This window comes from Azohydromonas lata NBRC 102462, assembly GCF_001571085.1.
Classification (GTDB): domain Bacteria; phylum Pseudomonadota; class Gammaproteobacteria; order Burkholderiales; family Burkholderiaceae_C; genus Azohydromonas; species Azohydromonas lata.
The window spans coordinates 56,467-113,577 of the sequence record NZ_BCTC01000007.1; the positions used below are offsets into that span (position 1 = coordinate 56,467).

Here is a 57,111-nt window from a genome sequence, read left to right on the forward strand (position 1 = left end):
GGCACCGGCGCTGCGGCAAGCTCATCGCCGCCACGGACGACGCGCAGCTCGGCGCGCTGCGCGCCCTTCAAGCGCAAGCCCTGGCCAACGGCGTCGACGACGTGCAGTGGCTCAGCGCCGCCCAGGCCCGCGCGCTGGAGCCGCAAGTGCATGCCGTGGCCGCGCTGCTGTCGCCCTCCACCGGCATCGTGGACAGCCACGCGCTCATGCTCAGCCTCCTGGGTGACGCCGAGGCCGCGGGCGCCGTGCTGGCGCTGGCCAGCCCCGTGCTCTCGGCACGCGTGGGCGAGGGCGGCACCGAATTGCAGGTGGGGGGCGAGCAGCCCATGGCGCTGCTGGCGCGGCGCGTGGTCAACGCCGCCGGGCACGGCGCGCCGACGCTGGCCGCGCGCATCGACGGCTTGGCGCCGCAGCACGTACCGCGCGCCTGGGCCTGCAAGGGCCATTACTTCTCGCTGCGCGGGCGCAGCCCCTTTTCGCGGCTGGTCTACCCCATGCACAACTCGGCCGGGCTGGGCGTGCACCTCACGCTGGACTTGGGCGGCCAGGCCCGCTTCGGCCCGGACACCGAGTGGCTGGATGACGCCGACCCCGCCACTTTCGACTACCGGGTCGATGAATCGCGCATCCCCGCATTCGAAACCGCCATACGCCACTACTGGCCCGCGCTGCCGGACGGTGCGCTCACACCGGCCTATACCGGCATACGGCCCAAGATCAGCGGGCCGGGCCAGCCCGCAGCCGATTTCCGCATCGATGCGGCGGCGCAGCATGGGGTGCCGGGGCTGGTCAATCTCTTTGGCATCGAGTCCCCCGGCTTGACCGCCTGCCTGGCCTTGGCCGAGCACGCCGCCGAGCAGCTCGAAAAGCTGTGAGTGCGCGCGCAACTAAAAAAGTTGTTGCGCCGCAGCATACTTATGCAAGCTTCGGGTAAGGGTTGATCCGCTGTAACAGGGGAAGGGTGGCCCCTAGGATGGCTTTCCCTGACAACGCCGAAGCGGAGCAAGGCATGTTGCAACACCGGTGCTCGACCCCTGGTTGTTTCGAACTGTCGTTCAGCGGCTTGTGTCAACGCTGCAGCGAAGGCGAAACCCCTCTGCGCCGTGGCCCGGTGACGGCGCGCGACCTGTACTTCTCCAAGGTCTACGGCGGCCGCGATGCCGAAGTCACCCGCTACCGGCTGGACCATCAACTGCCCGCCGGCCTCTCGGGCAGCCACAGTGCGGTGTCACGTTTTTGAACGCCTGAGCGACTTCAGAACACCGGCCTGACGTCACGCACTGCACCCTAAAAAGCCGTCTGAGGCACCACACAATCTCCCACGCAACCGCAGCTTCTTTCTCCACACGCCGGCCCCGCTTCCAGCGGGGCTGGTTTTTTTATGGGCCGCCGGATGACCGTGCCGGGCCTCATCCTTTGCCCACCGGTACCGGGACGAACAGGCTCGCTTCCCCGCGGCGCACCAGCAGCGCCACGGAGCCGCCGGCCGGGGCCTGGGCCAGGCGCTGGAATTCCTCCAGGCTGGCAAAGCGCTGGCCGTTGACGGCCACGATCACATCGCCCTGCTGCAGCCCCGCGCGGGCCACGCCGGCCTGCAGCTCCTCCACCACCAGCCCGTAAGGCACACCCAGCGCGCGCCGCGCCGCCGCGGGCAGCTCGCTCACCGCGATGCCCAACTGCGTCGCCGCGGGCTTGGGCGCCGATCCCCGGGCCGGCTGCGCCGCCTGCGCCACCTGCGGATTCGGCGCCTGCGCCACCGTGGCCTTCACCGTGGCGGCGGCGCCGTTGCGCCAGACCTCCAGCGGCACTTCCGTGCCCGGCTTGGTCCCGGCCACCAGGCGCGGCAGCGTGGTGGCGTCGGCCACGGCCTGGCCGCCGAAGCTGAGGATCACGTCCCCCGGCACCAGCCCGGCGCGCGCCGCGGGGCTGTCCGGCTCCACGGCGGTGACGAGGGCGCCGCGCGCGCTGTCGAGCTTGAAGGACTGCGCCAGCGGCTCGCTCACCTCCTGGATGCCGATGCCCAGCCGCCCGCGCGTGACGCGGCCGCTGGCCTTGAGCTGCTGCGCGATCTCCATGGCCATGTCGATGGGAATCGCGAAGGAGATGCCCATGTAGCCGCCGGAGCGGCTGTAGATCTGCGAGTTGATGCCCACCACCTCGCCGCGCATGTTCAGCAGCGGCCCGCCGGAGTTGCCCGGGTTCACCGCCACATCGGTCTGGATGAAGGGCACGTAGGTCTCGTCCGGCAGCGATCGCTGCGTGGCGCTGACGATGCCGGCGGTGATGGTGTTGGCAAAGCCGAAGGGCGAGCCGATGGCCGCCACCCACTCGCCCGGCTGCAGTTGGGCCGAATGGCCGATGGGGGCCACGGGCAGGTTGGGCGCTTCCACCTTGAGCAGCGCCACGTCGGTGAGGGCGTCGCTGCCCACCACGCGGGCCTTGTACTCGCGCTTGGAGTCGGCCAGGCGCACGGTGACCTCTTCGGCGTCGGCCACCACGTGGGCGTTGGTGAGGATGTGGCCCTCGCCGTCGATGACGAAGCCGGAGCCTATGCCTTGCGCCTGCTGGGGTGGCTGCTGGCCCGGCGGCGGCATGAAGCGCCTGAAAAACTCCGACAGCGGATCGCCCGGCGGCAGCGCCATCCCGGGCTGCGGCCGGGCCGTCTGCACCGTGGTGACGTTGACCACCGCGGGCCCAACCCGCTTGACCAGCGCCGTGAAGTCGTTGGAGCCCGCCGGCAGCGGCGCGATGGCCGAGGCCGATGCGCCGGGCGGCACCGCCGCGGGCGCCGAGGCGGAAGCAGCCACCGGGGCCTCGGTGTTGGAGCGCGGGCCGCAGCCGGCCAGGGCGGCGGCGATCAGCAGCGAGACAGGGGCAATGCGCGGCTTCATGACGGCCTCGTTCAGTCGGTGATGCGCCCGGGGATGGCAAGGGGTGTGCCCTGGCGCCGGGGCTGCGCCGCGCGGGAGCCCTGCCGGGAACGGGCCGTCCCTGCGTCCTGGGGGAGCCGTGCCGGGTGGCCTGTGCGCGCGACGGCGGGAGGATGGCGGGCGAGCCTTGTCCCGGCGGGTGTGCGGGTTGCCCGTGGGATAGGGCCGCGATCAACCGCCGGGAGGCCCATGGACCTTTACATCGCACCGCTCAGACGCGCCGTGGAACAACTGGATGAGGGTTTGCGGCGCAGCCTGCTCGACCCGGGCGACCTGCTCATACGCGACGGGCTCATCCACCGCTTCGAATTCACCTACGACCTCGCCCTCAAGGCCTTGCACCGCTGCCTCGCGCTGGCGTCGGCTCAACCCCAAGACGTGGCGGCGATGAGCATGGAATCGCTGGTGACCTTGGGCCACGAGCAGGCGCTGCTGTTGGGCGGCTGGCCGGTGTGGCGCACCTGGAGCGACCTGCGCGCCCACACCGGCCACACCGACGAGGAGCCCATGGGCCCGGAAGTGGTGGCCGCCGTGCCGCGCTTCCTGGACGAGGTGCGCCACCTGCAGCGGCGGCTGGCGGGGCGGGTGGTGTGAGGGCTCAGCGCCGCGCCATGACGTCCATCGGCGCCGCGGGCGAGATGAAAGGCGCGGGGGCCGAGTCATACCCGCGTCGGTACGCGTTGCCGCTCGTATAAAAAACCTCGCCACGCGCGATGGCCTCGGCCAGCTCGGCTTTCACCTGCTCGCGTGTCTTGCTGCCGGAGGCGGCCAGCGGCCCGGGAGCGGATTCGTGGTGGAACGGGTACGTAAAGGACGGCCGCACGCCGCTGTTGTTCACCTCGCCCCGTGCCACGGCCTCGGCCAGCTCGGCCTTCACCTGCTCGCGCGTCTTGGCGGTGCTGCCGGCCAACGGCGGCACGGCGGATTCGCGGTAGTAGCTCGACAGCTCCGCGGCCTGCGTGTTGAAGGACAGCAGTGCGGCGGCGGTGGCGGCCAGGACGGTGGTGATCAGCGTGGCTTTCATGGCGGACCTCTCCAAGGAGTGACGACAGGGTCCAGCGCCGTGGTTTCGTTTCAAGAGTGAATGTCCCGGGCTGGTGAAATGAAGTTTGGGCGCCGGGGGTCACGGGGGATTCAAGGAAAGGTCACCGTTTGGTCACGGTTTCTCATTGGTTGGGGGGTGCGAGAAGGGCCTCGCGCCAGCCTTTGGGCCGGGCGCCAACACGAGGTCACGTTTGCATCACCGTGATGGGCCATGCCGGGCTCCAAGCCGGGCGAAGATGCGCGCCGCCATGAACATCGTCATCCTGGGTGCCGGACGCGTGGGAGAAAGCGTCGCCGAAATCCTCGCCTCGGAGGCCAACGACATCACCGTCGTGGACACCGACCCGGCGCGGCTGTCGCTGTTGCAGGACCGCTTCGACCTGCGCGGCGTGGCCGGCAACGGCGTGCAGCCCTCGGTGCTGCGGGACGCGGGCCTGGCCGACGCCGACCTCTTCATCGCCTGCGCGCAGCTCGACGAGACCAACCTCGTGGCCTGCAAGCTCGCCCGCCAGCTCTTTACCGTGCCCACCACCATCGCGCGGCTGCGCAGTCCCGAGTTCTCCGAAGGCACGGCGCTCACCGCGGGGCCGGAAGGCTTCGGCGTGGACCGCGTCATCTGCCCCGAGGAATCGGTGATGCGCACCATCTGGCAGCTCATCAAGTACCCCGAGGCACTGCAGGTGCTGGAGCTGGCGCAGGGCCTGCTGAGCCTGGTGGCCGTGCGCGCCGTGGCCGGCGGCCCGCTGGTGCGCCACCGGCTGGAGGACATCCCGCGCCTGGCGCCGCAGGCCGACATGCGCGTGGTGGCGATCTACCGGCAGGACAAGCCGGTGGCCGACGTCTGCGGCAACACCTGCATAGAGCCCGGCGACGAGGTGTTCGTCCTCAGCCGCACCGGGCAGCTGCGCGCCGTGCTGGGCGCGCTGCGCGAGCGCGACCGGCCCGTGCGCCGCGTCATGATCGCCGGCGGCGGCCGCGTGGGCCTGCGCCTGGCGCGGCAGCTTCGCGGGGAGGTGCAGGTCAAGATCGTCGAGGTCAGCCGCTCGCGCTGCGACTACCTGGCCACGCAACTGCCCGGCGACGTGCTCATCCTCAACGGCGACTCCACCGACGAGGAGCTCATGGGCGACGAGAACGTGCAGGACATGGACCTCTTCCTGGCCCTCACCAGCGACGACGAGGACAACATCATGGCCTGCCTGCTGGCCAAGCGCATGGGCGCGCGCCACGTGCTCGCGCTCATCAACCGCCGCGCCTACGCCGACCTGGTGCAGGGCACGACCATAGACATCGCGCTGTCGCCGGCACAGGCCGTCATCGGCGAGCTGCTGGCGCACGTGCGCTGGGGCAACGTGGAGGCGGTGCATTCGCTGCGCCATGGCACGGCCGAGGTGCTGGAGGCCGTGGTCAGCGGCGACCAGGCCACCAGCCGCCTCGTGGGCCGGCGCATAGAGCAGATCCCGCTGCCTGCGGGCGCGCAGATCGGCGCCATCGTCCGTGGCCTGCCGCCGCGCGGCGAGGCCGAGCCCGCCACGCCGCGCGGGCGGCGCGGCATGCTGGCGCTGCGCGAACGCCGCGCCGCCGGTGCCGACTTGGGCGGCGCCCAAGTGCTCATCGCCCACCACGACACCCTGGTGCAGGCCGGCGACCACCTCATCGTCTTCCTGCCCAACAAGAAGCAGGTGCGCGAGGTGCAGCGGCTGTTCCAGGTCTCGGCCCTCTTCATCTAGCGCCCGGGGACGCGCCCTTGCGAAGCCTGCTGCCCGTCCTGGCCGTGCTCGGCGGCATCGTCATGCTGTTCGCCGCCACCATGCTGGTGCCGCTGGCCTTTGCCTTCCTGGGCGGCGACGCGGCGCTCTACGCCTACGACGGCGCCATCGCCATCACGTTCACGAGCGGCCTGGCCCTGTACCTGCTCGGCCGCCGCTCCCGCCGCGAGCTGCAGCCGCGCGACGGCTTCCTGCTCGTGAGCCTGGTGTGGACGGTGCTGCCGGTGTTCGGCGCGCTGCCGCTGCTCTTCCACATCGAGGGCCTTTCGTTCACCGATGCCTACTTCGAGGCGGCGTCCGGCCTGACCACCACCGGCGCCACGGTGCTCACTGGGTTGGAGCGGCTGCCGCTGTCCATCAACGTCTGGCGCTGCCTGATGGTGTTCATCGGCGGCATGGGCATCCTGGTGCTGGCCGTGGCCATCCTGCCGCTGCTGGGTGTGGGCGGCTCGCAGCTCTTCAAGGCCGAGACGCCGGGGCCCATGAAGGACCAGAAGCTCACGCCGCGCATCGCCGAGACGGCGCGCGGGCTGTGGACCATCTACTTCGTGATGGCGCTGGCCTGCTTCCTGGCCTACCGGCTGGCCGGCATGAGCTGGGCCGACGCCTTCATGCACATGTGCACCACCGTGAGCCTGGGCGGCTTCGCGGCCTACGACGCGAGCTTCGGCGCCTTCGACTCGCCGGCCATCGAACTGGTCGCGACCGTCTTCATGCTGCTGGCCGGCATCAACTTCGCGCTGTACTTCGTCGCCTGGCGCCGGCGCAGCCTGCGCGGGCTGTGGCGCGACCTGGAGGCGCGGGTGTACCTCGCCCTGCTGGCCGCGGCGGTGGCCGGGTTGACGCTGTACCTGATGGCGCACCGCGTGTACCCGGACTTGGGCCAGACGCTGCGCCACACGGCCTTCCACGTCGTCTCCATCGCCACGACCACCGGCTTTGCCACGCGCGACTACGCGCAGTGGCCGCCGTTCGCACCGCTGCTGCTGCTGTTCCTGTCCTGCTTCACCTGCTGCGCGGGCTCCACGGGCGGAGGCATCAAGCTCATCCGCTCGCTGCTGCTGATGAAGAGCGCGCAGCGCGAGTTCAAGCGCCTGGTGCATCCGCGTGCGGTGGTGCCCATCACCTTGGGCGGCGCGGCCGTCGATGCCAACGTGCTGCAGTCGGTGCTGGCCTTCATGCTGGTCTATGGCGCGGTGATGGTGGGCGCCACGCTGCTGCTGCTGTTCTCCGGGCTGGAGGTGGTGACGGCCTTCACCGCGGTGCTCTCCAGCCTCAACAACACGGGGCCCGGGCTGGGCTTGGTGGGCCCGGCGGGCACGTTTCAGCCGCTGACGGATTTCCAGGTCTGGGTCTGCACCACCGCCATGCTGCTTGGGCGGCTGGAATTGTTTTCGATACTGGTGCTGTTCACGGCCGCCTTCTGGCGGAAATAGGCCCGGGCCCCGCATGGCGGCGGGACCGGTATTTACGCCTCATGGCAGCAGCCCATGGCAGTTGGGAGCGCACAATTGCGCGATCTTCTGCGCCGGCCATGACAAATGGCCGGTATCAAGATGCTTCTCCGCAAAACAGTTGGCAGGCACGGGCCTGCCTTTGAAATAACCCTGCATCTCATCGCACCCCATATTCTGGAGCACCTTGTACTCTTCCTCGGTTTCAACGCCCTCGGCCACGACCTTCAACTTGAGAGAGCCTGCCAGCAGAACAATCGCCTTGACTATCGAATGGTTCTCGTGGTCCGAAGATATATTGCGGACAAAACTCTTGTCGACCTTCAGCGTGTCCAAGGGCAGGCGCTTGAGATGGCTCAGGCTGGAGTAGCCGGTGCCAAAATCATCTATGGAGATGCGCACTCCGATATTCTTGAGTTTCTGCAGAACTGCCATGGAATGCTCGACCTTGCGCATCATGCCGCTCTCGGTAATCTCGATTTCGAGAAGCTCGGGCGCCAAGCCGGTTTGTTCCAGCACGGTTGCGACCTGATGGACCAAATCGTCCCGTTCAAGCTGCATGGGGGAGACGTTGATGGCCACCGAGATGGGCGGATATCCGGCATTTTGCCAATCACGGCTTTGACGGCAGGCCGTCTGCAATACCCATTCGCCTATGCCCCCTATCAGGCCAGCCTCTTCCGCCATGGGAATGAATTCAATCGGGCTCACCAGGCCGCGCTTGGGATGGCGCCAGCGTATCAGCGCCTCCGCGCCCACCATCCGGCCGGTGCGCAAATCGTACTTGGGCTGGTAATGCAGCAGCATTTCCTGGTTTTCGACCGCGCGCCGCAGGCTGGAAACCATTTCAAGGCCATCGGTGACGACGCCGTTCGAGTTTTCAGAGAAATACTGGGAGTTGTTGCGCCCAAGCCGCTTGGCCTCGAACATGGCGGCGTCCGCATGCTTGAGCAGCGCGGTGGAGTCGGTGCCATGGGCGGGAAACATGCTGATGCCGACGCTGCAGGTCACCTGGACTTCCATGCCGTTGACGCTCCAGGGCTTGGCCACATCGGCCAGCACGCGCTGCACGGTGCTCTCGACGGACTTGTCATTGCTCTGGTTGACGAGCACCAGCACGAATTCATCCCCGCCGAGACGGGCCACGGTATCGCTTTCGCGCACGCAATGCCTGAGGCGCTCGGCAATGGTGAGCAGCAGCTCGTCCCCCACCTGATGGCCCAGGCTGTCGTTGATGTACTTGAATTTGTCCAGGTCCAGGAAAACCGTCGCCACACATTTGCCTTCCCGCCGCGCCCGCTCGATGGACTGGTCCAGGCGTTCCTGCAACAGCGCCCGATTCGCCAGTTTCGTCAAGGGATCGTGGGTGGCCTGGAAACGGATCTTCGCCTCGTTGGCTTTTCTCTGCGTGATATCTTCGACCGTGCCTTCGTAAAACAAAAAATTGCCGGCCTCGTTGCGTACCGCGCGGGCATTTTCAGAAATCCAGATGACGGACCCATCTTTTCTGTAGACGCGCGATTCGAAATTGGAAACGATGCCGTGCTCGTCCATGATTTTCATGAATTCGAGCCGGCGCCCGTTGTCCACGTAAAGTTGCGACCCTATATCGCGCAGGTTGCCGATCAACTGGCTGGGAGAGTCGTATCCATACGTGCGCGCCAGGGCAGGATTGACGGCCAGGTAACCCTGCTCCAGGGTGGATTGGTAAATGCCTTCGACGGCATTTTCAAAAATGCTGCGATAGCGGCGTTCGGCTTCCAGCAGATCTTCGTCGGCCTTTTTCCGCTTGGTGATGTCCTGAATGATGCCTTCAAGTATGGAAATGCCCTGGTCGCCGCGCTTCACCGCGGTGCCGCGGTCGGAAACCCAGCGAATATCACCGTCCTTGCGGAGGATGCGGTATTCGATATCGTAGCGCCGGCTGTTTTCAAGTGACGTTTGAATGGCCTGCTCAACGCCGTCGCGATCATCCGGGTGGATGATGTCATAGAAGGCAATGGCTTTTTCACCAAGCAATTCAGCCGGCAGGTGGCCGGTCAGCGCCAGGCTGCCCTGACTGACGAATTCCATGGTCCATGCCTTGTCGGCAAGGCAGCGATAAACCATGCCATCAATATTGGCCAGCAATGCTTCGAGCGAGTGAATGCCCATGATGGGCTGCTTGCTCGTTGCGGCGGTATCGATGATTGGATTTGCCATGGTGCGCGTCACTCAACGTTCTTCAAAAGGTGCCCTGGCGCCAGTGTGCTTCAATGTTTTTTTCTGGAATGGCCAACGCAAGTGGCGTGCCTTGCAGCGCACGGCGGATACGGACTGAAACAGGTGCAATCTTCGCTGCGCTGTCCCGGTGACGGTGCGCAAGAGGGCAAACCCTGTAACTTGCGCACCGATTTGGGTGCACGGATTGTGCGGAGCACGCTGTCCGGATGGACAGGTTTTGGCTATTTGGCGCAGCCGGTCTCGAAAGCGTTTGGTTGTCTGTGCAAAAGGGGACCGATTGGGCCGGGCATGAAGCAGGAGTATTGGAAATATCCGGCCTGCAAACTTCCGCGGTATTTCGTTGTGCCCGGCAAATCTCAGCGTGCCATCGGCGGCGCCTCCGGTTCCACCTCGCTCACGGCGGTCTCGGCCGCGGCCTGCCGGCTGGCCACACCCTTGGCCGCCTCGGCCGCCAGCGCATCGCCCTCGCGCCGCGCGCCGGCCAGCATTTCACCCAGCCACTGCGTCAGCAGCGCCGTGTAGGCGCGCTGCGACACCTCGCTGGTCAGGCCGTGGTCGGCACCGGCCAAGCAGCGGTAGGTCAGCGAGCGCGCCTGCAGGCAGGCTTCGCGGTAGCTGGTGATCACGGGGTGCGGAACGATGTCGTCGTGCTCGGATTCGACGATGAGCACGTCGCCCTCGAAGTCGGCGCAGGCGCGCAGCGCCAGGTTGTCCTTGGCCTTGATGAAGCTGCGCCGGTAGGCCTTCAAGTCCTGGTCCTTGTGCAGTTGCACCTTGGGCACTTCCCAGCCGCTGTCGATGTAGAGGGCCGGCACGCGCAGCGCCAGCCAGCGCACCTTGCGCTTGGTGGTGAGGATGGTGGCCAGGTAGCCGCCGTAGCTGCTGCCCACCACGGCAATGGCGTCCGGGTCCACGTGGGGGTGGCGGGCCAGCAGGTCGTAGGCGGCCAGCACGTCGCGCAGGTTGCTCTCGCGCGAGACGGATTCGCGCTGCTCCTGCGTGTCGGCATGGCCGCGCAGGTCGAACGTGAGGCCCACGCAGCCCAGCGCGGCGATCTCCCGCGCGCGGGTGAGGTACTGCCGCTGGCAGCCCCCCCAGCCGTGCACGAAAAGCACGCCGGGCATGGCGGTGCCGGGGGTGATGACGGTGCCGTCTATGCTCGTGGCATCGACCTCGATGTCCACGGCCTGTTCTCGGGTACTCATGGTTTGGGCGCTGCTCCTGCCTGGAAGTGGATGGCCGCGCCGCGCGGGGGCGTGTGGGTCAGTCCTCGTGCAGCAGGGCGTATTTGGTGATGGGGCCCACGTGCTCGTCCACGCCGCGGTAGTAGAGGACGGCGCCGTCAGGCAGCGGATCGAATTCGCCATGCGCCTCCACCGTGGAGGCGCGGGCGGTGTGGCGCGCGGGGGCGTCGCACAGGGCCTGCAGCGCGGCCACCTCGGCGCCGCTGGCGCCGCCCATGCGCCAGGACTGCTCCAGCACGCCGGCGCAGAGGGTTCCTGATGCATCCAGCCCGCGCACCACGTCGTAGTTGGCGCGCGAGGCCAGGAAGCCCGGGAAGCAGTCGCGTGCGGCCTCGTGATACGTGCGCGCCAGCGCCACGGCGTGGCGCGCGCCTTCGTCGTCCGCGGCCAGGTTTTCCAAGGCCTCGAAGCCGCCGCGCACCACGGTGAGCGTAGAGCCGCCATAGACCTCCTGCCCAAGCCGGTTGAGGGTGTTGCGCTGCGTGCCGAAATAGCTCGCCACCAGCGAGCCCAGGCGCAGGAAACCGATGCTGTAGGTCTGCACGTCGGCGGCCAGGTTGCGCTCCAGCACCAGGCCGTGCTGCTCAATCTGCTCGGCCGGCAGGGCGGCCAGCGCCGCGTCCAGGTCGGCTTCGCCGTGCAGCACGGACTGGCCCGCGCCGCCAATGCCGCAGGCGGGCTTGAAGCGCACGGGGCCGCCCTGCAGCAGCCGCTGCGCGGCCTCGCGCGCATCCGCCACGCTGAAGACGGACCAGCCCGGCAGCACGCTGTCGCGCACGCGCTCGTTGAAGTCGGGGTTCCAGCCGGCGGGCGCGGCGGCATCCGGCCGCAGCAGGCCGTGGGTAATGACCTTGGTGGCGACGAAGGGGTAGGGCACGACGCCGCCGAATAAATCCTCCTCGCCGCGTATGCCCAGGCGCCGGGCCGCTGCCAGCGACATCAGCGTGTCGTTGGGGATGACGTAGCCCAGGCTGGCCACGCCGTCGGCGCCATCGGCCAGCTCGCAGCCCATGAGCGCGGCCAGCCGCTGCGCGATGCCGCGCTGCGTGACGAGCTCATGCTCGCGCGCGTCGGCGCGGCAGGGTACGAAGGTGAGGCGCCGGTGCGGCGTGAGCGCCTGGCGCGGCCCGGCGGGCAGGACGCCTTGGGCCAGGTCGAAGGGGGGATGCCGGCCACCGGCCGACGGGATGAGGACAGCAGTGCTCACGATGAAATACCCCGGTGCGGTCGGCGCAGGCGGCCGGATTCACCGGGATCGGCAAGGGCTGTGCCTGCGAACAGGGGGTCTGGTGGCCGGACCGGCGCGCGTCCATCGGGCTGGTCTTCAACGCGAGAGGTGCAGCAGCCGCATGAGCGTGGCCGCGTTGCGCTGCCCTTGGTCCTCGTGGTTGTTGTTGAACACCACGTGCACGGCGGCCACCTGCGCGGCCAGCTCGCGCAGTTTTTCGGCAAGGCCGCCCAACTCCGCGTCGCTGTAGTCGTAGTTGAAACGGTCGGAGGCCGCCGTCGTCGGCCCGGCGACGTTCCAGCTCCCGGTGTTGCGCCCGTGCAGGCGCAGCAGCGCCACGGCGGGGTGGGTGGCTTCCCAGAGCGCCGGCACGCTGTTGCTGAAGCCCTGCGGGCCGTCCACCACGGTGTGGACGAGGTTCAGGTCGCGCAGCATGGCCAGGGTGTCGGCACGGTGCTTCTCGTCGAACCAGCTCTTGTGGCGGAACTCGACGCTCAGGGTGTGCTGCGGCATGTGCGCCACGCAGTCGTGCACGTGAGCGATGCCGGCCGGGTTGCACACCACCCAGGGCGCGAACTGGAAGTGCACCAGGCCCAGGCGGTCGGCGTCCTGCAGCGGCTGCAGCGCGTGCTGGAAGCGGCGCCAGAACTCGGCCTGGATCTCAGGCGGCACGTGCTTCCAGTAGAGGTTGCGGCCTTCCGGCCAGTTCAGGGCGCGTCGCAGGTCTTCGTGCAGCACCTTGGGTTGCGTCTGGTGGCCGGTGAAGAGGCGGAACGCCTTCACGTTCATGGTGAAGTCCGCCGGCGTGCGCTCGGCCCACAGTTGCGCCGTGGCGGGCGAGGGCATGGCGTAGTAGGAGGAATCCACCTCCACCAGCGCGAAGCGCGAGGCGTAAAAGCGCAGCCGGGCCTCGGCGGTGGTTGCCTCCTTGGGATAGAAGCGGCCGCTGTCTATGAGCGACTTGTCCGTCCAGGACGCGGTGCCGACGAGGATGTTGAGCTTGTTGCCCATGCCGCACCTCCGGTGGCGCCTTCAGCCCTGTTCCAGCGCCCGCGCCGCGCCCAGCAGCGCCGGCTCCTCGGCGCGTATGACAAAGGTGGGGGTGGCGCCCAAGTAGTCGCGAAAGCGCCCCTTGGCCTCGAAGGCGGCGCGAAATGGCGAGGCCGCGAACCAGTCGCCCAGCTTGGGGACGATGCCGCCGCCCACGTACACCCCACCGCGCGCGCCCAGCGTGAGCGCCAGGTTGCCCGCGGCGCCGCCCAGCAGCGCGCAAAAGTGCTGCAGCGCCTCCACGCACTGCGCATGGCTGCCGGCCAGGGCGTGGCGGCTGATGTCGGCGGCTTGCAGCGGCTGCGCCGGCACGCCGTCCAGCGTGGCGATGGCGCGATAGAGGTTCTCCAGGCCCATGCCGGAGATGACGCGCTCGGCCGAGACGTGGCCGAACTCGCGCCAGAGCACGCGCAGGATGTCGGCCTCGCGCTCGTTGCCGGGCGCCATGGAGGCGTGGCCGCCCTCGCCGGGCAGGGCGCGCCAGCGGCCGTCGCGCTCGCGGACGATGGCGGCCATGCCCAGCCCCGTGCCGGGGCCGATGACGACCTTGGGCGCGCCTTCGACGGCCTGGCCGCCGCCCACGGCGCCGAGCTGCTCGCCCGCCAGGCCCGGCACGGCCAGCGCCAGCGCCTCGAAGTCGTTGAGCATGCACAGGCGGGTGAGGCCCAGCGCCTGGCGCGTGGCTTCTATGGAGAAGGACCAGTGGCTGTTGGTCATGCGCAACCGGTCGCCGCTGATGGGGTTGGCGATGGCCACGGCCGCCTCGCGCAGCACGGGCGAGCCCAGCGGCGCGAGGTAGGCCTGCACGGCGGCGGCAAGGTCGGCGTGGCCCGTGGTGGAGAGGGTGCTGGCGGCCTGCAGGTGGCCGAAGTCGTCCAGCAGCGCGAAGCGGGCGTTGGTGCCGCCCACGTCGCCCACGAGGCGCAGGGTGTCAGGTGCGGGCTGCATGGCGGGGCCTCATCAAGTCTTGAGGGGTGCGCAGCATCGCATGCGGCAAGAAGGGCGAAGACGCCGCCGCATCACCGTTGTGCAACGCCAAAGGCGAGCGCGCAACGAAAAGGCCCTGGTTCCGTAAGAAACCAGGGCCTTCGTGTTTGGTGCCGGTGAAGAGAGTCGAACTCCCGACCTTCGCATTACGAATGCGCTGCTCTACCAACTGAGCTACACCGGCGGCGTCAAGACATCTATTGTGGCACGGGTTTAAGGGGGAATGCAAGCATTTCGCTTGAAATTTTTCAAACCCGTTTTTGCGAGGCTGGCGGCGGGGAGAAGTCACGGGGCAGGGCGGTGTGCGCGTTGGTGTTGGCGCACATCGCGGCAAGCCCCGTGCCGATGGCGCTCAGTCCGTCGCCACCAGCCCGGGCCTCGACGAAACGGCCTTACTTCTTGGCCGCTTCCAGGTGGTAGCCCGTGACGACGTCCACCTCGTTCTTGGAGCCCAGGATCACGCTCACGCGCTCGTGCAGCTTGGAGGGCTGGATGTCCATGATGCGCTGCTGGCCGTTGGTGGCGGCGCCGCCGGCCTGCTCGACCAGGAAGGCCATCGGGTTGGCCTCGTACATCAGGCGCAGCTTGCCGGGCTTGGCCGGCTCGCGCGCGTCCCACGGGTACATGAAGATGCCGCCGCGGCACAGGATGCGATGCACGTCGGCCACCATGGAGGCGATCCAGCGCATGTTGAAGTCCTTGCCGCGGGGGCCGGTGGTGCCGGCCAGGCATTCGTCGATGTAGCGCTTCACCGGGGCGTCCCAGTGGCGCATGTTGCTCATGTTGATCGCGAATTCCTTGGTGTCGGTCGGGATCTGCACGTTCTCCTCGATGAGGAACCAGCCGCCCAGCTCGCGGTCCAGCGTGAACATCACCACGCCCGCGCCCACCGTCAGCACCAGCGTGGTCTGCGGGCCGTAGACGCAGTAGCCCGCGGCCACTTGCGACTTGCCGGGCTGCAGGAAGTCGGCTTCGCTCACGCCCTCGTGGTCGGCGCCCTTCTTGAGCACCGAGAAGATGGTGCCGATGCTGACGTTGACGTCGATGTTGGAGGAGCCGTCCAGCGGATCGAACAGCAGCAGGAATTCGCCCTGCGGGTAGCGGTTGGGGATGATGTGGATCTCATCCATCTCCTCGCTGGCCATGGCCGCGAGGTGGCCGCCCCACTCGTTGGCCTCGATCAGCACCTCGTTGGAGATGATGTCCAGCTTCTTCTGGACCTCGCCCTGCACGTTCTCGCTGCCGGCCGTGCCCAGCACCTCGCCCAGCGCGCCCTTGTTGACCGCGATGGCGATGCGCTTGCAGGCGCGCGCCACCACCTCGATGAGCAGCCGCAGCTGCGCCGGGATGTTGTCGTGCTCGCGCTGCTGCTCGACCAGGTATTGGGTGAGACTGACTCGCTTGCTGCTCATGGTGCTGCCTCCAGTGGTGATCGAATGTTCATTGGGCCGCGGCGGCCTGGGCGTTGGCGTTGGCCTCGTCCTCGGCCAGCGCGCGCGTGACGATCTCGCGCACGTCGCCCGACAGGTCCGGCTTGGCCGCCACGCGGGCGATGGCCTCGCGCGCCGCGCCGCGGTAGGGCTCGGCCAGCTTGCGCCAGCGGTCCATCACGCGCGCCAGGCGGGCGGCGAGCTGCGGGTTCATGGCGTCGATGTCCATGACGCGGTCGGCCCAAAACACGTAGCCCGCCGCATCGGCGCGGTGGAAGGCCGCCGGGTTGAACATGGTCAGCGAGAACAGCAGGCTGCGCGCGCGGTTGGGGTTGCGCAAAGAGAAGTCGGGGTGCTTGAGCAGCGCCTTGACGCGGGCGAAGACGCGGCCGTCCAGCTCCGGCGCGCGGGCCTGCAGGGCGAACCACTTGTCCAGCACCAGCGCGTCGTCCTTGAACAGCTCGTGAAAGCGCGAGAGCGCCGGCTCGGCCAGCCCGGCATGCGACTCGACCAGCGCGGAGAGGGCGCCCAAGCGCTCCGTCATGTTGGTCGCGTCCTTGAAGCGTTGATACGCGCGGCCGGGCCACACCGGGTCGCCGCTGCGCTGGGACTGCAGGCACAGCATGGACAGCGCCATGTTGACCAGGGCGCGCTTGCCGGCCTGCGCCACGGTGGGCGCGTAGGCCTCGCTCGTGGCGTTGCGCTCGAAGGCCTCGATCCAGTCGGCATGGAGCTGCTCGGCCAGTTGCGCGCGCATCGCCTCGCGGACTTCGTGCACGCGCTGCGGGTCCACCACCGGCAGCTGCTCGGCGACGTAGCCCTCGCTGGGCAGTTGCAGGACGAGCTCCTTGAAGGAGGCGTCCAGCGCCGGGTGGCGCAGCACGGTGCGCAGGGCTTCCACCAGCGGCGCGTCCAGGGCGGCCGGGCCCAGGCCCTGTGCGGCGGCGCACAGGCGGGAGAGGGCGAGCTTTTGCGCCGACTCCCAGCGGTTGAAGGCGTCGCTGTCGTGGGCCAGCAGCACCATGCGCTCGGCGTCGGACAGGCCGTCGTCCAGGTTCACGGGCGCGGAGAAGCCGCGCAGCAGCGAGGGCACCGGGGCGGCGTCCACGTTCTCGAACACCCACTGCTGCTGCGGGTGCTCCAGCACCAGCACGCGGCTGGTGCCGCCGGGGGCCTCCTCGCCCGCCAGTTGCAGCGGCAAGGAGCTGCCGTCCTGCGCCACCAGCCCCATGGCCACCGGGATCACGAAGGGGAATTTGAAAGGCTGGCCGGGCGAGGGGCCGCAGAACTGCTCCAGCGTGAGCGTGTAGCGGCGGCTCTCGGCGTCATAGGTGCCGCGGGCGGTGACCGTGGGCGTGCCGGCCTGGGCGTACCAGCGCTTGAAGGCGTCCAGCCGCACCGACAGCGCGCTGCCCGGGTTGGCATCGGCGATGGCCTGCGCGAAGTCGTCGCAGGTCACGGCCTGCCCGTCGTGCCGCTCGAAGTACAGGCTCATGCCGCTGGCAAAGCCCTCGTGGCCCACCAGCGTGGCCATCATGCGCACGACTTCGGCGCCCTTGTCGTAGACGGTGGCGGTGTAGAAGTTGTTGATCTCGGCGTAGCTGTCCGGGCGCACCGGGTGGGCCATGGGGCCCGCGTCTTCCGGGAACTGGGCCGCGCGCAGCTGGCGCACGTCCTCGATGCGGCGCACGGCGCGGGCGCTGGCGCCGCCGCTCATGTCCATCGAGAACTCCTGGTCGCGGTAGACGGTGAGGCCTTCCTTGAGGCTGAGCTGGAACCAGTCGCGGCAGGTGATGCGGTTGCCCGTCCAGTTGTGGAAGTACTCGTGGGCCACCACGCTTTCCACGCCGAAGAAGTCCACGTCGGTCGCCGTGGCGGGGCTGGCCAGGACGAACTTGGTGTTGAAGATGTTGAGGCCCTTGTTCTCCATGGCCCCCATGTTGAAGTCCTCGACCGCCACGATCATGAAGCGTTCGAGGTCCAGGGGTAGCTTGAAGCGCGCCTCGTCCCACACCACCGAGGCGACCAGCGAGTTCATCGCGTGCTCGGTCTTGTCGAGGTCGCCGCGGCGGACGAACACCTGCAGCAGGTGCTCCTTGCCGGAGCGGGTGCGGATTTTTTGTTCACGCGCCACCAGGTCCGCCGCCACCAGGGCGAACAGGTAGCTGGGTTTGGGGAAGGGGTCGTGCCACTTGGCGAAGTGCCGGCCGCCGGGCAGCTCGCCCTGTTCCACCAGGTTGCCGTTGGACAGCAGCACCGGGTACTTGGCTTTGTCCGCGCGCAGCGTCACCGTGTAGACGGCCATCACGTCCGGCCGATCCAGGAAGTAGGTGATGCGCCGGAAGCCCTCGGCCTCGCACTGGGTGAAGAAGCCGCTGCCGCTGGTGTAGAGGCCGGAGAGCTCGGTGTTCTTCTCGGGGCAGCAGCTGTTGCGGATTTCCAGCGTGAAGCTGTCATCCGCGGGCGGGTGGTCGATGACGAGCTGGCCGTCCTCGTGCCGGAAGCTGACGCTCTCGCCGTTGGCCAGCACGCGCAGCAGCGTGAGGCCCTCGCCGTGCAGCCGCAGCGGCTGGGGCGCGGCCTGCGGGTTGCGTTCGATGGCGAGCTTGGAGCTCACCAGCGTCTTGGCCGGTTCGAGGTCGAAGCACAGCTCGACGCTGCGGATGCGGTAGGCCGGCGCGACGTAATCCTCGCGGCGGACCAGGGTGACGGTGCCTTCGCGCATTGCTGCTCCCGTGGCGTGTCTGGGTGGTGGCACGAACGGGCCCGCCCCCTTGCCGAGTGCGGCGGGGCCCGTTCGCGGCGGTGGGTTTTACAAACCCTGCTTCAGGCTGGCGGCGATGAAGGCGTCGAGGTCGCCGTCCAGCACCTTCTGGGTGTTGGAGATTTCGACGTTGGTCCGCAAGTCCTTGATGCGGCTCTGGTCCAGCACGTAGGAGCGGATCTGGTGCCCCCAGCCCACGTCGGTCTTGGCGTCTTCGAGCTTTTGCTGCTCGGCCATTTTCTTGCGCATCTCGTGCTCGTACAGGCGCGAGCGCAGCATCTGCCAGGCCTCGTCGCGGTTGCGGTGCTGCGAACGGTCGTTCTGGCACTGCACGACGATGCCGGTGGGGATGTGCGTCAGGCGCACGGCCGAGTCGGTCTTGTTGATGTGCTGGCCGCCCGCGCCGGAGGCGCGGAAGGTGTCGGTGCGCACGTCGGCCGGGTTGATGTCGATCTCGATGGAGTCATCGACTTCCGGGTAGACGAACAGCGACGCGAAGCTGGTGTGGCGACCGCCTGAGCTGTCGAACGGGCTCTTGCGCACCAGGCGGTGCACGCCGGTCTCGGTGCGCAGGTGGCCGAAGGCGTAGTCGCCTTCCACCTTGATCGTCGCGCTGCGGATGCCCGCGACGTCGCCCTCGGTCTCTTCCATGACCTCGGGCTTGAAGCCCTTGCGCTCGCAGTACTTGAGGTACTGGCGCAGCAGCATGCTGGCCCAGTCGCAAGCCTCGGTGCCGCCGGCGCCGGCCTGGATGTCGATGAAGCAGTTGCTGGGGTCGGCAGGGTTGTTGAACATGCGGCGGAACTCCAGTTGTTCCACCGTCGCCTGCAGCTGCTGGGCTTCGGCCTCTATGGTTTCGAGGGCGTCCACGTCCTCGTCGGCCTTGCTCATTTCCCAGAGCTCGAGGTTGTCGCCGAGGTTGCGCTCAAGGTGGTTGATGGTGTCGACCACCACCTCCAGCGTCTTCTTTTCGCGGCCCAGCTCCTGGGCGCGCTTGGGCTCGTTCCAGACGCTGGGGTTCTCCAGCGCGGCGTTGACTTCGTTCAGGCGCAGGGCTTTGCGGTCGTAGTCAAAGATACCCCCTTAGCGCACTGGTGCGCTCGCTCAGGTCGGTCAGCAGGCTGCCGATGGCGTTGATGCGTTCGATGTCCATGTGTGGGGACCCGCGGTTGTGATGCGTGAAAGGGGTGGATTTTCGCACGCGCACCGCGCCGTTCAGGAGCGTGCGGGCGTTGTAAGAGAATGCCGCCCGGCGGCCGGCGTCCAAACCGGCCGTGCCGTGGAGACGACATGCAGCCCAAAGGCCGCCGAGAACAACAGGCCGACACCCCCCCATCGCCCGCCGCCGCACCGCCGCGCGGCACGGCGCTGCCGTCCGAGGCCGCGCCCGCGCCCGCATCCGCGGCGGCGCTGGCCGTGCATTGGCGGCGCACGTGCTGGCTCACCGCGGTGCTGCTGCTGGTGTGGTTCCTGGCCGGTTTCGTGGGCGTCTACTTCGCGGCCGACCTGCGCCAGCGCTTCTTCGGCTGGCCGCTGGGCTTCTGGATGGCGTCCCAGGGGGCGCTGCTGGTGTTCCTGGCGGTGGTGGTGGTCTACGCCTGGGCCATGGGCCGGCTGGACGACGCCGCCGGCCTGGCGGAGGAGCCCTGAGGTGGCCGCGCCCGGCGCCTCCCCGTCGGCCGACCGGCACTTCCGCAGCCGGCTGCACCGCATCTACCTGGCCTTTGCGCTGGGCTTCATCGTCTTCGTGGTGCTGCTGGGCGTGGCCGAGGAGGTGGCGGGGCTGTCCAAGCGCTGGATCGGCTTTGCCTTCCTGCTGCTGACGGTCACGCTCTACGCCGGCATAGGCATCCTCAGCCGCACCACCGACCCGGCCGAGTACTACGTGGCCGGGCGCCGCGTGCCGGCCTTCTACAACGGCATGGCCACGGCGGCGGACTGGATGAGCGCCGCCTCCTTCATCGGCATGGCCGGCACGCTGTACCTGAGCGGTTTCGGCGGCCTGGCCTACGTCATGGGCTGGACGGGCGGCTACTGCCTGGTGGCGCTGCTGCTGGCGCCCTACCTGCGCAAGTTCGGCCAGTACACGATTCCCGACTTCCTGGGCGCGCGCTACGAGGGCCACGCGCCGCGGCTCATCGGCGCGGGCTGCGCCATCCTGGTCAGTTTCACCTACCTCGTGGCGCAGATTTACGGCGTGGGCCTGATCACGGCGCGGCTGACCGGGCTGCCCTTCGAGGTGGGCGTGTTCGTGGGCCTGGGCGGCGTGCTGGTGTGCTCGTTCCTGGGCGGCATGCGCGCGGTGACGTGGACGCAGGTGGCGCAGTACATCGTGCTGATCCTGGCCTACCTGGTGCCCGTGTGCTGGCTGGCGGCCAAGCAGACGGGCGTGCCGCTGCCGCTGGTGGTGTACGGCGTGCAGCTCGAAAAGGTCAGCGAGCGCGAGCAGCAGCTCAAGGCCGACCCGCGCGAGAAGGAGGTGATCTCCACCTTCCAGGGCCGTGCCGACGCCTACGAGCGCCGCCTGGAGAACGTGGCCGCGGCGCTGGAGGCGGAAGTCGATGCCGCCAAGGCGCGCGTGGCGCGGCTCAAGCACACCAACGCGCCGCAAAGCGAAATCCACGCCGCCGAGCGCGCGCTGGCGCAGTTGCCCAACAACGAGGAGGAGGCGCGGCGCGCGTGGCAGGCCGAGAAGGCGGCCAACGAGGCGCGCGCCCGTCCGCTGGCGGGCATGCCCGAGCACGCCGTGCCCTTTGCCGGGGAGCCCGACGGCGACCCGCTCTCGCGCAGCAGCCCCGAGGTGTCGCGGCGCAACTTCATGGCGCTGGTGTTCTGCCTGATGGTGGGCTCCGCGGCGCTGCCGCACGTGCTCACGCGCTACTACACGACGCCCAACGTGCGCGAGGCGCGCGCCTCGGTGGCGTGGACGCTGTTCTTCATCCTGCTGCTCTACGTCACGGCGCCCGCGCTGGCGGTGCTGGTGAAGTACGAGATCTTCAACGTGCTGGTGGGCACGCCCTTCGACCGGCTGCCGGCGTGGATCTCGAACTGGTCCAAGGTCGATCCGGCGCTGCTGTCGGTGCAGGACGTCAACGGCGACGGCATCTTCCAGCTCGGCGAGATGAAGATCGGCGGCGACATCATCATGCTGGCCACGCCGGAGATCGCCGGGCTGCCCTACGTCGTTGCCGGCATGGTGGCTGCCGGCGGCCTGGCCGCGGCGCTGTCCACGGCCGACGGGCTGCTGCTGACCATCTCCAACGCCCTGGGCCACGACACCTACTACCGCGTCATGCGGCCGGGCTCCTCCACGGCGCGGCGCGTGACCATCTCCAAGACGCTGCTGCTGGTGGTGGCGCTGGCCGCGGCGGCGGTGGCGGCGCACAAGCCGGCGGACATCCTGTTCCTGGTGTCGGCCACCTTCTCGCTGGCGGGCTCGGCCTTCTTCCCGGCGCTGGTGCTGGGCATCTTCTGGAAGCGCGCCACGCGCGCGGGCGCCTGCGCCGGCATGGTGGCGGGCGTGCTCACCGCCGGCACCTACATGGTGTTGACGCAGCCCTGGCTGCGCGGCGTCTTCCACATCCAGTCGCCGGTGGAGCTGTGGTGGGGGCTGCACCCGGTGTCGGCCGGCGTGTTGGGCGTGCCGGTGGGCGTCGTCGCCATCGTCGTGGTGAGCCTGCTGACGCCGCCACCCTCGGCGCAGACGCAGGCCGCGCTCTCCGACTGGCGCCACCCCGGGAAAACACCGAGCTGAAGGACCCCGGCGCACTTGAGATTGATCAAGTCCCGCATCCGGGGGGCTGCCTACGCTGTGCGGCAACAGGGCCACAAAGCAGTTGGAGACGGCGATGCAGAAGCTGGGCAAGGTGGTGGACAGGTTGGGCGGTGCCGAGCTGCTGCTGGTGAGCCTGGTGGTGATCGGCGTGCCGGCCCTGTTCAGCGCCTTGCTGTAAGGCGGCCACGCTTCTTTCCCGGCGCTCCCGGCTTTCCTTGCCGCGCGCCGCGGCCCGGCCCGGTGCTCAAGCGGCCAGAAACGCTTCCATCAAGGCCGCCACGGCCGCGGGCTGGTCGTGGTGCAGCATGTGGCCGCAGCGCGGCAGCACCGCGCGGCGGTGGGGCGGCAGCGTCGCCATGCGGGCCTCGAAGTCCTCGCGCGGGTAGGCCGCGCCCCAGCGGCGCAGCACCTCGGTGTCCTCGCCCTCCACCCACAGCAGCGGCGCCTGGATGCGCTGCCAGGCCGCCAGCGCCTCCTCCTTGCGGTAGAGCACCGGGTTGACGCGCTTGTGTGCCGGGTCGGCCAGCAGCCGCCAGCGGCCGTCGCCGTCGGGTTCGGCCCAATGCGCGGCCAGCCAGGCGGCCTTGTCGGCGGCAAGAAACGGGTCGTTGGCCTGCAGCCGGGCGGCGACGGCCTGCAGGCTGTCGTAAGTCATCAGCCGCGCCGGCTTCTTCAGCTCGTCCAGCCACTTCTCCAGCCGCGAAGGTGCCTGCGCGGCGCGGCTGTCCGGCATCCCGAAACCTTCCAGGTTCACCAGGTGCCGCACCCGCGCCGGGCGCACGCCGGCATAGGCCATGGCGACGTTGCCGCCCATGGAGTGGCCCACGAGGTCCACTGGCGTATCGGGGCTCAGCGCATCCAGCAGCGCGTCCAGGTCGCCCAGGTAGTCGGGGAACCAGTAGGCGTCCGCGCCGGGGACGGTGCTGCGGCCGAAGCCGCGCCAGTCGGGGGCGATCACCCAGCGCGGCGCAGTCAATTCGTCCACCAGGAACTGGAAGGAGGCGCCCACGTCCATCCAGCCGTGCAGCAGCACGAGAGGCGGGCGCTCATCGGTAGCCTGCGACGCGTCGCCCCAGGTGTGGAGGTGGTAGCGGAGGTTGCGGAGGTCGAGGAACCGGCTGGCGGCGGGGCGGCGCGGCTGGTAGGCGGGGGAGGTCATGGGCGGCACTCTAAAGGGCGGCTCAAGGGGCGGCTTCGGCGCCCGCGCGCACCCCGGTGAAACCGCATTGACGTCGTCCGGCAAGGGCGACGCGGTTTGTAAAGCCGGGCGCGGCACAGAACTCAAAGGTCTTGCTGGGAACGAATGGCACAGGCCGCCGTGCCCTTGGGCATGGCGTCTGCCCGGGTGCGGCATGCCGGCCGGCCGCGCCTGGGTGCATCCGGCGCGGCCGGCGTTTTTCCGATGCGGAGGGTTTCACCATGGACGAGCAACAGCAGCACTCCGGAGCACCAGGCCAGCCATCCACCCCGCAGGGCGCGCAGATGCAGCAAGGCCAGCAGCCAGGCCAGCAGCAGGGCGGCCCCTCGGCCCAACAGGGCGGCTCCCAGCAATCGCAGTTCAGCGCCAACGCCGGCCAGCAGGGCGGCGGCAGCGGCCAGGGCATGGGCGGGCAGGGCGCGCAGCCCGGCGGCGGCGCCGAATCGCCCCAGGGCCCGCGCGGCGGCGGCCGCTACACCGATTTCCTGAGCGGCCGCGGCGGCAGTCCCCTGGAGCTGCTGAAGCGGCTGGACGAGGACGTGGACCGCCTCTTCCACCAGTTCATAGGCGGCGGCCGCGAGCTGCTGCGCGGCCGGCTGCGCGACCGCGGCTCGGACGCCACGGCGGGCATGCCTTCTTCCGGCGCGGGCAGCAGCGGCGGTGTGGACGACGCCATGGCCGAGGCGCCGGGCGGCGCGTCTTCCTCCTCCGCCATGGGCAGCTCGCCGGGCGCCGGCTGGCTGCCGCAGGTGGAGCTGTGCGAGCGCGGCGGGCGGCTGCACATCAGCATGGACCTGCCCGGCCTGCACCGCGACGACCTGCAGGTCCACTTCGACCACGGGCAGCTTGTCGTCCAGGGCGAGCGCCGCACCACCAGCACCTCGGCCCAGCCCGGCGGCTACTACCGCAGCGAGCGCAGCTACGGGCACTTCAAGCGCGCCCTGCCGTTGCCCGAGGGCGTCAACCCCGACACGGCGCAGGCCAGCTTCCACAACGGCGTGCTGGATGTGAGCTTCGACATGCCCGTGCGCCACAACCGCAGCCGGCAGATTCCCATCCAGGACGGCGCGCCGGGCAGCGGCATGAGCGGCGGGACGGCGGGCAGCGCCGGTGCGGGCAGCGAAGCCGGCTCATGAGCGCGTCGCCCAGGCCGGTGGTTTTCCCCACGAACCCGTGGTGATGCAAACTCGCGTCCATGCTTGACACCATCACCCTGGGCCGCAGCGAGCTGCGCGTCACGCCCATCTGCCTGGGCACCATGACCTTCGGCGAGCAGGTGGACGAAGCCACCAGCCACCGCATCCTGGACCGCGCGCTGGAGCGCGGCGTCAATTTCCTGGACACCGCGGAGATGTACCCCGTGCCGCCGAGCGCGGAGCGCTACGGCGACACGGAGCGCATCCTGGGCTCCTGGCTCAAGGCCCACCCCGGCGCGCGCAACAAGGTGGTGCTGGCCTCCAAGGTGGCCGGCCCCTCGCGCTACGACTGGATCGGCGGCGGCGTGCCGGACCTGCGCCCCGAGCGCATCGTCCAGGCCTGCAACGACAGCCTGCAGCGCTTGGGCGTGGAGTGCATCGACCTCTTCCAGATCCACTGGCCCGCCCGCCACGTGCCCGCCTTCGGCGGCGTGTACTTCGACCCGAACAAGCTCGCGCCCGTGAGCAGCATCGAGTCGCAGCTCCAGGCGCTGGAGCGGCTGGTGCGCGACGGCAAGGTGCGCGCCATCGGCCTGTCCAACGAAACCCCTTGGGGCGTGGCCGAGTTCGTCCGCATTGCCGAGCAGATGGGCCTGCCGCGCATCGCCACCGTGCAGAACCCGTACTGCCTGGTCAACCGCGTGGTGGACAACGGGCTGGACGAGGCGCTGCACCACGCGCAGGTGTCGCTGCTGGCCTACTCGCCGCTGGGTTTTGGCCTGCTCACCGGCAAGTACGACCAGCGTGGCTTCGGCGACGTGGACAACCCCGGACGCCTGGCGCAGTTCGAGTCCATGAAGCAGCAGCGCTGGGGCCGCATGGAGGCGCTGCAGGCCGCGCGCCACTACAACGCCCTGGCGCGCGCCAACGGCCTCACGCCCACGCGCATGGCGCTGGCCTGGTGCTACCGCAACTGGCGCGTGGCCAGCACCATCATCGGCGTCACCAGCGTCGAGCAGCTCGACGAGAACCTGGACGCCTGGGACACCGAGCTTTCGCCCAACCTGCTCAAGGTCATCGACGACATCCGCTGGACGCACCGCGACCCGGCGCAGTAAGCCGCACGACAACAAGAAAGACATGGCCAAGAAGGACAAGCACGTCAGCGAGACGCCCGCCACCCAGTTCCTGCGCCGCGCGGGCGTGGTTTTCACCGAGCACTCTTACGACTACGTGGACCACGGCGGCACGGCCGAGTCCTCGCGCCAGCTCGGGGTGGACGAGCACCAGGTCGTCAAGACGCTGGTGATGCAGGACGAGCGCGCGCAGCCCCTGATCGTCCTCATGCACGGCGACCGCCAGGTCAGCACCAAGGCGCTGGCGCGCGCGATCGGCGTGAAAAGCGTCGAGCCCTGCAAGCCGGAAGTGGCCCAGCGCCACAGCGGCTACCTCGTGGGCGGCACGTCCCCGTTCGGCACCAAGAAGGCCATGCCGGTGTACGTGGAGGAAACGGTGCTGGCGCTGGAGAAGATTTGCATCAACGGCGGCAAGCGCGGGTTTTTGGTGGGCATCGATCCCAAGCTGCTGAGCACGCTGGTGGATGCCAAGCCGGTGCACTGCGCGCTCTGAGAGCGCGTGCCGGCCATGGAAAAGGCGGTCCCGCGGACCGCCTTTTTCCATTTCGCGCGGGGTGCGCGCCGGGGCGTCAGGCCGTCCCAATCCCGCTCACGCCGCCGGACTGCGTGCCGCCGCCGTCCCCATCGCCCGCCGGCGTATCCGGCGCCAGCCTGAAGCCGACCTTGAGCGTGACCTGGTAGTGGCCGACGCGGCCATCCACCACGTGGCCGCGCGTTTCCACGACCTCGAACCAGTCGATGTGGCGCACGGTGAGCGCGGCGGTCTCGATGGCGTTGCGTATGGCGTCGTCGGTGCCGGTGGTGGACGAACCCACCAGCTCGATGAGCTTGTAGACGTGTTGGGACATCGTTGTTCTCCTGGCCGCGGGAGTTGATGAGCGGCGGCCCTGCGAGTGCAGGCGCCGGCGGCGCGGCCAGCCTATGGGGCAAGCCGCCTGCCGGCCATGCCCCAGGCGGCGGGGGTGAAGCCGCCACGCCCGCCGGCGCGGCACCCCGTCACGCTCAGCGCCGCACCGGCCAGCGCAGCCGCGCCATCTGCCGGTCCTGCAGGGCCGACAAGGCCAGCAGCGCCAGCACCGCGCCCGCCAGCGCGCACAGCATGTCGGCCTGGCTGTCCCACACGTCGCCCTGCCAGCCCAGGAAGTCCTGCGGCGAGCGGTCGAAAAACACCGTGAGGCGCCACTGCAGGATTTCGTAGCCCGCGCTCAGCGCCAGCGCCACGCAGGCCGAGAGCACCCCGGCCACGAAGCGCTGCGTCACCCAGCCGCGGCGCAGCAGCAGCTCGCGCACCACCATGGCCGGCACCACGCCCTGCAGGAAGTGGCCCACGCGGTCATACGGGTTGCGCGAGAGGTCGAACACGTCCTCCAGCCAGAAGCCCAGCGGCACGCGCTGGAAGCTGTAGGCCGCCCCGGTCAGCACCACCAGCGCGAACAGCGACAGCAGCACGTAGGTCAGCGTGCTCAGGGGGTAGCGGCGGTAGGTCAGCACCAGCGCCGCGCCCACCAGCAGCACGGGCGCGGCCTCGGCCAGCCAGCCCAGGCGGCTGTAGGGCTGAAGGCCTGAGACCACCAGCCCAAGCAGCACCGTCAGCCCACAGGCCGGGTGCAGCAGGTTGCGCCGCAGCGCGGTGGTGCCGGACGGCTGTCCGGCGCGTTTGTGCAAGGGAGCGAACATGGATGCAAGCCTCCGCTGGCGGCTGTTTTCACCATGTCAACCCTCCGAGCATGCGTGATGCCCGCTTGAATCAGTGGTTACCCAGACGCTGGTGCAGTTGCTTGAGGAACCACCACACCGAGCCCACCACCGGCGCCACGGCCAGGCCCACCACCACGTCGGCCGGCGGCATCACAGCGGCCAGTGCCGGCACGCCCTTGGCCGCCTTGGCCAGGTAGCCCACCAGCCCAAGCGCGTAGTAGCTGATGGCGACCACGGACAAGCCTTCCACCGTCTGCTGCAGCCGGAGCTGCTGCTGCTGGCGGTGGGCCAGGAGCTTGAACACCTCCTGGTTGCCCGCCTCGCGCTGCACCTCCACGCGCACGCGGGCCAGGCTCACGGCGCGGTTGATGCGGTCGGCCACGTCGGTGAGCCGCGCGTCCGTGCTCTCGCACAGCGCCATGGCCGGTGCGAAGCGGCGGCCGAAGAAGCCCGACAGCGTCTGCACACCCTCGATGCGGCGCTCGCGCAGGTCCGAGAGGCGGCGCTGGACGATCTGGTGATAGGCCCGCGTGGCCGAGAAGCGGTAGCGCGTGCGCGCGGCGCCGTGCTCGATCTCGGCGGCCAGCTTGGTCAGCGTCTCGAAGGCCGCGGCGTCGTCGAGCGAGTCGTCGTTGGCCATGGCATCCACCGTGCGCTGCAGCGTGCGCTCCAGGTGCGCCAGGGACTGCGCCTCCTTCTGCGCCACCGGGAAGCCCAGCATGGCCAGCATGCGGTAGGTCTCTATCTCGCACAGGCGCTGCGCCTCGCGCGCGGCCTGGTCGGTGGGCAGCCCCATGTCCAGCAGGACGAAGCGCGTGAAGCCGTCGCCGCGCAGGCGCAGGTCCGTGAAGACCACGCCCTGGCCGTCGGCGATGACGGCGCCCAGCAGCGGCGCGCCGTCCTCGCACAGGTGGCCGCTGCAACTGCCCAGCGCGGTGGAGATGCGCCGGCGCAGCAGCGGCAGGCTGTCCTCGTCGGCCTGCAGCAGCAGCACGTGGGTGGCGGCGATCATGGGCGCGCCTTCCGGCGGCGCCAGGGCGCGCACGAACGCCGAGGGCAGCAGCTCGGTGGCCGAGGCATGCTCCAGCAGCTCGTCCAGCGCGCCGTCCGCGGGCGTGCCGCCGGGCAGGTGCAGCGGGCGGTTGACCTGCCAGCTCACGAACTCGCCGTGGCGCTCGAAGCGCATCTCGAAGCGCGGCGTGTGCAGCACGTGGTGGCGCGCGCCGGGCGGGGGCTCGGGCTCGCCGCTGGCGCGGCAGAGTTCGGTCAAGGCGCTTTCCGCCTGCGCCGCGCTCATGCCCCACTGTGCCCAGGACGACACCACGCTGGGCGTGCGTACCGGCAGCGCCGGGCGGGCGTGCAGCTCGCCGTGCAGCTCGGTGTGGCTGCGCGGCAGCCAGGCCACGGGGACGGCGGGTGCGGCCGCGTGCGGGGCGTCGTCGGTGAGGGTGTTCATGCGCTGCGTCAAACCTCCAAGGGTTGACACTGTAATGGGCGCGTGTAACGGCGCCTTGCACGAGGCTGTCAATAGGAACAACCTGGCCCGCCGCTTACACTGGCGGGCTGTCTAACTGCCTGCGATCCGCGAACAAGGGACATGGAGCTGCTGTTTGGCCTGCTGGCGTTGCTGGGGGCGTACCTGCTGGGGTCGCTGTCCTTTGCGGTGATCGTGAGCCGCTTCATGGGCTTGGCCGATCCGCGCAGCTACGGCTCCAAGAATCCAGGCGCCACCAACGTCCTGCGGTCGGGCAACCGCAAGGCCGCGGCGCTCACGCTGGCCTTCGACGCCTTCAAGGGCACGGCCGCCGTGCTCATCGCCCAAGCCCTGGCGCCGCGCCTGGGCCTCTCGGACACCACCATCGCCTTCGTCGGCCTGGCCGCTTTCCTGGGCCACCTGTGGCCGGTGTTCTTCCGCTTCCAGGGCGGCAAGGGCGTGGCCACGGCGCTGGGCGTGCTGCTGGGCCTGAACCCGCTGCTGGCGCTGGCCACGCTGGCCACCTGGCTGGCCATCGCCTACTTCTTCCGCTACTCCTCGCTGGCCGCCATCGTGGCCGCGCTGTTCGCGCCCTTTTATGAGCTGCTGATCTGGGGCGCCAGCCCCGCGGCGCTGGCCGTGGCCGTCATGGGCCTGCTGCTGGTGTGGCGCCACAGCGCCAACATCAAGAAGCTGCTGGCCGGCACCGAGAGCCGCATCGGCCAGAAGGCCGCCACGACGCCCAACAGTGGTGCGGCGGCTGCACACAAGCACGCGGCCGGCGGCCACGCAGGACACAAGCAACACCGCAAGCACAAAGGAGTGAAGTAATGGTTCAGCGATTTGACGTCGGCGCGCGCCTGTCGGAGATGGCCGTGCACAACGGCACCGTGTTCCTGGCCGGCCAGGTGCCCAGCGACGCCACGGCCGACATGGCCGGGCAGACGCAGCAGGTGCTGGACCAGATCGACGCGCTGCTGGCGCGCGCCCACACCGACAAGAGCCGGCTGCTGATGGTGCAGATCTTCATCCAGGACCTGGCCGATTTCCCGGCCATGAACGCCGTCTGGGACCGCTGGGTCGCCGACATCCAGGCGCCCCCGCGCGCCACCGTGCAGGCCGCCCTGGCCAACCCGGACTGGAAGCTGGAAATCGTGGCGACGGCGGCCTTGTAAAAGCTGCAGCGCACAGTGAAACGGCCGCCCAACGCATGGTTGGGCGGCCGTTTTGCTTCCGGGTAGGGCGGTGTGCGGGCGCCGGTTTGGGACGTCCCAAGCCGCGGCTGATGGCTTTAAAGGTCCAGCCCCAGCGCCGACGCATCCCCGCGCCCCTGGCGCACCAGCACCGGCTCGTCGCCGGAGAGGTCCAGCACGGTGGTGGGCTCCATGGGGCAGGCGCCCGCGTCCAGCACCACCTGGATCTGCTTTTCCAGCCGCTCGCGAATCTCGTGCGGGTCGTTGAGCGGGTCGTCGTCGCCGGGCAGGATCAGCGTGGTGGCCAGCAGCGGCTGGCCCAACTGCTCCAGCAGCGCCTGCGCCACGCGGTGCTCGGGCACGCGCAATCCGATGGTGCGGCGCGAGGGGTGCGACAGCCGGCGCGGCACTTCCTTGGTCGCCTCCAGGATGAAGGTGAAGGGCCCCGGCGTGGCCAGCTTGAGCAGCCGGTATTGCTGGTTGTCCACGCGGGCGTAGCTCGCCAGCTCGGACAGGTCGCGGCACAGCAGCGTCAGGTGGTGTTTTTCATCCACCTGCCGGATGCGGCGCAGCTTCTCGGCCGCGGACTTGTCGTCCAGGTGGCACACCAGCGCGTAGCTGGAGTCCGTGGGTAGTGCGCAGATGCCGCCGCCGTGCAGGATTTGCGCAGCCTGCTTGAGCAGGCGCGGCTGCGGATCGTCGGGATGGAGTTCGAAGTACTGGGACATGGGCAGGATTGTCCGCTTCGGACGCCACACGGGCGGCAGCCAGGGCAAGGTCAGGCAGTGCATGCATCCCCCTTCGGGGAAGCGCCCCCGTGTCGGATGCCAAGTTCAAAGCAAGAACCCCGCCCGCGCCATGCGGCGCCGGGGCCGCACTCAGGGCGTGTGCACGCGCTCGGCCAGCAGCTCCCAAACAGGGATCAAACCGCCCGGCAGCGGCGCCAGCGTGCCCAGGTCGGTGTGGCTTTCGTCGGGGCTGTGAAAGTCGCTGCCGCGCGAGGCGTAGAAGCCGAACTCGCGCGCCAGCCCGGCGTACTTGGGGTACTCGTCGGGGCGGTGGCTGCCGGTGACCACTTCCACGCCCTCGCCACCCAGCTGCTTGAACTCGGTGAAGAAGGCGAACTCCTCCACCGGCGAGAAGTTGTAGCGGCCCGGGTGGGCGATGACGGCCATGCCGCCCGCGCCGCGTATCCAGCGCACCGCGTCCGACAGCGTGGCCCAGCGGTGCGGGACGAAGCCCGGCTTGCCCTCGGCCAGGTAGTGGCGGAACACCTCCGGCGTGCTGGCGCACACGCCGCTTTCCACCAGGAAGCGCGCGAAGTGCGTGCGCGACACCAAGTCGGGGTTGGAGGCGTACTTGAGCGCACCCTCGTAGGCGCCGGCAATGCCCGCGGCCTCCAGCGACTGCCCCATCTCGCGCGCGCGATCGCTGCGCCCGCCGCGCGTGGCTGCCAGGCCGTCGCGCAGCGCCGCGTCGTCGATGTCAAAGCCCAGGCCGACGATGTGCACCGTCTTGCCCGCGAAGGTCACGGAGATTTCCACGCCGCTGAGAAAGGGCATGCCCAGCTCCAGCGCGGCCCGGCGGGCGCGGTGCTGGCCGCCGGTTTCGTCGTGGTCGGTCAGCGACCACAGTTGCACGCCGTTGGCGTGGGCGCGGGCCGCGACGCCCTCCGGGGTCAGCGTGCCGTCGGACACGTCGGAGTGGCAGTGCAGGTCGGCGTTGAGTGCAAGGGGATCAATCACCCCTGAATTGTAGGGAGCCGGGGGTTTTCCCGAGCTTGAACGGCCCTTCGCGCAGGATGGCGGCGTGATCGATGCCCTACGCGGGACCATCACGCCGCCATGCTGCCGGCCTGCCCGCCCGCGTGGGCGGGCAGGCCGGCGTCGCCAGCGCTCAGCGCCGCACGCGCAGGATCTGGCCGGCGTCCTCGTCGGTGAGCAGGTAGAGCCAGCCGTCGGGGCCCTGGCGCACGTCGCGGATGCGCTTGCCCAGGTCGCCGAACAGCCGCTCGCGGCTCAGCACGCCGGTGGTGCTGACGGTAAGACGCCACAGCGCCTTGTCCGCCAGCGCGGCCACGAACAGGTTGCCCTGCCATTCCGGGAAGCCGGCGCCCGTGTAGAAGCTGATGCCCCCGGGCGCGATGGAGGTGGGCCCCCACCACGTCAGCGGCTGGTCCAGCCCCGGCGCCGCGCTGGCGCCGCCCACCTTGGGACAACTGTCCACGGGCGTGGCGCCGTACTCGCAGCCGTAGGAGATCAGCGGCCAGCCGTAGTTGTGGGCGGGCAGCACGATGTTGATCTCGTCGCCCCCCTGCGGCCCGTGCTCGGCCTCCCACAGGGCGCCCGTGACGGGGTGGATGGCCAGGCCCTGCGGGTTGCGGTGGCCCCAGCTCCACAGCCCCGCGACGGCGCCCGCCACCACCGGGTCGCCCGGCGCGGCGGTGCCGCTGGTGGTGATGCGCACGATCTTGCCCAGTCCGCTGGACGGGATCTGCGCCTGGTCGCGCGTGGCGGCATCGAAGCGGTCGCCCAAGGTCAGCAGCAGCTGCCCGCTGCGGTCGAAGAGCAGCTTGCCGCCGTAGTTGCGCTCGCCGGCTATCTTGGGCAGTTGGCGGTAGATGACGGTGCCGCCCGTGAGCGTGGTGTAGTCCGCCGAGAGCTGCGCGCGCCACACGGCCACGCCGTCGGTGTCGCCGCTGCCGGCCTCGACGTAGCTCAGGTAGACAAGGCGGTTCGTGGCAAAGCCCGGGTCCAGCACCACGTCGAACAGGCCGGCCTGCAGCGGCGGTTCGGCCGCCAGCGTGCTGGCCTTGATGGCGGGCAGCCCCGTGATGGGCACCGACAGCGTGAGCCCGTCGGCGCTGAGCCGGCGCAGCCGGCCCGGCCGCTCCGTCACCAGCATGCTGCCGTCCGGCAGGAAGGCCAGTGCCCACGGCCGCACCAGGCCGTCGCGGAAGCTCTCAACCACCGCCGGGCCGGGGGCTGGCGCAGGCGTCGGTGCGGGCGCGGGTGCCGGCGTCGGAGCAGGGGCTGGCGCCGGTGTCGGGGCTGGCGCGGGCACCGGCGTCGGAGCCGGGGCAGGCACGGGTGCCGGGGCCGGGGCCGGCGGGTTGGGCGAGGGCACGGGCTTGGGGGCCGGCGCCGGCGTGGGCGCTGGGGCCGGCACCTCGGTGGCGCCACTGCCGCCACCGCCGCCGCAGCCGGAAACGGCCACGCTCAGCGCCACGGCGGCGCCCCACAGCCATTGCAGGCGCCGGGGCAGGGATGAAGGAAGGGGGGCTTCGGTCGCGCCGGCCGGGCGGTCCTCGGGGGTGGCCGGGCAGGACAAGGCTTCAATGCGTCGTTTCACGGCGTGGGCTCCTCGTCTTTCAGCGGGCGATGCGCAAGATGCGCCCGTTGTCTTCGTCGGTCAGTACCAGCAGGGCTCCGTCAGGCGCCTGGCGCACGTGGCGCATGCGCCTGCCCAGGCCCCGGTAGAGGGCGCTGCGCGACACCACCTTGCGTCCGCTGAGCGTGAGCCGCCACAGCGAGGTGTCCTTGAGCGCGGCCACGAACAGGTTGCCGCGCCACTCGGGGAACATGGCGCCGTCGTAGAAGCTGATGCCGCTGGGCGCGATGGAGGTGGGCACCCACCAGGTCTGCGGCTGCTCCATTCCGGTCAGCTCGCGCTTGCCACCCACCACCGTGCACGCGCCCACCGTCGTGCCGTACTCGCAGCCGTAGGAAATGCGCGGCCAGCCGTAGTTCTGCCCGCGCTCGATCACGTTGATCTCGTCGCCGCCCTGCGGCCCGTGCTCCGAGGACCACAGCTCGCCCGTGAACGGGTTGAAGGTCAGCCCCTGCGGGTTGCGGTGCCCGCGGCTCCAGATCTCCGGCAGTGCGCCGGGCTGGCCCACGAAGGGGTTGTCCGCCGGCACGCTGCCGTTGCGGTTGATGCGGACGATCTTGCCGTGGTGCGCGCCCAACCACTGCGCCCTGATGCGCTCCGCGTCAGTGAAGTGGTCGCCCAACGAGACGAACAGCTTGGTGCCGGCCAGCGCCATGCGCCCGCCGTAGTTGGACATGTTGCTGACCGTCACCTTGGGGCTGGCGCGGAAGATCACGGCCAGGTCGCGCAAGGCGCCGGCCACCAGCCGCGCACGCGCCACGGCGAGGCCCGCGGTGTTGTATTGCGGCCCCGTGCCGCGCTCGGTGTAGCTCAGGTACACCCAGGTGTCGCCGCCCAAGTGCTCCACGATCACGTCCAGCAGCCCGCCCTGGCCGCCCACGAAGATGCGCGGCGGCAGCCCGCTGATGCTGCTCATGCTGCTGCCGTCGGCGCTGATGCGGCGCAGCCGCCCGGCGCGCTCGGTCACGAGCAGGCTGCCGTCGCCCAGGAAGTCCAGCCCCCACGGGTGGTTGAGCCCCGCGCGTACCACGCGCGCCGCGGGCAGCGCCGCGGCCTCGGCGCTGGCGGCCGTATCGGCCACTTGCGCCGCGCTCTCCAGCGCCGCGGGCGATTCGGCCATGCCGCCGTCGCCCCCGCCGCCGCAGCCCGCCAGCAGCGCCGACGCGCCGCCCAGGCCCGCCACACCACCCCAGCCGGCCAGCCGGCCTAGGGCTCCGCGCCGCGACAAATTCGCGGCGCGCGCGGGCTCGCCCGCGCACTGCTGTTCACGCATAAACACCTCAACGACGTTCTTTTCGAAAAACTGCATCGCCTTTGGGCCGCTCTTGTGGCGGCATGGCGACATGCGTTTTCAGCAGTTGATGTGCCCAGCATGGGGCGTGCGCCCGGCAACACCCCCGCTTGTGCGGGAGTGCGCAATGCCTTGCAAAGGCTCTTACGTGTGTGGTGCTGGTGTACGCCGCGCAATTGCGGCTGTGCAGCGGCGCTCAGCGCTTTCGAAGCGTCAGGCCTGCGCCTGCACCACCATTTGCAGCCGCTGCTGGCCCTGCCAGGTTTCCAGCGCCACGCGGTAGGCCAGCCGCGCCGTGGCGGGCAGCGGGTCCACGTGGTTGAACCAGATGGCGTCGCGCAGCACGCCGTGCAGCTTCAGGCGCAGCTTGGTGTGGCGCTCGCCCACCAGGCGCTGCGCGATGACTTCCACCTCGTCGCAGAACAGCGGCGCGTCGAAGGCCTGGCCCCAGACCTGCTCCTCCAGCGCCATGACGGTGGGCGCGTCGAAGTACTGCGGCGGCAGCGATCCGTCCACGGGCAGCCGGCGCTGCAGCGCGGCGGCGTCGAGCTGCTCCTGCGCCACGGCCACCAGCAGCGCGGCAAAGCGGGGGAAGTCGGCCTCGGCCAGCGTGCAGCCCGCGGCCATGGCGTGGCCGCCGAACTTCACCAGCAGCCCCGGCGCGCGCTTGCTCACCAGGTCCAGCGCGTCGCGCAGGTGAAAGCCGGGGATGGAGCGGCCCGACCCCTTGAGCAGGCCGTCCTGCCCACGCGCGAACACGAAGGTCGGGCGGTTCAGCCGCTCCTTGAGCCGCCCGGCCACGATGCCCACCACGCCCTCGTGGAAGTCGGGGTCGTACAGCGCCACGGCGGCGGGGGCGTCCACTTCCTTGCCCTCGGGGGCGAGCTGCGCCAGCAGGTGCTCGGCCTGCTCGCGCATGCCGGCCTCGACCTCGCGGCGCTCGCGGTTGATGGCGTCCAGCTTCTGCGCGAGGTCCCGCGCGCGCGCCGGGTCGTCGGTGAGCAGGCATTCGATGCCCAGCGTCATGTCCGCCAGGCGCCCGGCGGCGTTGACGCGCGGGCCCAGCGCGAAGCCGAAGTCGAAGGCGCTGGCGCGCTGCGGGTCGCGCCCCGCCGCGGTGAACAGCGCCTGCACGCCCGGCTGCATGCGCCCGGCGCGTATGCGCTTCAAGCCCTGGGCGACCAGGCGGCGGTTGTTGGCGTCCAGCTTGACCACGTCGGCCACCGTGCCCAGGGCTACGAGGTCCAGCAGCGCGTCCAGCCGCGGCTGCGTGGCTTGGTCGAAGCGCCCGCGCGCGCGCAGCTCCGCGCGCAGCGCCAGCAGCACGTAGAACATCACGCCCACGCCCGCCAGCGACTTGCTTTCGAAGGCGCAGCCCGGCTGGCTGGGGTTGACGATGACGTCGGCCGCCGGCAGCTGCACCTGACCGTCCTCCACGGCGGGCAGGTGGTGGTCCGTCACCAGCACCGCCATGCCCAGCGCGCGCGCATGCGCCACGCCCGCCATGCTGGCGATGCCGTTGTCCACGGTGACCAGCAGGTCCGGCCTGAGCGGCAGCGCCAGGTCCACGATGGTGGGGCTCAGCCCGTAGCCGTGCACGGCGCGGTCGGGGACGACGTAGCAGACGGCCTGCGGCGCCGCGCCCAACATGCGCAGCCCGCGCAGCGCCACGGCGCAGGCGGTGGCGCCGTCGCAGTCGTAGTCGGCCACCACGCAGATGTGCTTGCCCGCGTCGATCATGTCGGCCAGCAGCCGCGCGGCCTCGGCGCTGCCGTGCAGCGAGGCGGGGGGCAGCAGGCGGTTGAGCCCGTCGTCCAGCTCCTGCGGCGAGCTCACGCCGCGCGCGGCGAACAGCCGCGCCAGCAGCGGGTGCACGCCCGCCTGTTCCAGCGCGTGCACCGCGCGCGGGGGCACGTCGCGCATTTCCAGCATGGGGGTGGTCATAGCGTCTCCAGCAGCGCGGCGGCGCGCCCGGCGCGCGCGCCGCCGGACAGGCGCTGCCACCAGCGCTTGGGTTGGGCCTCCAGGGCCACCGCGCCGCGCTCGCCGCACAGCACCAGGCGGCCTTCGGGGTGGGTGGCCAGGGGGGCGATGCATGCTTCGTCCAGCGCCGTCCAGGCGGCGCGCCAGGCGTCCCAGTCCTCGTGGAGCGCGGGCGTGCGCAGCCGCTCGTCCACGCGCGGCGCGCCTGTGGTGCGCTCGGCCTGGGCCGCGCCGCAGCCGCTGAGCCACAGCGCGTTGATGGGCAGCTCGCCGCGCGCCTCGCGCGACTCGTTGAGCGGGTGGTTGAACAGCAGCATCTGCACCTCGTTGAGCAGCCGCCGCACCAGCCGCGGCTGCGCCGGCATGTCGCTGTGCAGCGCGTGCCCAATGGCGCGGTCGGCCGCCAGCGTGGGCAGGTCTTTCAACAGCGGGTGCGACACCAGCCAGTTCAGGTCGCTCACCCAGTGCAAGGTGAAGCCTTCGGAGGCGAAGAGCTCGTGCAGCGCGTCGAAGAAGCGGCGCGACTCCCAGGGCTCCAGGGCCAGGGCGCCCGGGTCGGTCAGGCCGATGTGGTCGCTGCCCAGCAGCAGGTGCGCGGGCGTGAGGCGTCCCCAGGGCAGGCTCGCGTCCAGCCCGGCCGCCGCGGCGTCGCGCGCGGCCCAGGGGATCAGGCCGTCGGTGACGCTCCAGCCCAGCGCGCGGGCCAGGGCGCGTTCGTGCGGCGGGGAGAGGGAGCTTTCGTCGCCCGCGTCGCGTTCGGCCTCGCGCCAGTGCGACAGCAGCGCGTCCAGGTGAGGCAGCTGCAGCGACTTCAGGGCTCGCGCCCCGGCGTCGGACAAGGGGGCGGCAAAGGGAATCAGCAGTTGCATGGCGCCGAATTATCCGGGCCGCCGCGCGCCGCGCCGGAGCCGCCCATGCCGCCCGCTACGATGCCGGCCCATGCAAATGCCTTACGAATGGCAGATCGGCTGGCGCTACACGCGCGCGGGCCGGGCCGGGCGGCGAAACCGCTTCATATCCTTCATTTCCGGCGTGTCCATGCTGGGCATCGCCCTGGGCGTGGCGGCGCTGATCATCGTGCTGTCGGTCATGAACGGCTTTCAGAAGGAAGTGCGCGAACGCATGCTCAGCGTGATCTCGCACGTGGAAATCCTGGAGCCCACGGGCGCGGCGCTGCCCGACTGGCGCGCCGTGGCCAACCAGGCGCGGCGCAACGCGCAGGTGCAGGGCGCCGCGCCCTTCATCGCCACGCAGGCCCTGCTGGCGCGCGGCGACACCATGCGCGGCGTGCTGGTGCGCGGCATAGACCCGGCCGAGGAGGCCGCCGTCACCCCGCTGGCCGCGCAGTTGCGCGACACGGTGCTGGCCAAGCTGCAGCCCGGCGCCTGGCAGATCGTGCTGGGCCTGGAGCTCTCGCGCCAGTTGGGCGTGGGCCCGGGCGACACGGTGACGCTGGTGGCCCCGGGCGGGCAGGTGACGCCCGCGGGCGTGGTGCCGCGCTTTCGCGCCTTCACGGTGGCCGGCGTCTTCTCCTCCGGCCACTACGAGTACGACAGCTCGCTGGCCCTGGTCCACGTGGAGGACGCCGCCAAGCTCTTCCGCGTGGAGGGCCCCACCGGCGTGCAACTGCGCCTGGCCGACGTGAACGAGGCCCGCAACGTGGCGCAGCAGCTCGGCGCCACCCTGCCCAACCTGCTCGTGCGCGACTGGACGCGCACCAACGCCGCCTGGTTCGACGCGGTGCAGATCGAAAAGCGGCTGATGTTCATCATCCTCACGCTCATCGTCGCCGTGGCCGCCTTCAACCTCGTCTCCACGCTGGTGATGACGGTCACGGACAAGCGTGCCGACATCGCCATCCTGCGCACCCTGGGCGCAAGCCCGCGCTCCATCATGGGCATCTTCGTGGTGCAGGGCGCGGCCTCCGGAATCATCGGCACCTTCGCCGGCACGGCGCTTGGGCTGCTGGTGGCCTTCAACGTGGGCACCATCGTCCCGGCCATCGAGCGGGTGCTCAACGTCAATTTCCTGCCCGGCAGCATCTACGTGATCAACCACATGCCCAGCGACCCGCAGCGCGGCGACATCGTGCCCATCGTCCTCATCTCGCTGGTGCTGGCGCTGCTGGCCACGCTGTACCCGAGCTGGCGCGCCAGCCGCGTCAACCCGGCGGAGGCGCTGCGCTATGAGTGAGCTTTCCCGTCCCAACGCCGCGGCGGCCGCGGCCCTCGGCGATGCCGGCGAGCCGGTGCTCTCCTGCACCGGGCTGTCCAAGCGCTTTCACGACGGCACGCTGGACGTGCAGGTGCTGCGCGACGTGACCTTGCAGGTCCAGCGCGCGCGCACCCTGGCCATCGTCGGCGCGTCGGGCTCCGGCAAGAGCACGCTGCTGCACCTGTTGGGCGGCCTGGACGCGCCCACCGCCGGCCGCGTGCAGCTCCTGGGCCGCGACTTCGCCGCCATGAGCGCCGCCGAGCAGGGCCGCTGGCGCAACCAGCACCTGGGCTTCATCTACCAGTTCCACCACCTGCTGCCGGAGTTCAGCGCGCTGGACAACGTGGCCATGCCGCTGCGCGTGCGCCGCGTGGCGCTGGAAGTCGCACGCACCCAAGCCCGCGAGATGCTGGGCCGCGTGGGCCTGTCCACGCGCGTGGAGCACCGGCCCAGCGAGCTCTCCGGGGGCGAGCGCCAGCGCGTGGCCATCGCCCGCGCGCTGGTGTCGCAGCCGGCCTGCGTGCTGGCCGACGAGCCCACCGGCAACCTCGACCGCGACACGGCCGACGCCGTCTTCGCCCTCATGCTGGAGCTCGCGCGCGAGCGCGGCACGGCTTTCGTCCTGGTCACGCACGACGAGCGCCTGGCCGCGCGCTGCGACCGCACGCTGCGGCTGCTGCAAGGCGTGCTGCAGCCCTCCTGACACGGTGCTTCGAGCCGGCGCGGCCGGCGGGCCCGGAGTTTGCCCTTAGGGATTAGCCCCCATTCACAGCAGCCGCTTGGTCGGCAGCGCGAGTGGGGAAACCTAAAGTGCAGATGCGGGCCCCCAATCAGTGCGGGCCCGTCAAGGAGCCCGACCGTGAAGCTTTCCGTACTCACTTCCTTGATCGTCGCCGCCTTGGGCGCCACTTCCGCCATGGCCCAAACGCAGCAGCCGCTCACCCGCGCGGAAGTCAAGGCCGAGCTGGCACGCGCCCAGGCCGCCGGCGAGATCGAGCGCACCGACCAGAGCTACGGCACCTGGTGGGCCAGCTCGCCCACGTCCAAGAATTTCGACAAGAACTACAGCGGCCCGCCGGCCGGCACCAGCGACAGCACCAGCAGCGTGGCTGACGGCTCGTCTTCCAGCGGCACGTCGTCCTCGTACAGCGGTTCCGGCGTCGCCGCGGGCAGCCCGTCCATGTCCCCGGACAGCGGCGCGGCCGGCCGCAGCTATGAAGGCGCCGGCAGCATGAACGAGCCCGCCGCCGCCACCAGCGCCGGCACCATGGGCGCCGACACCTCGTCCACGGCTGCCGGCATGGGGAGCGGCGCGTCCTCCGGCACCACCGGCACGGGCAGCGACGCCGCCACCAGCGCAGGCGCCATGGGCACCACCGGCTCGTCCTCCGGGACGACGGGCATGGGCGGCGACGCCTCGTCCACCGCGGGCGCCATGGGCGCGGCCGGCACGACTTCCGGCACCACCGACACGGGCAGCGACGCGTCCTCCACCGCCGGTGCCATGGGCACGGGCTCGTCCTCCAGCACCACGGGCATGGGCAGCGACATGTCCTCCTCCGGCACCGGCGCGCAGGCGCCGGCCTACGGCACGGCCGTCGGGACGACGTCCACCTTCGACACCTCCTCGTCGCAGGGCGCCGCGGGCCGCAGCTATGACGGCAGCACCGCCAGCGGCCCGGCCACCCGTGCCCAAGTCGCCGCCGACCGCGACGCCGCCATGCGCAGCGACCGCTGGATCTTCAACGACCTCGACGGCCTGCGCCGCCTCGACCCGGGCGAGAACAGCCACGCGGGCCGCGTCTACAAGGGCCCGGCCGACGCCTCGGCCTACTGAGCCCCCAACGCCTGAGCCGGCCCGCGGCCTGTGAAGCGGGCCGGCCCAAGTGAAGCCGACACCGGCGCGGCGCCACCGCAGGGCGCCGCGCCGGTTCGCTGTCGGGACCGTTACCACCCGACCCACCCCGCCACCCGGCGGGGTTTCACAATGCGGGCGTGAAGCAGTACCCGCGCACCCGGCGCGCCGCGCGCCGCCCGTCCGCCGCCTGGCCCCATCCGGGCTCGCGCCCGCCGGTCTCCGTCCTGTCCCGCTTTCCCGCCCGCTTGCTGGCGGGCTGGCTGCTGTGGCTGGCCGGCCTGGGCGCCGCTGCCGCGCAGCCGCTGCCGGCACTGCAGTCCGCGCCGCCGCCCGCGTTCCCGTCCGGCACCGCCGCCGTCAAGCCGTCGCCGGGGCCCGGCCTGGGCAGTCCCGGCGAGCCCGTGGCGCTGGTGGTGGGCTACCAGCCTTACTTCACCGCCGCCTGGTCCGCGCTGGTCATGCGCGGCAAGCGTTTTTACGAGCGCTATTTACCCAAGGGCTCGACCGTGGAGTTCGAACCCGCGCTGCAGGGCCGCAAGATCGCCGCGGCCCTGCAGGCCGGCGTGCAGCACATCGGCTACATGGGGCCGGTGTCGGCCCTGGTGGCGGCCACGCGCACCGAGGGCACGGCCGACGCGCTGCAGCTCGTGGCCGCGCTGGGCATGGGCCAGGACCAGTGCAACGTGCTGGTGGCGCGCGTGGACGGGCCCGCCACGCCGCAGGCGCTGCAGGGCGCGCAACTGGCCGCGCCGCGCGACAGTTGCGCCGACCGCTTCGCCCGCGAGCTGCTCAGCACCCGCCAGGTGGCGCCCGCGGCCTACCTGGGCCAGAACATCGAGATCATCAGCAGCAACCTGCGCGCGGGCCGCATCGACGCCGCCGCCGTGTGGGAGCCCGTGGCGACGCGGCTGGTGCAGGAGGGCGTGGCGCGGCGCATCGCCAGCGGCCGCGACCTGGGCCTGGAGGACGGCGGTTTTTTGCTCATGCGCGCCGATTTGCTGCAACGCCGGCCGGACGTCGCCCAGGCCTGGCTGCGCGCGGAGCTGGATGCGCAGCGCTTCCTGGCCGACCCCGCCAACGCCGCCGACGTGGTGCGCATGGCCCAGGCCCAGACCGCCGGTTTTGATGGCGCCACGCTGTGGAACGCGCTGTACGCGGCACCCGCGGCCGTCGCTGCGCCGGCCTCCGCCGCCGCATCCGCATCCGCACCTGCGCTTGCTCCTGCGCCCACGCCCGCACCGGCGCCCGTGGCCGCCGCGTCGCCCGCCACCGCCCCGGCGGGCGTGCAAGGCGTGCCGGCGCCGGACGCGGCGGACGTGCCGCGCATGACCTTCCCCTTCGTCTTCGACGACACCGCCCGCCGCCTCATCGCCGGCACCATGGCCTACCTGCACGAGGCGGGGCAGGTGCCCTCGGACACCCTGGCGCCGCTGGCGCTGCAGGCCGAGCCCGCGCAGGCCGTGCTGCGCGAGCGCGGCCTGTCCGTGCCCGTGGGCCGCGTGATGCCGCTGCCCGCGCGCGGCGGCGGCGAGCTGCCGGACGCGCGCGTGCGCATCACCGTGCGCGAAGGCGGCTGGGGCAACGCCAACACGCGCGACATCCGCGACGTGCTGGTGGCCGTGGCGCGCGAGCTGCAGCAGCGCATCCCGGGGCGGCCGCTGGCGCCCATCGTGGTGTCGCACACCGCGCGCTCGCCCATCTCGCTCTACGAGCGCGGCCCGCGCGGCGAGTACCAGGTGCAGCTCACCGCGCGCGACGACCGCTGGGCCGGCTACGTCTACGAGTTCGCGCACGAGTTCTGCCACGTCATGGCCAACTACGAGCGCCACCCGCACTTCCAGGCCGCCGGTGCCCACCAGTGGTTCGAGGAGGCGCTGTGCGAGGTGGCCTCGCTCTACACCCTGCAGCGCTTTGCCGCCGAGTGGCAGATCGCGCCGCCCAGCCCGCGGCTGCAGGGCTACGCGCAGGAGCTGCAGGCCAGCGCCGACCGCTTCCTGGCCGAGAAGCACCGCCGCCTGGCGGCGGGCCAGACCCTGGCCGCCTGGTTCGCCGCCAACGAGCCCGTGCTGCGCAAGGGCCCCTACGACCGCGACCGCAACGAGGTCGTCGCCACGCAACTGCTGTCGCTGTTCGAGGAGAACCCGCAGCTCTGGGAAGCGCTGGGCTACCTCAATCTCGACGCCCCGGGCGGCAGCTTCAGCGACTACCTGCGCAACTGGCGCGACAACGCGCCGCTGGCCTACCGCGACAGCATCAGCTACGTGATGGCGCTGTTCTTCGGCCCGCCCGCGGGGGCGCCGGATGCGCGCCGCGCCGTCGAGCTGACCGTGCCCTACGGCATCGGCTCCGGCCCCGACGGCATCGCGCGGCTGCTGGCGCGGCAACTGGAGCCGCTGCTGGGCCAGAGCCTGGAGCTGGCCAACGTGCCCGGGGCCTCCGGCAACACGGGCCTCACCCGGCTGCTGGCCGCGGCCGACCCGGCCAACGCGCTGGCCGTCATCGCCGGCAACACGGTCTGGGTGTGGGCTGGCGGCACGGGCACGGTGGGTCCGCAGCTCTTCCAGACGCTGGGTGTGGTGTCCACCTTTGAGTCCTTCCTGTTCGCCCCGGCCGACAGTCCCTTCCGGACGCTTCAGGACGTGCTCGACCACGCGAAGCAGAACCCCGACCGGCTGCGCGTGGCCACCTCCGGTGCCGGCGGGCGCGACGAGCTGGCCTTGCGCGCGTTGGGCGTGAACGGCGCGAGGCTGCTCAACGTGCCGGTGTCGCGGCACGACGAGCGCGTGGCCGCCGTGCTGGACAAGCGCGTGGAGCTGCTGTTCGAGGAGCCGGGCGACGTGGCCGAGCTGCTGGAGGAGGGGCGCCTGCGCCCGCTGGCCGTGCTGGCCGCGCAGCGCGACCCGGCCTTCCCGGAGGTGCCCGCGGCGCAGGAATTCGGTTTTGACCTGCGGCCCTTCACGAGCTTTCGCGCCCTGGTGGCGCACGCCGCCATGCCGGCGCAGCGCGTGCAGGCGCTGCGCCAGGCGCTGGCGCAAGTGCTGCAAGGTCCCGAGTGGCGCAACTACTGCCGCCAGTTGCTGAGCTGCGCCACGCCGCTGTCGGACGAGCAGACGCGCACTTACCTGCAGCGCTACTTCGACGCGGCCAGGGCGTACAGGGAGCGGCTGCCGCGCTGAGCGGCCGCGCACGGATCGCCAACCGCAACCGGGCCTACATCACCCGGCCGAACCACCACAGCGACAGCGCCGCCGCGGCCAGCGCCAGCGCGGCACCCAGCGCGGCGAAGAGGGCGGTGATCTCGGTTTCCTTCTTCTCCATCACCAGGCGCGAGGACAGCGTCTCGTACACCTTCTTCAGGTCGGCCGCGGTGCCGGCATAGAAGTACTCGGCGCGGGTGAGGTCGGCGATGGTCTTGAGCGTTTCCTCGTCCAGCCGCACCCGCATGCTCCAGCCCTCGAAGCCAATGGTGTCGCCCTCCTTGGTGCCAATGCCCACGGTGTAGACGCGCACGCCGCGCTCGGCGGCCATGCGGGCGGACTCCACCGGGTCCGGCCCCGTGGTGCGCTGCCCGTCGGTGAGCAGGATGACGGCGGCCGACGCGTAGCTGCCCGGCTCCACCGGCTTGAAGTCGCGCGGCTTGGCTTCATTGCCGTTGTTCTCGCCCAGCGCCTGCGGCATGGGCCGCTGCCCGGTGACCTGGCTCAGGTCTATGCCCGCGTCCGGGAAGATGGTGGCCAGCGACAGCACGATGCCGCTGCCTATGGCCGTGGCGCGCTGGAGCTGGAAGCGGTCGATCGCGGCCACCACGTCCTCGCGGCTGAAGGTGGGCGCCTGCACCACCGCGGCCGTGCCGGCAAAGGCCACCACGCCCACGCGCACGTCGCGCGGCAGGTCGGTGAGGAAGGCCTTGGCAGCGTTTTGCGCCGCCGCCAGCCGCGTGGGCTGCACGTCGGCGGCGCGCATGCTGCCGGAAACGTCCATGGCCAGGATGATGGTCTGCTCCGCCAGCGGCAGCGTCATCACCGCCGTGGGCCGCGCCGAGGCCAGCAGCAGCGCCGCCAGCGACACGAGCAGCAGCAGCGGCGGCACGTGGCGCTTCCAGGCGCTGCCGCGCCCAAGCGCCTGCTTCACCAGCCCCAGGTCGGCATAGGGCAGCACGGCCTGCTTTCGCCGGCGCAGCAGCCACAGGTACAGCAGCACCAGCAGCGGCAGCAGCAGCAGCGTCCACAGCAGCGAGGGCCACAGGAAATTCATCATCGCTACTCCCGGCTATCCCTGTCGTATTCAGTAATGCGCCCGCGGCTTGACGCTGCCGGCGGCCAGTCGGCTGCGCTGGCGCCGCAGGTGAACGAAGCGGACGATGGCCTCGGCCAGGTCCTCGTCGGTGGCCATTTCCAGCGTGTCCACGCCCGCCTGCGCCAGCCCCGTGCGCAGCTCGGCCTCGCGCCGCCGCGCCGCGGTGGCAAAGCGCTGGCGAAAGCCTTTGGCATGCGTGTCCACCATCAGTTGCTCGCCCGTCTCGGCGTCCTGGATATAAACCATCCCGATATCGGGCAAATCCAGCTCCAGCGGGTCATAGAGGCGCACCGCGACGACCTCGTGGCGCATGGCCAGCGACGCCAGCGGCTCGCTCCAGCCCGGCTCGCTGAAGAAGTCGGACAGCACGAACACCAGCGAGCGCCGGCGCAACTGCTGCAGCGCGCCTTGCAGCAGCTCCTGCAGCCGCGTGCCCCCGGGCATGGCCACGGGGGCGGGACGGTTCATGAGCCGCTGCAGCAACTCCAGTACCTGTAGCCGCCCGCCGCGCGCGGGCAGCACGGTGTCCACGCGGCTGCCGTAGAGCAGGGCGCCCACGCGGTTGCCCCGGCGCGCCAGCAGCCGCGCGATCACGCCGGTGAACTCGATCCCCACCTGCGCCTTGCTGCGTCGGCGCGAGCCGAAGTGCACCGAGGGGCTCAGGTCCAGCAGGAACCACGCGGCGATGTCGCGGTCCTCGGTGTACTCGCGCACGTAGGGCTGCTGCAGCCGCGCGGTGACGTTCCAGTCGATGCGGCGCACGTCGTCGTGGTGCTGGTACTCGCGCAGGTCCGCGAGGTCCAGCCCCTCGCCGCGGAAGAGCGTGCGGTAGTCGCCCTGCAGCCAGCCGTCCAGGCGGCGGATGGTGCTCCACTCCAGGCGGCGCAGCAGCGCCTCGGCGTTGTCGCCGGGCAGGGCGGGCGCGGCTTGGGCCGCGGCCGGCGCCTTGTTGGCTGAAGGCGCGCGATCAGCCATTGGCGGCGAGCTGGGCACGGGCTTCCAGCGGCTTGTCCGGCGCGGGCAGCTTCTGCATGACCTTGCCGATGATGGCGTCGGCGCTGATGCCCTCGGCCAGTGCCTCGTAGCTCAGCGTCAGGCGGTGGCGCAGCACGTCGGCGGCGATGTCCACCATGTCGTCCGGCAGCACGTAGGTGCGCCCGCGCAGGAAGGCCAGGGCGCGGGCGCCTTCCACGAGGTTGATGGTCGCGCGGGGGCTGGCGCCGAAGGTGATGTAGCGGCCCAGGTCGGAGAGGCCCGCGCGGGCCGGGTCGCGCGTGGCTGAGACGAGCTTGACGGCGTACTGCATCAGCGACGGGTCCACGTACAAGCCGCGGCAGGCCTGCTGCAGTTGCGCCAGTTGCAGCGTGGTGGCCACCGGCTGCACCTCCACCGGCGCGCCGGTGACGCGCTCGACGATGACGAACTCCTCCTCTTCCGTCGGGTAGTCCACCAGCACCTTCATCATGAAGCGGTCCACCTGCGCCTCCGGCAGCGGGTAGGTGCCCTCGGTCTCGATCGGGTTCTGCGTGGCCATCACCAGGAAGGGTTCCGGCACGCGGTGCGTGGTGCCGGCAATGGTGACCTGCCGCTCCTGCATCACCTCCAGCAGCGCGCTCTGTACCTTGGCCGGCGCACGGTTGATCTCGTCGGCCAGCAGCAAGTTGGTGAACACCGGGCCCAGCGTGGTGCTGAAGTCGCCCGTCTTCTGGTTGTAGATGCGCGTGCCCACCAGGTCGGCCGGCACCAGGTCCGGCGTGAACTGGATGCGCTTGAACTGCCCGCGCAGCGTCTGCGCCAGCGTCTTGATGGTGAGCGTCTTGGCCAGGCCCGGCACGCCTTCGACCAGCAGGTGGCCCTGCGAGAGCATGGCCACCAGCACGCGCTCCAGGAAGCGGTCCTGGCCGACCACGACACGCTTGACTTCGTAGAGCACGCGCTCCATCAGGGCTGCGGTTTCGCTGTTGCTGCCGAGCATCGGAATCCTCCCGTGGAAAAAAGAATCGAGGAAACGTTGGTGTGAACGAAAGGCAAACGCCCGGCGCGAGGCCGGGCGTTCTTGCCGTCAGAAAGGTGGCAGCCCCGCGCCGCCGGCGGCGTTCTCTATGGGCACGGCGAAGCCTATGCCCACGAAGAAGCGCTGCTGCACCGGGTTGAGGATGGCGGTGACGATGCCCACCACCTCGCCGTCGTCCGTCACCAGCGGCCCGCCGGAGCTGCCCGGGTTGGCCATGGCGTCGAACTGGATGAGGTTGGACAGCACCTGCTTGCCTTCCGGCGAGCGGAACTCGCGCTTGAGCCCCGACACCACGCCGGCCGATACCGTGGGGCCGATGCCGAAGGGGAAGCCCACCGCCGTCACGCGCTCGCCCGGATGCAGGTCGGCCGTGGAGCGCAGCGTGGCGGCCTGCAGGTCGTCGGGGATGCGCTGCGCGCGCAGCACGGCCAGGTCGTTCTCCGGCATGACGTTGACCACCGTGGCCTCGGACTCCAGCCCGTCGGAGAACACCACCTGCACGCGGCGCGCGCCGCTGACCACGTGCAGGTTGGTCAGGATCAGCCCGCTGTCCACGATGACCACGCCGCTGCCCACGCCCACCTCGTGGCCGCCGTGCGCGGGCGCGTCGCCGGCCACGGCCTTCTTGCCGCCGGCGTCCGGCTTCACCACGCCGTTGCTGCTTCCCGGGCCGGAAGCGTCGGCCACGGGGCCGTCGTCATCCAGGCCGACCACGCGCACCACGGAGCCGCGGATCTTCTCGTAGGCCTTGGCCGCCGGGGAGGGCAGCGGCTGGGTTTCCAGCGCCTTCTTCACCGCGAGGTCGATGTGCTTTTGCGTGATCACCTGCGGCGCGGGCCGCGAGGCTTCCCAGGCCAGCAGCGGGCCGCCCACGAACAGCGCGCCCGCCAGCGCCCAGCCCCAGGCCGGCAGCGCCAGGCGGCGCTTGGGCGGCACGGCGGCGGACGTGGTGGATGTGGCGGCGGTGGAACGGCCGGCTGCGGCGGCGCCGTGCGCGGCCAGTGCCGGCTTGGCGGCGAGCCCGGCGGCCGGTGCGGGTTGAGGGGAATCCGCTGCAGGCGGGCGAACCCGGCTGGAGTGGCTGTAAAGCGGTGTCCGGTTCGACCTGCGCCCGTTCATCTGCGCCCCCTGCGTGCAGCAATGCGGCCCCACAGTAGCACGATCCTCGCTCAGGCATCATCGGCGCATGGCCAACGCTGTTTTGCCGTGGATAGACACCCACTGCCATCTGGATGCCGCCGAGTTCGAAGCCGATCGCGACGCGGTGGTGCAGCGCGCACGCGATGCTTGTCTGAAGCAAATCGTGCTCCCGGCCGTGGCGCCCGGCAACTTCGAAACCGTGCGCGAATTGGCACATCGCCACGGCTTGTCCTACGCCTTGGGTATCCACCCGCTGTACGTGCACGACGCCGGCGCGAATGCGTTGCAGGCGCTGCGGGACAGCCTGTACCGCCACCGCGACGATGCGCGCCTGGTGGCCGTGGGCGAGATCGGCCTGGATTTCTTCGTCCCCGGGCTGGACCGCGCGCTGCAGGAGGACCTGCTCGCCGCGCAACTGGCGCTGGCGCGCGAGCTTTCGCTGCCCGTGCTGCTGCACAGCCGCCGCTCGGTGGACCGGGTGCTGATGCACCTGCGCCGCGCGGGCTTGCGCGGCGGCATCGCCCACGCCTTCAACGGCAGCGCGCAGCAGGCCCATGCCTTCCTGGACCTGGACGTGCGCCTGGGCTTTGGCGGCGCCATGACCTACGAGCGCGCCTTGCAGATACGCCGCCTGGCCGCCGGGCTGCCGGCCGACGCGCTGGTGCTGGAGACCGACGCGCCCGACATCCCGCCGCAGTGGCTGTACCGCCGCGCCGACGGACGGGCCGAAGGCGAGCCCACAGGCGCGCGCAACGAGCCCGCCGAGCTGCCGCGCATCGCGCTCACGCTGGGCGGGCTGCGCGGCTGGGACGCCGCCGAGACCGCCGCCGCCACGGCCGCCAATGCCCGCGCCGCCTTGCCGCGGCTGGCGGATTTGTTGGCCTGAGCCCGCGCCGGCGCCGCCGCCCCCGGCCGGCCGGGGCACACTCGCGGCCCGCATACACCAGAACGGCGCAGACCCGGCGCATTGATCCATGGCCAGCAAGAAATCCCCGGCTCGACAGGCGCAAGCCGGCGCCACCATCTCCGAATACGCCGGCGTGCGTTACCTGCACCTGGGCACGGAGTGGGTGCAGGGCGCCATGCGCGTGCGCAAGCCCCAGCAGATAGAGCTCGAATACGTGCAGCGCATGATGGCTTGGATGCTCTGGCGCCCAACGCAGGAGCTCACCGAAGGCAGCGCCGTGCAACTGGGCCTGGGCGCGGGCGCCATCACGCGCTTTTGCCACCAGGCGCTCAAGATGCCCACCACCGCCGTGGAGCTCAACGCCACCGTCATAGACGCCTGCCGCCTGTGGTTCCACCTGCCCGACAACGACGCGAGGCTGACCGTGCTGCACGAGGACGCCGCGCGCTGGGTGGCCGACCCGCAAAACCTGGGCACCGTGCAGGTGCTCAACGTGGACCTCTACGACCACGAGGCCGCCGCCCCCGTGCTCGACGACGAGGCCTTCTACGCCCACTGCCGCGGCGTGCTGGCCGACGGCGGGCTCATGACCGTCAACCTCTTCGGCCGCGACGCCAGCTTCGACGCCAGCGCCGCGCGCATCGCCGCCGCCTTTGGCCTGGAGCAGGTGTGGCACCTGGCGCCCACCAAGGAGGGCAACACCATCGTCGTGGCCGCGCGCGGCGTGGAGGTGCCCGACCGCGACACCCTCGTCGCGCGCGCCGAGCACGTACGGGAGCGGTTCGGCCTGCCTGCGCCGAAGTGGCTGCGCCTGGTGCGGCCGCTGCGCCTGCCCGGCTGAGCCGCGGCGGCAAGGGCCGCGGCAATTTTTCACGGCCTCCACCGGGGTGGCGGCGCGGCGCGCACCGTCCGTGCTCGCGCTTACGTGGAATCCACAGCGAAGACCCAGGGGGCGATTCCTAGAATCCGCCGCACTTCGGTACAGGAGACAACCCGTGAAGATAAAAAGTCAGAAGGACTTCTGGTCCGGACTGATGTTCGTCGCCGTAGGCCTGGGCTTCGCCTGGGGCGCAACGAACTACAGCTTCGGCCAGTCCGCACGCCCGGGTCCGGGCTATTTCCCCTTCGGCCTGGGCCTGCTCATGGCCGTGCTCGGCGGCATGGTGCTGTTCAAGTCCTTGACCAAGGACACCGAGGACGGCGAGCCCATCGGCGCCTTCTCCTGGCGGCCGCTGCTCATCATCATCGGCTCCGTGGCGCTGTTCGGCGTGCTGCTGCCGCGCCTGGGCATGTTCATCTCGCTGCCCATCCTGGTCGTGATGTCGGCCAGCGCCAGCGACGAGTTCAAGCTCAAGGAGGCGCTGCTCAACGCGGTGATCCTGACCGTGGGCAGCTGGGCCATCTTCATCTACGGCCTGAACCTCACCATCCCGCTGTGGCCGACGTTCGGCGCGGCCACCGGAGGCTGATCACATGGATCTGCTCAACAACCTGGGCCTGGGTTTCCAGGTCGCCTTCACCTTCAGCAACATCATGTGGGCGCTGGGCGGCGCCATCCTGGGCACGCTCATCGGCGTGCTGCCGGGTCTGGGCCCCGTGGCGACCATCGCCATGCTGCTGCCCAGCATCTACTCGCTGGACGCCACGCCGGCGCTGATCATGCTGGCCGGCATCTACTACGGCGCGCAGTACGGCGGCTCCACCACCGCCATCCTGATCAACGTGCCCGGCGAATCCAGCTCCGTGGTGACGGCCATCGACGGCTACACCATGGCGCGCAAGGGCCGCGCCGGCGCCGCGCTGGCCGCCGCGGGCCTGGGCTCCTTCTTCGCCGGTTGCGTGGGCACCATCATCATCGCGGCCTTCGCGCCGCCGCTGACCGAGCTGGCCTTCAAGTTCGGCCCCGCCGAGTACTTCTCGCTCATGGTGCTGGGCCTCATCGGCGCCGTGGTGCTGGCCTCGGGCTCGCTGGTCAAGGCCATCGCCATGATCCTGCTGGGCCTGCTGCTGGGCCAGATCAACACCGACGTGATCTCGGGCGTGCCGCGCTACAGCTTCGACATCCCTGAGCTCACCGACGGCATCGGCTTCGTGGCCATCGCCATGGGCGTGTTCGGCTTCGGCGAGATCATCTCCAACCTCGGCCGCCCGGCCGAGCACCGCGAGGTCTTCACCAAGAGCGTGAGCGGCCTGTGGCCGACCAAGCAGGACTTCAAGGACGCCGCTCCCGCCGTGCTGCGCGGCACCGCGCTGGGCTCCATCCTGGGCGTGCTGCCCGGCGGCGGCGCGCTGCTGGCCTCCTTTGCCGCCTACACGGTGGAAAAGAAGACCCGCGGCCGCAAGGGCGAAGTGCCCTTTGGCCAAGGCAACATCCGCGGCGTGGCGGGCCCCGAGGCCGCCAACAACGCCGGCGCGCAGACCAGCTTCATCCCCATGCTGACGCTGGGCATCCCGCCCAACGCCGTGATGGCGCTGATGGTGGGTGCCATGACCATCAAGGGCATCCAGCCCGGCCCCCAGGTCATGACCAGCAACCCCGAGCTGTTCTGGGGCCTGATCGCCTCGATGTGGATCGGCAACCTGCTGCTGGTGATCCTGAACCTGCCGCTCATCGGCATCTGGATCAAGCTGCTGACCGTGCCTTACCGCTTCCTGTTCCCGGCCATCATGACCTTCTGCGCCATCGGCCTGTACACGCTCAACAACAACAACTTCGACGTGTACATCGCCGCCATCTTCGGCGTGGTGGGCTACCTGTTCTACAAGCTCGGCTGCGAACCCGCGCCGCTGCTGCTGGGCTTCATCCTGGGCCCCATGATGGAAGAGAACCTGCGCCGCGCGCTGCTGCTGTCGCGCGGCGAGTGGGGCACCTTCATGACCCGCCCGCTGTCCGCCGGCCTGCTGCTGGCCGCGCTGGCGATGGTGGTGGTGGTGATGCTGCCCTCCATCAAGAACAAGCGCGAAGTGGCGTTCCAGGACGCCGACTGACCCGGCTCCTGTTCCTCTTTCTCTCCCTTGCGGGCCGCCTTGTGCGGCCCTTTTTGCTTGTGCGCTGCACACCGGGGAAGGGGCATGCCGGGCAAGGCATGCGCGCTGCCCACCATCGCTGCAGTCCCACCAAGAGACGGAGCCGCGCCATGTTCGACTACGCCAACCCCTACCTCACGCCGCGGCTGCCCGTGTTCGCGCGCAACGTCGTGGCCACCTCGCACCCGCTGGCCGCGCAGGCGGGCTTGCGCATGCTGGCCGCCGGCGGCAACGCGGTGGACGCGGCCGTGGCCGCCGCCGCGGCCATGACGGTGCTGGAGCCCTGCAGCAACGGGCTGGGGTCGGACGCCTTTTGCATCCTCTGGGACGGCACGCGGCTTCATGGCCTCAACGCCTCCGGCCGCGCCCCCGCGGCCTGGACGCCGGACTATTTCAAGGCCCGCTACGGCGCCGACGCCACCACGCCGCCACGCCGCGGCTGGGACAGCGTCACCGTGCCCGGCGCCGTCTCGGCCTGGGTGGCGCTGTCGCAGCGCTTTGGCCGGCTGCCGCTCTCGCGCGTGCTGGCACCGGCCGTGGACATCGCCGAGCGCGGCTACGCCGTGCCCGTGGTCGTCCAGCAAAAGTGGCAGGCCGCCGCGGCATTGCCGGAGCTCACCTCCCAGCCGGGCTTTGCCGCCACCTTCCTGCCGCAGGGCAGGGCGCCCAACGTGGGCGAGCGCTTTGCCATGCCCGGCGCCGCGCGCGCGCTGCGCGCCATCGCCGACACCGGCGGCCAGGCGCTCTATGGCGGCGAGATCGCGCAGGCCCTGGCCGCCGCGGCGCGCGAGGGCGGCGGCGCGCTGACGGTGCAAGACCTCGCGGCCTACGCGCCGCAGTGGGTGGAGCCGGTAGGCCAGGACTACCGCGGCCACCGCCTGCACCAGATCCCGCCCAACGGCCAGGGCCTGGCCGCGCTCATGGCGCTGGGCATGCTGCAGCGCTTCGACTTGCGCGCCCTTGGCCCGGACAGCGCCGAAGGCCACCACCTGCAGATCGAGGCCATGAAGCTGGCCTTCGCCGACGTCTACCGCTTCGTGGCCGAGGCCGACTGCATGGAGTGCACGGCCGAGCACCTGCTCGACCCGGCCTACCTGGCCGAACGCAGCCGGCTCATCGATCCGGCGCGCGCGCAGGACTTCGGCGCCGGCCATCCCATGCGCGGCGGCACCATCTACCTCACGGCCGCGGACGAGCAGGGGATGATGGTCAGCTTCATCCAGAGCAACTACCTGGGCTTCGGCTCCGGCGTGGTGCTGCCGCAGTGGGGCTTGAGCCTGCAAAACCGCGGCCACGCCTTCAGCCTGGACGAGGCCAGCCCAAACGCCCTGGCCCCGGGCAAGCGGCCCTTCCACACCATCATCCCCGGCTTCCTCACCCGCGACGGCCAGCCCGTGATGAGCTTTGGCGTCATGGGCGCCAACATGCAGCCGCAGGGCCAGTTGCAGACGCTGGTGCGCATGCTCGACCACGGCCAGAACCCCCAAACCGCCTGCGACGCGCCGCGCTGGCGAATTTTTTCGGGCCTGTCTCTCAACATCGAGTCCTCGATGCCGATGGGCACCGTGCAGGGCCTCGTCGCGCGGGGCCACCGCATCGAGCTCATCGAAGACAGCTACCAGGATTTCGGCGCCGGGCAGTTCATCTGGCGCCTGGGCGACCCGTCAGTCGACGGCTATGTCGCGGCCAGCGATACGCGCCGCGACGGCGCAGCCGTGGGCTATTGACTTTTTGCGGCGGGCGCGCAACGGAGCTTTGTCCTGCCCCCAACACTTTCGAAGCAAATTCGTGAGGTTTGGCAGCATGTCCGAAAGTTTTCCCTTTCGTGCCACCGGGCGGTAATCCCCCGGGCCATAAAGTTGTGTTGTGTGTGCAAAGTTTTGTCTTGAAAAACTTGTTGCACTGAAATCACGCGGCCGCGCGACGGCCGTGTGCCAAGGCACTCCTGGAACTGTGTTTTCGAAATGCTTTCTTCCGAGGGCAGGGAGGGTCTTGGCCTGAAGAAATAGCACGATGCCGTTCGCCCGCCGTTTTCTGCACCGCTTCGATTTGACGTCGTTCAACTGCCTGGTTCGCGCGTTGTGGCTGTTTACGGTGGGGGTGCTGTTTACCGGTGCGGCACAGGCGGCGCTGTACATCGCGGGCCTGACGGATTCGCCGGACCCCGCGTCGGCCAACGGGCGCATCACCTACACGGCGCGCGTGGCCGAAGCGCTTCCCGGCGTGGCGCGCACCAACGTCGGCGTGTACTTCGTGATTCCGGCGGGCGCCACCTACGGGGGCATGGGCTCCGTGCCGGCCAACACGAGCTGCAGCGGCATGACGGTGGGCCAGGCCGGGCCGGGCACGCTGAGCTGCAGCGGGTTCGACATCGCCGCCGATGCCGTGGCTTCGCTGCAGCTTTACGTGCGGCCGCTGACGCAGGGCACCACGACGGTCCAGGCCCAGACCGACCTCTCCGACCCGACCACGGCGGTGAGCCAGCTCACCACCGTCAACGCCGGGGCGGACCTGGGCCTGCAAGTGCTCGCCGGCAGCACGGTCACGTCCGGCACCACGCAAGCCGTTGAAGTGGTCGTCACCAACAACGGCCCCGATGCGTCCCAGTCGTCCACGGTGACCTTCACCGTGCACCCCCGCTTCGTGGTCAGCACCTTGCCCTCGGGCTGCACGCAGGCAGGCGGCTCGCTGACCTGCACGCGCGGAACACTGGCTTCCGGGGCCTCCTACCGGTTCACGATCACCGGCCTGGTCATCGCCGCCGGCGGCTCTTCCATCGCGCACACCGCCGACGTGGCCGCCGGAGGCAGCGTCGCCGACGGCTACACGGACAACAACCTGGCCAGCACCAACGTCGATGTCCTCCCCGGCACGACGCTCTCGCTGGCCAAGACGCCCCTGACGAATTCGCTGCAGCTCAACGACCAGTTCACCTATACCTTCACCGCCCGCTACAGCGGCGATTTCCCGCTCAACGCCACCCTGGTGGACCCGCTGCCGTCGACCTTTTGCGCCGTCAGCCAGCCCACGCCCTCCAGCGGTTGGACCTGCAGCGCCATGCCCCTTTGCGGCGCCGCCGGCGCGGCAGGCGCCACCATGAGTTGCACCCGCAACAACGTGGCGCCGTCGGGCACCACCACGGCCAACCAGTTGCTGGGCACGATCACGCTGCCGGTGAAGGCCATCGCGGTGACGGGCGGCGTCACCAACCGGGCCACCCTGAGCGCCACCGGCGCAGCGAGCGCGGAAGGCACGGCCACGGCCAACGTGACCGGCAACACCGGTGCCGATCTCCAGGCCGTCAAGGGCACCGTTGGCCAGAAGCAGGGTGCCATTCCCCTGATCACCACCAACGGGTCCGGCACGACCCTCAACACCCAGACCATCCAGTACAACATCAAGGCCAAGAACCTGGGCCCGCAAACCATCCCGGCGGGCAGCACGTTCAGGCTGGTGGACACGGTGCCCATGGGCATGCGCGTGGACCAGATCCAGTTGCCGCGCAACGCCAGCAACGCCTTGCTCATGACGTGCGACAAGACCGCGCCGGTGGACGCGACCGCGGGCCCCGTCGTCATCACCTGCACGTCCACCGCGTCCGCCCCGGCCATCGCCATGGGCGCGGATACGCCGGCCATCACGCTGATCGCCGGGGCCACCCTCGCCAACCCCACGCTCACGAACACCATGTGCGTGGAGCTGGACGGCGCGATTGCCGATCCCGTGGCCGGCAACAACTGCGCCGGCGTGGGCGTGGCCTCGCAGGACACGTCGAACCAGGCCGACGTGGGCGTGACCAAGAAGGTCGTGGGCGCGGGCGCCACCACCGGCAACCGCCAGGACGCCGGCAAGCCCATCCTGTGGGAGATCGAGGTCACCAACGCCGGACCGGCCACGGCCACCAACGTGGCGGTGGCCGACACCTTCGAGGCGGCCATGTTTGCCGAGGCGCCGGCAACGGTCAACGTCATTGCCGGCAATGCCACGGTGGGCAGCTGCACGCTGGCGCGTCCGTTCGCGTCCAGCCCCAACGTGAACCTGGCCTGCACCATCACGTCGCTGCCCGTGTGCACCGCCGGCAGCACCTGTCCGCGCATTCAGGTGTCGATCTATCACTACAAGACCGACGCCTCCGCCCAATTCACGGTTCAAAACTCGAACCTGTCCGCGTGGGCGCCGGACAACGCCGATCCCGCCAAGACCAACAACACCGTGGCCTCGACGCCGGCCTACATGTCCGGCGGCGTGGACCTGAGCGTGAGCAAGGCGGCCAACCCCGCGTCCGTGGCGGCGGGGCAGTTGCTGACCTACACCATCACGGTCACCAACGCCGTTGCGAGCACCAGCGTCGCGAGCAACGTGGTGATGACGGACACCTTGCCCGAGGGCGTGGTGCTGCTGGCCGTGCCCACGATCTTCGACTCTCCCGGTGTCCCGTCCACGACGGGCAGTTGCACCACCACGGCCACGATTGGCGTGGCCACCAGCGGGGCGGCCTCCACGCGCCAGGTGACGTGCACGTGGACTTCGATGGGCCGGGGCGTCACGCAGACGGTCACGCTCACCGTGCGGCCGACGGCCACCCTGCGCGGCAGCACCATCAGGAACACCGCCACGGTGACCAGCTCGCTGCCGGACACCAACCCCGCCGACAACACGTTCAACCGCGACACGCCCATCCTGCTGCCCAGCTACGACCTGCTGGTCAACAAGAGCGACGACATCGACCCGGCCGTTCCCGGCGACAACATCACGTACACGGTGACGGTGACCAACAACGGCGCCTCCGCGGTGGAAAACGTCCGGCTCGTGGACACGCTGCCCAGCGCCGTGGGGTCGCCGACCTTCGTGGAAATCGTGTCCAAGTCGCCCTCCAACGTGACTTGCACGCTCGCCGGCGTCGCGGTGGGCCAGGCCGGCGGCACCATCACCTGCAACATCCCGTCGCTGGGCACTGCAGGTGCGCTGGCAACCGGTGAAACCGTCACCGCCACGGTGCGCGTGAAGCTGCGCGCCGCGGCCCAGGGCGATTACGTCAACCAGGCCGTCGTCAGTTTCAGCGACGCCGCGCTCAACGCCTACGAAACCCGGACGGACAACAACAGCGTCAGCGAAAGCACCAAGGTTCGCCTGCGCTCGGACCTGGAGGTGGTGAGCAAGACGGCGGTGTCCACCGACACCGCCACCGCCATCACCACGGTCCCCGCCTCCCAGCGCTTTGACTGGCTGGTGCAGTTGCGCAACAACGGCCCGTCGGA

General features: G+C 70.4%; 46 protein-coding genes, 1 tRNA gene and 1 pseudogene (2 of these 48 cut by a window edge). 22 read left to right on the plus strand and 26 right to left on the minus strand.

Annotated elements, in window-relative coordinates; translation table 11 throughout:
* Nucleotides 1–875: the 3' portion of an NAD(P)/FAD-dependent oxidoreductase gene (locus ALA01S_RS04595; RefSeq protein ID WP_066332635.1), read on the plus strand. 247 nt of this gene lie to the left of the window's left edge; 875 of the gene's 1,122 nt are visible here — the last part of the coding sequence; the start codon falls outside the window, past its left edge; its stop codon occupies nt 873–875.
* Between the two features lie 98 nt (nt 876–973).
* Nucleotides 974–1,240: a hypothetical protein gene (locus ALA01S_RS32565; protein ID WP_157118758.1), complete on the plus strand. Its 267-nt coding sequence runs from the start codon at nt 974–976 to the stop codon at nt 1,238–1,240.
* A gap of 169 nt (nt 1,241–1,409) precedes the next feature.
* Here ALA01S_RS32565 and ALA01S_RS04600 read toward each other — a convergent pair whose 3' ends face one another.
* Nucleotides 1,410–2,891 carry a Do family serine endopeptidase gene (locus ALA01S_RS04600; RefSeq protein WP_066332637.1) on the minus strand — a complete coding sequence of 494 codons (1,482 nt, stop codon included), beginning with the start codon at nt 2,889–2,891 and terminating at the stop codon, nt 1,410–1,412.
* Between the two features lie 228 nt (nt 2,892–3,119).
* Between ALA01S_RS04600 and ALA01S_RS33870 the strand changes: the two genes are divergently transcribed.
* Entirely contained in the window at nt 3,120–3,524 is a 405-nt protein-coding gene (locus tag ALA01S_RS33870) for a nucleotidyltransferase substrate binding protein (protein ID WP_066332640.1), read from the plus strand.
* A 4-nt stretch (nt 3,525–3,528) separates the two neighbouring features.
* On the opposite strand, the gene ALA01S_RS04610 is transcribed toward ALA01S_RS33870, so the two are convergent.
* Nucleotides 3,529–3,954, minus strand: a complete 426-nt coding sequence (locus tag ALA01S_RS04610; protein WP_066332643.1) for a DUF4148 domain-containing protein — start codon at nt 3,952–3,954, stop codon at nt 3,529–3,531.
* A 268-nt stretch (nt 3,955–4,222) separates the two neighbouring features.
* Here ALA01S_RS04610 and trkA point away from each other — a divergent pair, with 268 nt between their 5' ends.
* Nucleotides 4,223–5,704: a Trk system potassium transporter TrkA gene (trkA, locus tag ALA01S_RS04615; protein ID WP_066332647.1), complete on the plus strand. Its 1,482-nt coding sequence runs from the start codon at nt 4,223–4,225 to the stop codon at nt 5,702–5,704.
* Between the two features lie 17 nt (nt 5,705–5,721).
* Nucleotides 5,722–7,179, plus strand: a complete 1,458-nt coding sequence (locus tag ALA01S_RS04620; protein WP_066332649.1) for a TrkH family potassium uptake protein — start codon at nt 5,722–5,724, stop codon at nt 7,177–7,179.
* A 39-nt stretch (nt 7,180–7,218) separates the two neighbouring features.
* On the opposite strand, the gene ALA01S_RS04625 is transcribed toward ALA01S_RS04620, so the two are convergent.
* The 10 genes from ALA01S_RS04625 to ALA01S_RS33875 all read right to left on the minus strand — a co-directional run bounded on the left by ALA01S_RS04625 (nt 7,219) and on the right by ALA01S_RS33875 (nt 19,390).
* Nucleotides 7,219–9,411: a sensor domain-containing protein gene (locus ALA01S_RS04625; RefSeq protein WP_066332651.1), complete on the minus strand. Its 2,193-nt coding sequence runs from the start codon at nt 9,409–9,411 to the stop codon at nt 7,219–7,221.
* 365 nt (nt 9,412–9,776) lie between these two features.
* Nucleotides 9,777–10,625, minus strand: a complete 849-nt coding sequence (locus tag ALA01S_RS04630) for an alpha/beta hydrolase family protein (protein WP_066332654.1) — start codon at nt 10,623–10,625, stop codon at nt 9,777–9,779.
* A 58-nt stretch (nt 10,626–10,683) separates the two neighbouring features.
* Complete coding sequence (locus ALA01S_RS04635; protein ID WP_066332656.1) at nt 10,684–11,871, minus strand: DUF3182 family protein; 1,188 nt, start codon at nt 11,869–11,871, stop codon at nt 10,684–10,686.
* A 117-nt stretch (nt 11,872–11,988) separates the two neighbouring features.
* Nucleotides 11,989–12,903 (minus strand): DUF72 domain-containing protein, encoded by a 915-nt coding sequence (locus tag ALA01S_RS04640; protein ID WP_066332659.1) that lies wholly within the window; start codon nt 12,901–12,903, stop codon nt 11,989–11,991.
* A gap of 21 nt (nt 12,904–12,924) precedes the next feature.
* Entirely contained in the window at nt 12,925–13,890 is a 966-nt protein-coding gene (locus ALA01S_RS04645) for a glucokinase (RefSeq protein ID WP_066332661.1), read from the minus strand.
* A 147-nt stretch (nt 13,891–14,037) separates the two neighbouring features.
* A tRNA-Thr gene (locus ALA01S_RS04650) sits at nt 14,038–14,113 on the minus strand.
* A gap of 208 nt (nt 14,114–14,321) precedes the next feature.
* Nucleotides 14,322–15,341: a class 1 fructose-bisphosphatase gene (locus ALA01S_RS04655; protein WP_066332662.1), complete on the minus strand. Its 1,020-nt coding sequence runs from the start codon at nt 15,339–15,341 to the stop codon at nt 14,322–14,324.
* 28 nt (nt 15,342–15,369) lie between these two features.
* A complete protein-coding gene (gene pepN, locus ALA01S_RS04660; protein ID WP_066332664.1) occupies nt 15,370–18,084 on the minus strand; it encodes an aminopeptidase N in 2,715 nt (904 codons plus the stop codon).
* A gap of 87 nt (nt 18,085–18,171) precedes the next feature.
* A protein-coding gene (gene prfB / locus ALA01S_RS04665) for a peptide chain release factor 2 (protein WP_157118760.1) occupies nt 18,172–19,276 on the minus strand; the annotation gives its coding sequence in 2 pieces (ribosomal slippage) (nt 18,172–19,194 and nt 19,196–19,276; 1,104 coding nt in all).
* Nucleotides 19,193–19,390, minus strand: a complete 198-nt coding sequence (locus ALA01S_RS33875; RefSeq protein WP_169805847.1) for a hypothetical protein — start codon at nt 19,388–19,390, stop codon at nt 19,193–19,195. The genes prfB and ALA01S_RS33875 overlap by 84 nt, the downstream gene beginning before the upstream one ends.
* A 23-nt stretch (nt 19,391–19,413) precedes the next feature.
* On the opposite strand from ALA01S_RS33875, the gene ALA01S_RS34370 reads away from it, so the two are divergent.
* A complete protein-coding gene (locus ALA01S_RS34370; protein WP_084267219.1) occupies nt 19,414–19,773 on the plus strand; it encodes a DUF4212 domain-containing protein in 360 nt (119 codons plus the stop codon).
* A gap of 1 nt (nt 19,774) precedes the next feature.
* On the plus strand, nt 19,775–21,877 hold the full coding sequence (locus ALA01S_RS04675; protein ID WP_066332667.1) for a sodium:solute symporter family protein: 2,103 nt from the start codon (nt 19,775–19,777) through the stop codon (nt 21,875–21,877).
* A 265-nt stretch (nt 21,878–22,142) separates the two neighbouring features.
* On the opposite strand, the gene ALA01S_RS04680 is transcribed toward ALA01S_RS04675, so the two are convergent.
* Nucleotides 22,143–23,057, minus strand: a complete 915-nt coding sequence (locus ALA01S_RS04680; RefSeq protein ID WP_066332675.1) for an alpha/beta fold hydrolase — start codon at nt 23,055–23,057, stop codon at nt 22,143–22,145.
* Between the two features lie 260 nt (nt 23,058–23,317).
* Here ALA01S_RS04680 and ALA01S_RS04685 point away from each other — a divergent pair, with 260 nt between their 5' ends.
* From ALA01S_RS04685 to ybaK, 3 genes are read left to right on the plus strand one after another with little or no spacing between them, the layout of a single operon-like run.
* On the plus strand, nt 23,318–24,232 hold the full coding sequence (locus ALA01S_RS04685) for an Hsp20/alpha crystallin family protein (protein WP_084267220.1): 915 nt from the start codon (nt 23,318–23,320) through the stop codon (nt 24,230–24,232).
* A gap of 59 nt (nt 24,233–24,291) precedes the next feature.
* The gene (locus tag ALA01S_RS04690; RefSeq protein WP_066332679.1) at nt 24,292–25,350 is read left to right on the plus strand and encodes an aldo/keto reductase; all 1,059 of its coding nucleotides are present in this window, start codon (nt 24,292–24,294) and stop codon (nt 25,348–25,350) included.
* A gap of 22 nt (nt 25,351–25,372) precedes the next feature.
* The gene (gene ybaK, locus ALA01S_RS04695) at nt 25,373–25,861 is read left to right on the plus strand and encodes a Cys-tRNA(Pro) deacylase (protein WP_066332682.1); all 489 of its coding nucleotides are present in this window, start codon (nt 25,373–25,375) and stop codon (nt 25,859–25,861) included.
* A 151-nt stretch (nt 25,862–26,012) separates the two neighbouring features.
* On the opposite strand, the pseudogene ALA01S_RS04700 reads toward ybaK, so the two are convergent.
* The 3 genes and pseudogenes from ALA01S_RS04700 to ALA01S_RS04710 form a co-directional block, all read right to left on the minus strand.
* A pseudogene (locus ALA01S_RS04700) lies at nt 26,013–26,216 on the minus strand (dodecin); the annotation flags it as partial.
* A gap of 154 nt (nt 26,217–26,370) precedes the next feature.
* The gene (locus tag ALA01S_RS04705; protein WP_218011424.1) at nt 26,371–27,045 is read right to left on the minus strand and encodes a DUF2238 domain-containing protein; all 675 of its coding nucleotides are present in this window, start codon (nt 27,043–27,045) and stop codon (nt 26,371–26,373) included.
* 70 nt (nt 27,046–27,115) lie between these two features.
* Nucleotides 27,116–28,522 (minus strand): DUF3422 domain-containing protein, encoded by a 1,407-nt coding sequence (locus tag ALA01S_RS04710; RefSeq protein ID WP_066332686.1) that lies wholly within the window; start codon nt 28,520–28,522, stop codon nt 27,116–27,118.
* Nucleotides 28,523–28,663: 141 nt separating this feature from the next.
* Here ALA01S_RS04710 and plsY point away from each other — a divergent pair, with 141 nt between their 5' ends.
* Both plsY and ALA01S_RS04720 read left to right on the plus strand, forming a co-directional pair.
* Nucleotides 28,664–29,371 carry a glycerol-3-phosphate 1-O-acyltransferase PlsY gene (gene plsY / locus ALA01S_RS04715; RefSeq protein ID WP_066332692.1) on the plus strand — a complete coding sequence of 236 codons (708 nt, stop codon included), beginning with the start codon at nt 28,664–28,666 and terminating at the stop codon, nt 29,369–29,371.
* Nucleotides 29,371–29,715 (plus strand): RidA family protein, encoded by a 345-nt coding sequence (locus tag ALA01S_RS04720; protein WP_066332694.1) that lies wholly within the window; start codon nt 29,371–29,373, stop codon nt 29,713–29,715. Before plsY ends, ALA01S_RS04720 begins: the two co-directional genes overlap by 1 nt.
* Nucleotides 29,716–29,831: 116 nt before the next feature.
* Here the strand turns inward: ALA01S_RS04720 and ALA01S_RS04725 are convergent, their stop codons facing one another.
* From ALA01S_RS04725 to ALA01S_RS04750, 6 genes are all read right to left on the minus strand, one after another.
* Nucleotides 29,832–30,461, minus strand: a complete 630-nt coding sequence (locus ALA01S_RS04725; protein WP_066332762.1) for an L-threonylcarbamoyladenylate synthase — start codon at nt 30,459–30,461, stop codon at nt 29,832–29,834.
* A gap of 150 nt (nt 30,462–30,611) precedes the next feature.
* Nucleotides 30,612–31,475: a 3',5'-nucleoside bisphosphate phosphatase gene (locus tag ALA01S_RS04730; RefSeq protein WP_066332765.1), complete on the minus strand. Its 864-nt coding sequence runs from the start codon at nt 31,473–31,475 to the stop codon at nt 30,612–30,614.
* Nucleotides 31,476–31,629: 154 nt separating this feature from the next.
* A complete protein-coding gene (locus ALA01S_RS04735; protein WP_305765080.1) occupies nt 31,630–33,084 on the minus strand; it encodes a PQQ-dependent sugar dehydrogenase in 1,455 nt (484 codons plus the stop codon).
* 19 nt (nt 33,085–33,103) lie between these two features.
* Nucleotides 33,104–34,396 (minus strand): PQQ-dependent sugar dehydrogenase, encoded by a 1,293-nt coding sequence (locus tag ALA01S_RS04740; RefSeq protein WP_084267225.1) that lies wholly within the window; start codon nt 34,394–34,396, stop codon nt 33,104–33,106.
* A 231-nt stretch (nt 34,397–34,627) separates the two neighbouring features.
* Nucleotides 34,628–36,358 (minus strand): single-stranded-DNA-specific exonuclease RecJ, encoded by a 1,731-nt coding sequence (gene recJ / locus ALA01S_RS04745; RefSeq protein WP_084267222.1) that lies wholly within the window; start codon nt 36,356–36,358, stop codon nt 34,628–34,630.
* Nucleotides 36,355–37,266: a hypothetical protein gene (locus ALA01S_RS04750; protein WP_066332697.1), complete on the minus strand. Its 912-nt coding sequence runs from the start codon at nt 37,264–37,266 to the stop codon at nt 36,355–36,357. The genes recJ and ALA01S_RS04750 overlap by 4 nt, the downstream gene beginning before the upstream one ends.
* A gap of 70 nt (nt 37,267–37,336) precedes the next feature.
* Here ALA01S_RS04750 and ALA01S_RS04755 point away from each other — a divergent pair, with 70 nt between their 5' ends.
* The 4 genes from ALA01S_RS04755 to ALA01S_RS04770 all read left to right on the plus strand — a co-directional run bounded on the left by ALA01S_RS04755 (nt 37,337) and on the right by ALA01S_RS04770 (nt 43,645).
* Nucleotides 37,337–38,590, plus strand: coding sequence for a lipoprotein-releasing ABC transporter permease subunit (locus ALA01S_RS04755; RefSeq protein ID WP_066332699.1), 1,254 nt, complete (start codon nt 37,337–37,339; stop codon nt 38,588–38,590).
* Nucleotides 38,583–39,314, plus strand: a complete 732-nt coding sequence (gene lolD / locus ALA01S_RS04760) for a lipoprotein-releasing ABC transporter ATP-binding protein LolD (RefSeq protein WP_066332702.1) — start codon at nt 38,583–38,585, stop codon at nt 39,312–39,314. Before ALA01S_RS04755 ends, lolD begins: the two co-directional genes overlap by 8 nt.
* A 156-nt stretch (nt 39,315–39,470) precedes the next feature.
* Nucleotides 39,471–40,448, plus strand: a complete 978-nt coding sequence (locus ALA01S_RS04765) for a DUF4148 domain-containing protein (protein WP_157118762.1) — start codon at nt 39,471–39,473, stop codon at nt 40,446–40,448.
* A gap of 158 nt (nt 40,449–40,606) precedes the next feature.
* Nucleotides 40,607–43,645, plus strand: a complete 3,039-nt coding sequence (locus ALA01S_RS04770; RefSeq protein WP_066332716.1) for a tripartite tricarboxylate transporter substrate-binding protein — start codon at nt 40,607–40,609, stop codon at nt 43,643–43,645.
* A 34-nt stretch (nt 43,646–43,679) separates the two neighbouring features.
* Here ALA01S_RS04770 and ALA01S_RS04775 read toward each other — a convergent pair whose 3' ends face one another.
* The 4 genes from ALA01S_RS04775 to ALA01S_RS04790 form a co-directional block, all read right to left on the minus strand.
* Nucleotides 43,680–44,723: a VWA domain-containing protein gene (locus ALA01S_RS04775; protein WP_066332774.1), complete on the minus strand. Its 1,044-nt coding sequence runs from the start codon at nt 44,721–44,723 to the stop codon at nt 43,680–43,682.
* A 30-nt stretch (nt 44,724–44,753) separates the two neighbouring features.
* The gene (locus ALA01S_RS04780; RefSeq protein WP_066332718.1) at nt 44,754–45,740 is read right to left on the minus strand and encodes a DUF58 domain-containing protein; all 987 of its coding nucleotides are present in this window, start codon (nt 45,738–45,740) and stop codon (nt 44,754–44,756) included.
* Nucleotides 45,733–46,740 (minus strand): AAA family ATPase, encoded by a 1,008-nt coding sequence (locus ALA01S_RS04785; protein ID WP_066332721.1) that lies wholly within the window; start codon nt 46,738–46,740, stop codon nt 45,733–45,735. The genes ALA01S_RS04780 and ALA01S_RS04785 overlap by 8 nt, the downstream gene beginning before the upstream one ends.
* Before the next feature lie 87 nt (nt 46,741–46,827).
* Nucleotides 46,828–47,898 (minus strand): S1C family serine protease, encoded by a 1,071-nt coding sequence (locus tag ALA01S_RS04790; RefSeq protein WP_066332724.1) that lies wholly within the window; start codon nt 47,896–47,898, stop codon nt 46,828–46,830.
* Between the two features lie 67 nt (nt 47,899–47,965).
* Between ALA01S_RS04790 and ALA01S_RS04795 the strand changes: the two genes are divergently transcribed.
* From ALA01S_RS04795 to ALA01S_RS04820, 6 genes are all read left to right on the plus strand, one after another.
* Nucleotides 47,966–48,805: a TatD family hydrolase gene (locus tag ALA01S_RS04795; protein WP_066332730.1), complete on the plus strand. Its 840-nt coding sequence runs from the start codon at nt 47,966–47,968 to the stop codon at nt 48,803–48,805.
* 88 nt (nt 48,806–48,893) lie between these two features.
* Nucleotides 48,894–49,667, plus strand: a complete 774-nt coding sequence (locus tag ALA01S_RS04800; RefSeq protein ID WP_066332733.1) for a spermine/spermidine synthase domain-containing protein — start codon at nt 48,894–48,896, stop codon at nt 49,665–49,667.
* Between the two features lie 154 nt (nt 49,668–49,821).
* Complete coding sequence (locus tag ALA01S_RS04805) at nt 49,822–50,295, plus strand: tripartite tricarboxylate transporter TctB family protein (RefSeq protein WP_066332736.1); 474 nt, start codon at nt 49,822–49,824, stop codon at nt 50,293–50,295.
* A 4-nt stretch (nt 50,296–50,299) separates the two neighbouring features.
* On the plus strand, nt 50,300–51,814 hold the full coding sequence (locus tag ALA01S_RS04810; RefSeq protein ID WP_066332738.1) for a tripartite tricarboxylate transporter permease: 1,515 nt from the start codon (nt 50,300–50,302) through the stop codon (nt 51,812–51,814).
* A gap of 149 nt (nt 51,815–51,963) precedes the next feature.
* Complete coding sequence (locus ALA01S_RS04815) at nt 51,964–53,580, plus strand: gamma-glutamyltransferase family protein (RefSeq protein ID WP_066332741.1); 1,617 nt, start codon at nt 51,964–51,966, stop codon at nt 53,578–53,580.
* Nucleotides 53,581–53,866: 286 nt separating this feature from the next.
* Nucleotides 53,867–57,111, plus strand: part of the annotated coding region (locus ALA01S_RS04820; protein ID WP_066332742.1) for a CARDB domain-containing protein (this coding region is incomplete at its 3' end). Its footprint extends 414 nt past the window's final position; 3,245 of its 3,659 annotated nt are in view.

Excerpts from the sequence above, each read along its gene's own strand:
- ALA01S_RS04795 (WP_066332730.1), top strand. The coding sequence starts at position 47,966 with ATGGCCAACGCTGTTTTGCCGTGGATAGACACCCACTGCCATCTGGAT.
- ALA01S_RS04720 (WP_066332694.1), top strand. The coding sequence starts at position 29,371 with ATGGTTCAGCGATTTGACGTCGGCGCGCGCCTGTCGGAGATGGCCGTG.
- ALA01S_RS33870 (WP_066332640.1), top strand. The coding sequence starts at position 3,120 with ATGGACCTTTACATCGCACCGCTCAGACGCGCCGTGGAACAACTGGAT.
- ALA01S_RS04630 (WP_066332654.1), bottom strand. The coding sequence starts at position 10,625 with ATGAGTACCCGAGAACAGGCCGTGGACATCGAGGTCGATGCCACGAGC.
- ALA01S_RS04800 (WP_066332733.1), top strand. The coding sequence starts at position 48,894 with ATGGCCAGCAAGAAATCCCCGGCTCGACAGGCGCAAGCCGGCGCCACC.
- ALA01S_RS04785 (WP_066332721.1), bottom strand. The coding sequence starts at position 46,740 with ATGCTCGGCAGCAACAGCGAAACCGCAGCCCTGATGGAGCGCGTGCTC.
- ALA01S_RS04680 (WP_066332675.1), bottom strand. The coding sequence starts at position 23,057 with ATGACCTCCCCCGCCTACCAGCCGCGCCGCCCCGCCGCCAGCCGGTTC.
- ALA01S_RS04710 (WP_066332686.1), bottom strand. The coding sequence starts at position 28,522 with ATGAACACCCTCACCGACGACGCCCCGCACGCGGCCGCACCCGCCGTC.
- ALA01S_RS04740 (WP_084267225.1), bottom strand. The coding sequence starts at position 34,396 with ATGCGTGAACAGCAGTGCGCGGGCGAGCCCGCGCGCGCCGCGAATTTG.
- trkA (WP_066332647.1), top strand. The coding sequence starts at position 4,223 with ATGAACATCGTCATCCTGGGTGCCGGACGCGTGGGAGAAAGCGTCGCC.
- ALA01S_RS04810 (WP_066332738.1), top strand. The coding sequence starts at position 50,300 with ATGGATCTGCTCAACAACCTGGGCCTGGGTTTCCAGGTCGCCTTCACC.
- ALA01S_RS04775 (WP_066332774.1), bottom strand. The coding sequence starts at position 44,723 with ATGAATTTCCTGTGGCCCTCGCTGCTGTGGACGCTGCTGCTGCTGCCG.
- recJ (WP_084267222.1), bottom strand. The coding sequence starts at position 36,358 with ATGACCACCCCCATGCTGGAAATGCGCGACGTGCCCCCGCGCGCGGTG.
- ALA01S_RS04685 (WP_084267220.1), top strand. The coding sequence starts at position 23,318 with ATGGACGAGCAACAGCAGCACTCCGGAGCACCAGGCCAGCCATCCACC.
- ALA01S_RS04790 (WP_066332724.1), bottom strand. The coding sequence starts at position 47,898 with ATGAACGGGCGCAGGTCGAACCGGACACCGCTTTACAGCCACTCCAGC.
- ALA01S_RS04750 (WP_066332697.1), bottom strand. The coding sequence starts at position 37,266 with ATGCAACTGCTGATTCCCTTTGCCGCCCCCTTGTCCGACGCCGGGGCG.
- ALA01S_RS04755 (WP_066332699.1), top strand. The coding sequence starts at position 37,337 with ATGCAAATGCCTTACGAATGGCAGATCGGCTGGCGCTACACGCGCGCG.
- ALA01S_RS04815 (WP_066332741.1), top strand. The coding sequence starts at position 51,964 with ATGTTCGACTACGCCAACCCCTACCTCACGCCGCGGCTGCCCGTGTTC.
- ALA01S_RS04705 (WP_218011424.1), bottom strand. The coding sequence starts at position 27,045 with ATGTTCGCTCCCTTGCACAAACGCGCCGGACAGCCGTCCGGCACCACC.
- ALA01S_RS04655 (WP_066332662.1), bottom strand. The coding sequence starts at position 15,341 with ATGAGCAGCAAGCGAGTCAGTCTCACCCAATACCTGGTCGAGCAGCAG.
- plsY (WP_066332692.1), top strand. The coding sequence starts at position 28,664 with ATGGAGCTGCTGTTTGGCCTGCTGGCGTTGCTGGGGGCGTACCTGCTG.
- ALA01S_RS04600 (WP_066332637.1), bottom strand. The coding sequence starts at position 2,891 with ATGAAGCCGCGCATTGCCCCTGTCTCGCTGCTGATCGCCGCCGCCCTG.
- ALA01S_RS04725 (WP_066332762.1), bottom strand. The coding sequence starts at position 30,461 with ATGTCCCAGTACTTCGAACTCCATCCCGACGATCCGCAGCCGCGCCTG.
- lolD (WP_066332702.1), top strand. The coding sequence starts at position 38,583 with ATGAGTGAGCTTTCCCGTCCCAACGCCGCGGCGGCCGCGGCCCTCGGC.
- pepN (WP_066332664.1), bottom strand. The coding sequence starts at position 18,084 with ATGCGCGAAGGCACCGTCACCCTGGTCCGCCGCGAGGATTACGTCGCG.
- ybaK (WP_066332682.1), top strand. The coding sequence starts at position 25,373 with ATGGCCAAGAAGGACAAGCACGTCAGCGAGACGCCCGCCACCCAGTTC.
- ALA01S_RS34370 (WP_084267219.1), top strand. The coding sequence starts at position 19,414 with ATGCAGCCCAAAGGCCGCCGAGAACAACAGGCCGACACCCCCCCATCG.
- ALA01S_RS04610 (WP_066332643.1), bottom strand. The coding sequence starts at position 3,954 with ATGAAAGCCACGCTGATCACCACCGTCCTGGCCGCCACCGCCGCCGCA.
- ALA01S_RS04640 (WP_066332659.1), bottom strand. The coding sequence starts at position 12,903 with ATGGGCAACAAGCTCAACATCCTCGTCGGCACCGCGTCCTGGACGGAC.
- ALA01S_RS04645 (WP_066332661.1), bottom strand. The coding sequence starts at position 13,890 with ATGCAGCCCGCACCTGACACCCTGCGCCTCGTGGGCGACGTGGGCGGC.
- ALA01S_RS04690 (WP_066332679.1), top strand. The coding sequence starts at position 24,292 with ATGCTTGACACCATCACCCTGGGCCGCAGCGAGCTGCGCGTCACGCCC.
- ALA01S_RS32565 (WP_157118758.1), top strand. The coding sequence starts at position 974 with ATGGCTTTCCCTGACAACGCCGAAGCGGAGCAAGGCATGTTGCAACAC.
- ALA01S_RS04780 (WP_066332718.1), bottom strand. The coding sequence starts at position 45,740 with ATGGCTGATCGCGCGCCTTCAGCCAACAAGGCGCCGGCCGCGGCCCAA.